Annotated in this window: 52 protein-coding genes and 2 tRNA genes (1 of these 54 only partly in view); 36 read left to right on the top strand and 18 right to left on the bottom strand. The window is 52.8% G+C overall.

Annotation, left to right across the window (positions count from 1 at the left end):
* The 11 genes from B5F76_RS14755 to B5F76_RS03185 form a co-directional block, all read left to right on the top strand.
* Positions 1–149: the 3' portion of a hypothetical protein gene (locus B5F76_RS14755; protein ID WP_087351016.1), read on the top strand. 43 nt of this gene lie to the left of the window's left edge; only the last 149 of its 192 coding nucleotides appear in the window; its start codon lies off the left edge, out of view; the stop codon is at positions 147–149.
* Between the two features lie 43 nt (positions 150–192).
* Positions 193–963, top strand: coding sequence for an AAA family ATPase (locus B5F76_RS03230; protein WP_087351014.1), 771 nt, complete (start codon positions 193–195; stop codon positions 961–963).
* Positions 964–1,425 carry an AAA family ATPase gene (locus B5F76_RS15535; protein ID WP_087351010.1) on the top strand — a complete coding sequence of 154 codons (462 nt, stop codon included), beginning with the start codon at positions 964–966 and terminating at the stop codon, positions 1,423–1,425.
* A 62-nt stretch (positions 1,426–1,487) separates the two neighbouring features.
* Positions 1,488–2,726 (top strand): AAA family ATPase, encoded by a 1,239-nt coding sequence (locus B5F76_RS03220; RefSeq protein WP_162608660.1) that lies wholly within the window; start codon positions 1,488–1,490, stop codon positions 2,724–2,726.
* A gap of 2 nt (positions 2,727–2,728) precedes the next feature.
* On the top strand, positions 2,729–3,424 hold the full coding sequence (mobA, locus tag B5F76_RS03215; protein WP_087351003.1) for a molybdenum cofactor guanylyltransferase: 696 nt from the start codon (positions 2,729–2,731) through the stop codon (positions 3,422–3,424).
* 216 nt (positions 3,425–3,640) lie between these two features.
* The gene (locus B5F76_RS03210; RefSeq protein WP_087351000.1) at positions 3,641–4,096 is read left to right on the top strand and encodes an NfeD family protein; all 456 of its coding nucleotides are present in this window, start codon (positions 3,641–3,643) and stop codon (positions 4,094–4,096) included.
* Between the two features lie 77 nt (positions 4,097–4,173).
* Positions 4,174–5,226: a selenide, water dikinase SelD gene (gene selD / locus B5F76_RS03205; RefSeq protein ID WP_087350997.1), complete on the top strand. Its 1,053-nt coding sequence runs from the start codon at positions 4,174–4,176 to the stop codon at positions 5,224–5,226.
* Between the two features lie 66 nt (positions 5,227–5,292).
* Positions 5,293–6,240 (top strand): SPFH domain-containing protein, encoded by a 948-nt coding sequence (locus B5F76_RS03200; protein ID WP_087350994.1) that lies wholly within the window; start codon positions 5,293–5,295, stop codon positions 6,238–6,240.
* A 61-nt stretch (positions 6,241–6,301) separates the two neighbouring features.
* Entirely contained in the window at positions 6,302–7,642 is a 1,341-nt protein-coding gene (locus tag B5F76_RS03195) for an ATP-binding protein (RefSeq protein ID WP_087350991.1), read from the top strand.
* 137 nt (positions 7,643–7,779) lie between these two features.
* Positions 7,780–9,462: an RNA-binding domain-containing protein gene (locus B5F76_RS03190; RefSeq protein WP_087350988.1), complete on the top strand. Its 1,683-nt coding sequence runs from the start codon at positions 7,780–7,782 to the stop codon at positions 9,460–9,462.
* Positions 9,463–10,163: 701 nt separating this feature from the next.
* The gene (locus B5F76_RS03185) at positions 10,164–10,913 is read left to right on the top strand and encodes a basic amino acid ABC transporter substrate-binding protein (protein ID WP_087350985.1); all 750 of its coding nucleotides are present in this window, start codon (positions 10,164–10,166) and stop codon (positions 10,911–10,913) included.
* A gap of 630 nt (positions 10,914–11,543) precedes the next feature.
* On the opposite strand, the gene B5F76_RS03180 is transcribed toward B5F76_RS03185, so the two are convergent.
* The 4 genes from B5F76_RS03180 to B5F76_RS03165 all read right to left on the bottom strand — a co-directional run bounded on the left by B5F76_RS03180 (position 11,544) and on the right by B5F76_RS03165 (position 16,104).
* Positions 11,544–12,782, bottom strand: coding sequence for a molybdopterin molybdotransferase MoeA (locus tag B5F76_RS03180; protein ID WP_087350982.1), 1,239 nt, complete (start codon positions 12,780–12,782; stop codon positions 11,544–11,546).
* Positions 12,783–13,019: 237 nt separating this feature from the next.
* The gene (locus tag B5F76_RS03175) at positions 13,020–13,715 is read right to left on the bottom strand and encodes a class I SAM-dependent methyltransferase (protein ID WP_087350979.1); all 696 of its coding nucleotides are present in this window, start codon (positions 13,713–13,715) and stop codon (positions 13,020–13,022) included.
* A gap of 69 nt (positions 13,716–13,784) precedes the next feature.
* Positions 13,785–14,309: a cyclic pyranopterin monophosphate synthase MoaC gene (gene moaC / locus B5F76_RS03170; protein ID WP_087350976.1), complete on the bottom strand. Its 525-nt coding sequence runs from the start codon at positions 14,307–14,309 to the stop codon at positions 13,785–13,787.
* A gap of 247 nt (positions 14,310–14,556) precedes the next feature.
* Positions 14,557–16,104, bottom strand: coding sequence for a Na+/H+ antiporter NhaC family protein (locus B5F76_RS03165; RefSeq protein WP_087350973.1), 1,548 nt, complete (start codon positions 16,102–16,104; stop codon positions 14,557–14,559).
* A gap of 130 nt (positions 16,105–16,234) precedes the next feature.
* Here B5F76_RS03165 and B5F76_RS03160 point away from each other — a divergent pair, with 130 nt between their 5' ends.
* The 12 genes from B5F76_RS03160 to B5F76_RS03105 all read left to right on the top strand — a co-directional run bounded on the left by B5F76_RS03160 (position 16,235) and on the right by B5F76_RS03105 (position 28,045).
* Complete coding sequence (locus tag B5F76_RS03160; RefSeq protein ID WP_087350969.1) at positions 16,235–16,522, top strand: hypothetical protein; 288 nt, start codon at positions 16,235–16,237, stop codon at positions 16,520–16,522.
* Positions 16,519–17,535 carry a GTP 3',8-cyclase MoaA gene (gene moaA / locus B5F76_RS03155; RefSeq protein WP_087350965.1) on the top strand — a complete coding sequence of 339 codons (1,017 nt, stop codon included), beginning with the start codon at positions 16,519–16,521 and terminating at the stop codon, positions 17,533–17,535. Before B5F76_RS03160 ends, moaA begins: the two co-directional genes overlap by 4 nt.
* 72 nt (positions 17,536–17,607) lie before the next feature.
* The gene (locus B5F76_RS03150) at positions 17,608–18,036 is read left to right on the top strand and encodes a TOBE domain-containing protein (RefSeq protein ID WP_087350962.1); all 429 of its coding nucleotides are present in this window, start codon (positions 17,608–17,610) and stop codon (positions 18,034–18,036) included.
* A gap of 114 nt (positions 18,037–18,150) precedes the next feature.
* On the top strand, positions 18,151–18,861 hold the full coding sequence (locus B5F76_RS03145; RefSeq protein WP_162608659.1) for an Rpn family recombination-promoting nuclease/putative transposase: 711 nt from the start codon (positions 18,151–18,153) through the stop codon (positions 18,859–18,861).
* Between the two features lie 109 nt (positions 18,862–18,970).
* Positions 18,971–19,927: a metal ABC transporter substrate-binding protein gene (locus B5F76_RS03140; protein WP_087350955.1), complete on the top strand. Its 957-nt coding sequence runs from the start codon at positions 18,971–18,973 to the stop codon at positions 19,925–19,927.
* Positions 19,928–20,305: 378 nt separating this feature from the next.
* Positions 20,306–21,754 carry an anthranilate synthase component I family protein gene (locus B5F76_RS03135; RefSeq protein ID WP_087350952.1) on the top strand — a complete coding sequence of 483 codons (1,449 nt, stop codon included), beginning with the start codon at positions 20,306–20,308 and terminating at the stop codon, positions 21,752–21,754.
* Positions 21,735–23,378, top strand: coding sequence for an anthranilate phosphoribosyltransferase (trpD, locus tag B5F76_RS03130; RefSeq protein WP_087350949.1), 1,644 nt, complete (start codon positions 21,735–21,737; stop codon positions 23,376–23,378). Before B5F76_RS03135 ends, trpD begins: the two co-directional genes overlap by 20 nt.
* A gap of 53 nt (positions 23,379–23,431) precedes the next feature.
* Positions 23,432–24,253 carry an indole-3-glycerol-phosphate synthase gene (locus B5F76_RS03125; RefSeq protein ID WP_087350946.1) on the top strand — a complete coding sequence of 274 codons (822 nt, stop codon included), beginning with the start codon at positions 23,432–23,434 and terminating at the stop codon, positions 24,251–24,253.
* A gap of 8 nt (positions 24,254–24,261) precedes the next feature.
* On the top strand, positions 24,262–24,942 hold the full coding sequence (locus tag B5F76_RS03120; RefSeq protein WP_087350943.1) for a phosphoribosylanthranilate isomerase: 681 nt from the start codon (positions 24,262–24,264) through the stop codon (positions 24,940–24,942).
* Between the two features lie 187 nt (positions 24,943–25,129).
* Entirely contained in the window at positions 25,130–26,332 is a 1,203-nt protein-coding gene (gene trpB / locus B5F76_RS03115) for a tryptophan synthase subunit beta (RefSeq protein WP_087350940.1), read from the top strand.
* Between the two features lie 3 nt (positions 26,333–26,335).
* Positions 26,336–27,130: a tryptophan synthase subunit alpha gene (gene trpA / locus B5F76_RS03110; RefSeq protein ID WP_087350936.1), complete on the top strand. Its 795-nt coding sequence runs from the start codon at positions 26,336–26,338 to the stop codon at positions 27,128–27,130.
* 288 nt (positions 27,131–27,418) lie between these two features.
* Entirely contained in the window at positions 27,419–28,045 is a 627-nt protein-coding gene (locus tag B5F76_RS03105; RefSeq protein WP_162608658.1) for a transglutaminase-like cysteine peptidase, read from the top strand.
* Between the two features lie 106 nt (positions 28,046–28,151).
* Here the strand turns inward: B5F76_RS03105 and ftsH are convergent, their stop codons facing one another.
* Positions 28,152–29,972 carry an ATP-dependent zinc metalloprotease FtsH gene (gene ftsH / locus B5F76_RS03100; protein WP_087350930.1) on the bottom strand — a complete coding sequence of 607 codons (1,821 nt, stop codon included), beginning with the start codon at positions 29,970–29,972 and terminating at the stop codon, positions 28,152–28,154.
* 422 nt (positions 29,973–30,394) lie between these two features.
* Between ftsH and B5F76_RS03095 the strand changes: the two genes are divergently transcribed.
* From B5F76_RS03095 to B5F76_RS03085, 3 genes are all read left to right on the top strand, one after another.
* Complete coding sequence (locus tag B5F76_RS03095) at positions 30,395–30,823, top strand: hypothetical protein (protein WP_087350927.1); 429 nt, start codon at positions 30,395–30,397, stop codon at positions 30,821–30,823.
* 28 nt (positions 30,824–30,851) lie between these two features.
* A complete protein-coding gene (locus B5F76_RS03090) occupies positions 30,852–31,400 on the top strand; it encodes a 3'-5' exonuclease (RefSeq protein WP_087350924.1) in 549 nt (182 codons plus the stop codon).
* A 95-nt stretch (positions 31,401–31,495) separates the two neighbouring features.
* Positions 31,496–32,554 (top strand): hypothetical protein, encoded by a 1,059-nt coding sequence (locus B5F76_RS03085; RefSeq protein WP_162608657.1) that lies wholly within the window; start codon positions 31,496–31,498, stop codon positions 32,552–32,554.
* A gap of 45 nt (positions 32,555–32,599) precedes the next feature.
* Here the strand turns inward: B5F76_RS03085 and B5F76_RS03080 are convergent, their stop codons facing one another.
* Together B5F76_RS03080 and B5F76_RS03075 are read right to left on the bottom strand one after the other, a co-directional pair.
* Positions 32,600–33,283, bottom strand: a complete 684-nt coding sequence (locus B5F76_RS03080) for a 4'-phosphopantetheinyl transferase family protein (RefSeq protein ID WP_239406939.1) — start codon at positions 33,281–33,283, stop codon at positions 32,600–32,602.
* Positions 33,261–34,130, bottom strand: a complete 870-nt coding sequence (locus tag B5F76_RS03075) for a tetratricopeptide repeat protein (protein WP_162608655.1) — start codon at positions 34,128–34,130, stop codon at positions 33,261–33,263. The genes B5F76_RS03080 and B5F76_RS03075 overlap by 23 nt, the downstream gene beginning before the upstream one ends.
* Positions 34,131–34,358: 228 nt before the next feature.
* On the opposite strand from B5F76_RS03075, the gene B5F76_RS03070 reads away from it, so the two are divergent.
* On the top strand, positions 34,359–35,207 hold the full coding sequence (locus B5F76_RS03070; RefSeq protein WP_144268376.1) for a hypothetical protein: 849 nt from the start codon (positions 34,359–34,361) through the stop codon (positions 35,205–35,207).
* Between the two features lie 52 nt (positions 35,208–35,259).
* Here B5F76_RS03070 and B5F76_RS03065 read toward each other — a convergent pair whose 3' ends face one another.
* The 3 genes from B5F76_RS03065 to B5F76_RS03055 all read right to left on the bottom strand — a co-directional run bounded on the left by B5F76_RS03065 (position 35,260) and on the right by B5F76_RS03055 (position 37,287).
* Positions 35,260–35,883 carry an MlaC/ttg2D family ABC transporter substrate-binding protein gene (locus tag B5F76_RS03065; RefSeq protein WP_087351106.1) on the bottom strand — a complete coding sequence of 208 codons (624 nt, stop codon included), beginning with the start codon at positions 35,881–35,883 and terminating at the stop codon, positions 35,260–35,262.
* 113 nt (positions 35,884–35,996) lie between these two features.
* Positions 35,997–36,467, bottom strand: a complete 471-nt coding sequence (locus B5F76_RS03060; RefSeq protein WP_087350907.1) for a Cd(II)/Pb(II)-responsive transcriptional regulator — start codon at positions 36,465–36,467, stop codon at positions 35,997–35,999.
* Between the two features lie 172 nt (positions 36,468–36,639).
* The gene (locus B5F76_RS03055) at positions 36,640–37,287 is read right to left on the bottom strand and encodes a Crp/Fnr family transcriptional regulator (RefSeq protein ID WP_087350904.1); all 648 of its coding nucleotides are present in this window, start codon (positions 37,285–37,287) and stop codon (positions 36,640–36,642) included.
* An 898-nt stretch (positions 37,288–38,185) separates the two neighbouring features.
* Here B5F76_RS03055 and B5F76_RS03050 point away from each other — a divergent pair.
* From B5F76_RS03050 to B5F76_RS03020, 7 genes are all read left to right on the top strand, one after another.
* Positions 38,186–39,211 (top strand): TRAP transporter substrate-binding protein, encoded by a 1,026-nt coding sequence (locus B5F76_RS03050; RefSeq protein ID WP_087350901.1) that lies wholly within the window; start codon positions 38,186–38,188, stop codon positions 39,209–39,211.
* Positions 39,212–39,369: 158 nt separating this feature from the next.
* A complete protein-coding gene (locus tag B5F76_RS03045) occupies positions 39,370–41,265 on the top strand; it encodes a TRAP transporter large permease (protein ID WP_239406934.1) in 1,896 nt (631 codons plus the stop codon).
* Between the two features lie 21 nt (positions 41,266–41,286).
* Positions 41,287–43,803, top strand: a complete 2,517-nt coding sequence (gene hpsG / locus B5F76_RS03040; protein WP_087350898.1) for a (2S)-3-sulfopropanediol dehydratase — start codon at positions 41,287–41,289, stop codon at positions 43,801–43,803.
* A gap of 69 nt (positions 43,804–43,872) precedes the next feature.
* Positions 43,873–44,817 carry a glycyl-radical enzyme activating protein gene (locus B5F76_RS03035; protein WP_087350895.1) on the top strand — a complete coding sequence of 315 codons (945 nt, stop codon included), beginning with the start codon at positions 43,873–43,875 and terminating at the stop codon, positions 44,815–44,817.
* An 85-nt stretch (positions 44,818–44,902) separates the two neighbouring features.
* Positions 44,903–45,748 (top strand): amidohydrolase family protein, encoded by an 846-nt coding sequence (locus B5F76_RS03030; protein WP_087350892.1) that lies wholly within the window; start codon positions 44,903–44,905, stop codon positions 45,746–45,748.
* Positions 45,749–45,765: 17 nt separating this feature from the next.
* Positions 45,766–46,548: an N-acyl homoserine lactonase family protein gene (locus B5F76_RS03025; protein WP_087350889.1), complete on the top strand. Its 783-nt coding sequence runs from the start codon at positions 45,766–45,768 to the stop codon at positions 46,546–46,548.
* A gap of 17 nt (positions 46,549–46,565) precedes the next feature.
* The gene (locus tag B5F76_RS03020; protein ID WP_087350885.1) at positions 46,566–47,321 is read left to right on the top strand and encodes an SDR family oxidoreductase; all 756 of its coding nucleotides are present in this window, start codon (positions 46,566–46,568) and stop codon (positions 47,319–47,321) included.
* A gap of 219 nt (positions 47,322–47,540) precedes the next feature.
* Here the strand turns inward: B5F76_RS03020 and B5F76_RS03015 are convergent, their stop codons facing one another.
* From B5F76_RS03015 to B5F76_RS03000, 4 genes are all read right to left on the bottom strand, one after another.
* Positions 47,541–48,371: a split-Soret cytochrome c gene (locus B5F76_RS03015; protein ID WP_087350881.1), complete on the bottom strand. Its 831-nt coding sequence runs from the start codon at positions 48,369–48,371 to the stop codon at positions 47,541–47,543.
* Between the two features lie 453 nt (positions 48,372–48,824).
* Positions 48,825–48,908 (bottom strand) — tRNA-Leu (locus B5F76_RS03010).
* Positions 48,909–49,006: 98 nt separating this feature from the next.
* A complete protein-coding gene (locus B5F76_RS03005; RefSeq protein ID WP_087350877.1) occupies positions 49,007–50,461 on the bottom strand; it encodes a sodium:solute symporter family protein in 1,455 nt (484 codons plus the stop codon).
* A gap of 291 nt (positions 50,462–50,752) precedes the next feature.
* Complete coding sequence (locus B5F76_RS03000; RefSeq protein WP_087350873.1) at positions 50,753–52,537, bottom strand: SulP family inorganic anion transporter; 1,785 nt, start codon at positions 52,535–52,537, stop codon at positions 50,753–50,755.
* Between the two features lie 93 nt (positions 52,538–52,630).
* On the opposite strand from B5F76_RS03000, the gene B5F76_RS14750 reads away from it, so the two are divergent.
* Positions 52,631–52,936 carry a hypothetical protein gene (locus B5F76_RS14750; protein WP_162608654.1) on the top strand — a complete coding sequence of 102 codons (306 nt, stop codon included), beginning with the start codon at positions 52,631–52,633 and terminating at the stop codon, positions 52,934–52,936.
* A 151-nt stretch (positions 52,937–53,087) separates the two neighbouring features.
* Here B5F76_RS14750 and B5F76_RS02990 read toward each other — a convergent pair whose 3' ends face one another.
* The 4 genes from B5F76_RS02990 to B5F76_RS02975 are packed head-to-tail and all read right to left on the bottom strand — an operon-like array spanning position 53,088 to position 56,407.
* Positions 53,088–53,831, bottom strand: coding sequence for a DUF4851 domain-containing protein (locus B5F76_RS02990; protein ID WP_087350867.1), 744 nt, complete (start codon positions 53,829–53,831; stop codon positions 53,088–53,090).
* Positions 53,828–54,745, bottom strand: a complete 918-nt coding sequence (locus B5F76_RS02985) for a Na+/H+ antiporter NhaC family protein (RefSeq protein ID WP_087350864.1) — start codon at positions 54,743–54,745, stop codon at positions 53,828–53,830. The genes B5F76_RS02990 and B5F76_RS02985 overlap by 4 nt, the downstream gene beginning before the upstream one ends.
* 48 nt (positions 54,746–54,793) lie before the next feature.
* A complete protein-coding gene (locus B5F76_RS02980; protein ID WP_087350861.1) occupies positions 54,794–55,132 on the bottom strand; it encodes a hypothetical protein in 339 nt (112 codons plus the stop codon).
* 60 nt (positions 55,133–55,192) lie between these two features.
* On the bottom strand, positions 55,193–56,407 hold the full coding sequence (locus tag B5F76_RS02975) for an MFS transporter (RefSeq protein ID WP_087350858.1): 1,215 nt from the start codon (positions 56,405–56,407) through the stop codon (positions 55,193–55,195).
* Between the two features lie 283 nt (positions 56,408–56,690).
* On the opposite strand from B5F76_RS02975, the gene B5F76_RS02970 reads away from it, so the two are divergent.
* Positions 56,691–56,767 (top strand) — tRNA-Pro (locus tag B5F76_RS02970).
* Positions 56,768–56,936: the final 169 nt, after the last annotated feature.

Below are 56,936 nucleotides of genomic sequence, written 5' to 3'. Positions count from 1 at the left end.
ATGCTTGGGACAGACTCTTTGTGGGCTTTGCCACAAAGGGCGAAGTCGGACAGCTTCCAACACGGGATGAAAGAGGCAGGAGTGTGGCAACTGGATTCTCTATTGCGAGAGGAAGCATATTGACTTCAGAACTGGAAGAAAAAGTCTGAAAAATTGTGAGTCTGAAAGATTATTAAACAGTGTCGATTGTACATGACAATGTACGACTACACGGGGGAAATTGAGGAAAAGAGCATGCTTGTGGAGTTTCGTGTCAAAAATTATGGCTGCTTTCGTGATGAGCAGGTTTTGAGTTTTGTTCCTGTAAGAGAGAAGCCCCTTCAAGAGGAGAATATCTACAAAACCGGATGTATTGATATACAAGAACTCTTGTTTGTTGCTGTTGTCTATGGAGCAAATGGTGGAGGAAAATCAACACTGCTATCAGCATTGCAAAGTATGCTTGCAATTTCTTTGTTCGCAGAAGAATCAGATACAATGTACAAAATTCCTGTAAAACAATTTTTGTTTGATGAGGAAAGCATAATAAATCCCACAGAATTTGAAATACGTTTTTTGCATGAAGGATATCAATATCAGTATGGATTCAGCTGTACAGAAGATAGAATACTTGATGAATATCTTTTTTGCTATGCAAAAACAAGAAGACAAACAATATTTGATAGACATTATGATAAAATAAATGATACATATGTGTATAAGTTTGGCAAATATCTTCATGGCAAGAAAAATACTTTATGCACATTGACAAATGAAAAAAATACATTTCTTTGTATTGCTGCAAAGAAAAACAATCAGCTGTTTTCTGTATGGTCAAAGCTTATTTCTCTTTCAACAGTAATAACAAAGAAAAATTTTCCAGATAATAAAACAGTAAATAAAAATATTTTAACTGATAAAATATTAAAAGACAGGATATGCTCATTTTTTTATTCCTCGGATATTCCGATAAAAGATATATAAATCAATACAAATAATGAAAATTATATTGCTTTATTTAAATATGAAAAAAATGATAATAAATTTTTTATCACTGAAAAAGATGAATCTTACGGTATTATACAACTATATAAGTATCTTCCTGAAATATTGAATGCGTTGGAGAAAGGAAGTGTGATTTGCATAGACAATCTGGATTCTGGTCTGCATCCAATACTGATGGAGCGTCTTGTGTATACTTTTCAAATGAGAAAAAGAAATCCTTATGGAGCACAGCTTCTGTTCTCAACTTATGATATATCTCTTTTACGAAACGATCCTCAGATATTAAGGCGTGATCAGATATGGTTTGTGGAGAGACATAGCGACCTTTCATCAAATCTGTACTCTCTTGCAGAATTCAGGCGATCAAGGGAAACAGATTTTGCCAAAATCTATATGAATGGCCTTGTGGGTGGCGTTCCGACCTTGAGTGAGTGGGAATAGGCAGCAAGAAGGACCTATTGTACGTATCGTTCTTTCTTCTCAGAAGATCAGGAGCAGAACCTGTGCTGGAATATCTCAAAAGCGAAAATACAGGCCCTTTTTCTACTGCAGAGCTGACTTTTGCCGAGAGGCTGAATGTCATTACCGGTGGCAACGGCCTTGGCAAAAGCTTTCTTCTGGACGTTATCTGGTGGGCCCTGACGGATACCTGGCCTTGCAGGCTGAACGGAAATCTGAACAGGGGCTTTGCGGCGCGCCCAGGCAAGGGGAAGTCGGCCACCATTTCCTTTTCCCTGAATGATTTTTTTGCAAAATCAGCCTGCAGTGCGAGCTTCGACGACAAGACCCGGGCCTGGACAGGCCTTGGGGAAAGAGTGCAGGAAGCGGGCATTGTCGTATACGCCATGGAAGACGGAAGTTTTGCGGTCTTTCACGGGATTGGCAGGCTGGCAGACAGCAATCCGCGGGAAAAGCCACAGGCATATGTGTTCACACAAAGGGATATCCTGGATGGTCCTGGTAACGCTCCCTGCGACGGGCTTGTGCGCGATTTGGTCCGCTGGCAGGAGAAAAACAGGGAAGCCTTTGCTGCCTTCAAAGAACTCATGAGGCGTTTGTCGCCAGAAGGAAGAGAGCCTCTGGTCCCATGTGACCTGGCAGCTGACAGATTTGGACATGCGCTGCTCACCATCAGTATGGGGTACGGAGAGCCTGTTCCTTTTTGCCTCGCGTCACAGGCCGTGCGTCGGGTCCTGTCTTTCGCCTACCTGCTTGTCTGGAGTATTGAGGAATACAAGAGGCAGTGTCGCGGGGATCAGTCCCCTGCTGTCACAATACTGTACGACTACGTTGAGGCTCACATGCATCCCGTATGGCAGCGCAGCCTTGTGCCGTCCCTGGTCTTTGCCTTGCAGGAGCTTGCGGGGCACACACAGTATTTTTTCACAACACTTTCGCCCATTGTGCTTGGCTCGCTGGAAGACATTTTTGCAGTTGGGAACAATGCCAGGGATGCCTGGTTTGATATCGATTTGATTGAGCGTTCAGTTCGCATTGATCGCTGTGATTTCATGAAACAAGGATGCTTTGGCAATTGGCTGACCAGTGAAGCCTTTGATTTGCCGACAGATTTCAGCTTGTCCAAGGAAAAGTTGTTTGAGGAGCTCGGAAGCAGAGTAAGAGACCCTGGACTTACCCGAAACGAAGCCCTGCAGTTGGAGCAAAGGATGCTCGCAACCCTTTCCGAGGTGGATCCCCTGTGGATACGGCGGCGAATGTTTCTGCGCAGCAAGGGGTGGTGACCATGGAATACGTTGGCACAACGATGGACCATGGCACGGGCAGCGAGAAGACCCTCCTCGGAGTAGTCCTTGCCGGAGGCAGATCGAGCCGCATGGGGCAGGACAAGGCCCTGCTTGAGCTTTTAGATGGCACAACACTGTTGGAGTGTCAGCTGCGCAGGCTTTCGTCACTTGTCCCGGAAGTGGTTCTTTCCGTACGCGACAGGAACTATGCGTTCCTGCAAAAGAGGCTGACTGCCTGCGGGAGAGTGCGCCTTTTGCCTGACGAGACGGACGAGGTCGGCCCCCTGGGTGGCATCGCAAGCGCCCTTGGAAAGGCGGAAAGAGAGCATTTTGCCGGTGTCCTTGTCCTTCCCTGCGACATGCCCCTCATCACTGAAGGACTGCTGGCAAGGCTGACAGGCTTTTGGCACGAAGCCCCGGAGACATTGGTAACTGCCCTTGAGGAATCTTCCGGGCGTGTGTATCCCCTCTCGGCCGTATGGAGCGTTGAGGCTCTTCCCTTTGTGCGCAAGGCTCTTGTCAGCGGAGACTATTCCCTGCGCAGGGCGGTGGATGGGAAGTACTGGCGGACACTTGTCCTTGCTCCAGAGGAAGATGTCCTGCTTGCCAACGCCAATACTCCCCAGGAGTGGCAGGAAATCCGGAAAAGGCTTGCCAGCGACGCGTGTGGCGGGTTGGCTGGAATGAGAGCCTGACTGACAAAATGTCCGGCAAGGAGGACAGTCTCGCTCCCATTGTCCGCATCCTGTCACAAGGCTGTGGGAAAAAAGCGCGGGCAAATATCCGTATTGCAGGGCAATGCAAACTCATTGTATACCCAAGGGCCAGAAAGTTCCGATGGTAGTCCCGATGAGGGCACAACGCGTCAGGAAAAACGGTATCGAAAATCTCACATCCAAGGATGTCACGCCATGTTCACAGCCCCAGTTCTCTGGTTTGCCGCGGCAGTCGTTTTCTTCGTTCTGGAAATGCTCGTTCCCGCGGGCGCCTTTCTCTTCTTTGCAGCCGGATGCCTTGCAGGCTGGCTGGCAGCTCTTGCCGGCACAGGACTCACTGCGCAGATACTGATTGCCGTATGCATCTGCATTCTCTCCCTTCTTGTGCTGCGTCGCAGGCTGACAAGGGTTTTTTCCGGAAAACAGGATAAGGACACTGCGGCTTCTCCCCTTGTTGGAGCCACAGGCAGGGTCACAGTTGCGATCCTGAACGGGATTGAAGGACAGGCATACGTTGCCGGCAGCTACTGGCGGGCCGTGAGCGACGGTGGAGACCTTGGCGAAGGGGAAGAGATACGCGTCGCAGGGATCGATCCCAGTGACACACAGCTTTTGCGTGTACTTCCTTGTGTGAAGACACAAAACCGGTAGGAGTCCGCAACCCGGAACAAATAGAACAGCTTTCAGGGAGGAGTGGCGCGTGCCCCAGGCGTGCGCCAGATTTTGCCATGGAAAATCTTCTTCAGCGCGCCACAGCTGCCGGCTGAGCAGCCAAGCTTCCTCCAGCGGGTCTGGAGCAACTTTTGAGTCCCCTGGCGCACATGATGCCGCAAAGCCTGGAAAACAGGGTATTGGCCGGGCGTGCCCACAACGAGGATGCGGTGGTGGTGTCCTGCCCTGCCGGCAAGGCACTTGTGCAGACAGTGGACATCTTGGCTCCCGTAGTCAACGACGGCTATTCCTTTGGCCGCATAGCTGCCTGCAATGCCCTCTCGGACGTGTACGCCATGGGCGGAAAGCCTTGGAGCGCCATGTCCATAGCCTGTTTTCCGGAAGACATGGCGGCAAACGAGCCCGAGGTCTTGCAATCTGTCCTCAAAGGGGCTCTGGAGGCCATGATCGAGGCCGAATGCGTCAGCGCTGGCGGGCACACAGTGCGCGACAACGAGATGAAGTTCGGCCTAGCTGTCACCGGCGTCATCGATCCCTCGCGCATTGCCACAAACGCAGGCCTTCGCCCGGGGCAGCGCCTGCTTCTCACAAAGCCCCTTGGCACGGGCATCCTTTCCACTGCGGTCAAGGCCAACTGGGAAGGAGCCCTGGAGGCCGAGGAACTCATCCGCAAATGGTCCGGCAGGCTCAACAGGGTGGGGGGCGAGGCCATAGCGAAATTTGCGCTTTCGGGCGCCACGGACATCACCGGCTTTGGCCTTGGCGGCCATGCCCTGGAAATGGCTAGGGCGTCGGGCGTTTCCATCGAGCTTGCCATACACGACCTGCCCCTCATGGGCGAGGTGATTGAATACGCCTCCGAAGGCCTGGTTCCCGGTGGAAGCATCAACAACAAGCTCTACTGCGCCTGCCGCACGCGTTGGCTGTGCGAAAAGGACGAGGATCTGGAAAACGTCCTTTTTGACGCGCAGACATCCGGGGGACTTCTCCTGGCAGTGGACAGGGACAAGCTGGACGAGGTGAAAGCCTTCCTGCTCGAAGGAGGCGATCTCGCCTGCGAGGTGGGAAGCGTCCTTGAGAAGAAAGAGGCGCCCCTCTATATCGTCTGACAAACGTATTGGACAAGTGTGTGCCGGGCCACTGGGCCTGGCACAGTGCTATAAGGAGAGTGATGTATGGATCCGCAGCAGATTCTCGATACCCTGACCGTTGTGCTTTTGGCCCTGTTTGTCGTAGCCTTCTTCGTAAAAGGCATCGTCATTGTCCCCAACCAGAAGGCCGTCATCATTGAGCGTCTTGGCAAGTACAGGACAACGCTTCTGGCCGGATTCCACGTCATCATTCCCATTATAGACAGGAAGGCCTATGTGCGCTCCCTGAAGGAAACAGTGCTGGACGTGCCTGCCCAGACCTGCATCACCTCGGACAACGTGTCCGTGAGCATAGACGGTGTCATCTACATGCAGGTTGTGGACGCGCAAAAGTCCGCCTATGGCATTTCGGACTATGTCCAGGGCGCTGTGCAGCTGGCCCAGACATCGCTCAGATCCAGCATAGGCCGCATGCCCCTGGACAAGACCTTCGAGAGCAGGGAGCACATCAACAGCGAGGTTTGCTCGGATTTGAATGCTGCCACTGGCTCCTGGGGCGTGAAAATCTTGCGCTACGAGATACGCGATCTCACTCCGCCCTCAAGCATCATGGAGGCCATGGAGCGTCAGGTGAAGGCAGAGAGGGAGAAAAGGGCAGTCATTTTGCAGTCCGAGGGCGAGAAGCAGAGCGCCATCAACATTGCAGAAGGTCAGAGAGCCTCGGCCATTGCCCTTTCCGAGGGAGACAAGATGGCCCAGATCAACCGCGCTGAAGGCGAGGCACAGCAGATTTTACGCATAGCCCAGGCAACGGCCGAGGGGCTGCAGAAGATCAAGGATCAGCTGGACGGGGACGCAGTGGCCGCAGCCCAGCTTCGTTTGGCTGAGGCCTACATAGCGGAGTTCGGAAAGCTTGCCGCGAAGAACAATACCATGATCATTCCCGCGGACGCAGCCAGTGTTGGCAGCATGATCGGCCTTGTGACCGGCATGCTCAAGCCTGGCCAGGGCCTGAATAAGACGCAGGGCTGAGAAACGTGGTTTGGGGCCTGCAAGAAGCCAGTTCCCGGGATGCAGAACAGGACGGTCACAAATGCCCGAAAGCCAGAACGTAGAGTGGAAAAGCCAGTGGAAGGACGTGTATCTGGAATGGATCTGTGGCTACGCCAACGCGCAGGGAGGCAAACTCTATCTCGGCTGTGACGACGAAGGAAACGTCACAGGCCTTCCAAATGCCCGCAAGCTGCTGGAGGACATTCCCAACAAGGTTCGCCAAACCATGGGCATTGTTGTCGCAGTCAATCTTCTGGAAGCGGATGGCAAGGAATACATTGAAATAGACGTTCCAGCCTACCCAATCGGCATTTCCTGCAAAGGCGTCTACTACTACCGCAGCGGCAGCACGAGGCAAGTTTTGACAGGGCCTGCGCTTGAGGGCTTTCTTTTGCGCAAGCGGGGTGTAACCTGGGATAATCTTCCTCTTCCTGCATTCTCACTGGCAAATGTGGACGATAGTGTTGTCGCGCATTTCAAGGAGTGGGCAGCCAAGAAGGGACGCATTGAGCAAAGCGTTCTCGATGAGCCCAAGGATGTGCTGCTGGACAAGCTGCATCTGACAAACGGGGAGTATCTGACAAACGCTGCCATGCTCCTGTTCAGCAAGGATCCGGAGAAATGGCAGCTGGGCGCCTATACAAAGATTGGCTATTTCGAGACGGACGCCGACTTGCTGTATCAGGACGAGATCCATGGCTCAATTCTGGAACAGATCGACAGGATCGTGGAGCTTGTGTACCTGAAATACATGAGGGCCAGGATCACCTATCAGGGGATGCAGCGCATTGAACGCTACTTTGTGCCGGAAGAAGCGCTTCGGGAAGCCCTGCTGAACGCCCTGTGTCACAAGAAGTACGAGTCCGGTGTGCCAATACAGGTCAGTGTGTACGAAGACAGGCTGTATATCGCCAACTGCGGCTGCCTGCCGGAAAACTGGACTCTGGAAAACCTGATGGGCAAGCACGCCTCAAGGCCCTACAATCCCAACATTGCCCATGTGTTCTATCTGGCGGGCTTTATCGAGAGTTGGGGACGGGGAATAGAGAAGATCTGCTCCGCCTGCCAAAAGGATGGAGTGCCACAGCCAAAATATACGGTCCACCCGGGCGACATTATGATACAGTTCACCGCCCCGGAAGACAGGGTTGTTCGGGTGAATAAAAAGGTGAATATAAAGGTGAATATAAAGGTGAATGATCGGGAACAGGAACTTATGAAGTTGTTGGCGGAAGATCCTGGCTATACGGTTACGCAACTGTCTGAGCTCTTGGCGGTCAGCAGGAAAACAGTTGCTGTAGGACTGAAAAAGTTGAAGGAAGCTGGGCTCATCAAACGCGTTGGCGCAAAGCGCAATGGACACTGGGATGTGTCAGGATGATTTTTTGCAGATGCTGTCGCCGCTGGCAGAGCTCTTGGGCTTGTGATGTCATGCCAATACATGGCTGTACTGTGCATCTCGAAAAACAGCATAAAGCAGTCTCGTCTTAGGGAATACATTGTTTGTAGGGAGAGGATATGGAATCGGTAGATATGCGTAAAATACTCCATAAACTTGTTGATTCTTGGGAGAGTGAGGTCGTCGAGTTCAAGGAAGCCTCAAAGGATTACAAGATTTCAGAAATCTATCGTTATTTTTCCGCCCTTTCCAATGAGGCAAACTTGCGGGGAGTAAAGAGCGCATGGCTTGTTTTTGGTGTAAGAAACAAGGACAGGCAAATCGTAGGGACAGACTTTCGTCTGCAGCATGATCAACTGCACTCTCTAAAACATCAGGTCAAACAGTCTACTGGTTCAATAAGCTTCAGAGAAATTTATGAAGTTCGCGAAGAAGGAAATCGTGTTCTTCTTTTTGAAATTCCTCCGGCACCACAAGGGATACCGGTATTGGCAAACGGCCATGCATATGCGCGGGCTGGAGAAAGCCTGAAAGCTCTGGATTTGTATCAGCTGGACGCAATACGGAATCAAACGATTGGCGAAGATTGGTCTGCTCAGATCGTTGAAGGAGCTTCCATTGAAGATCTGGATCCAGCCGCACTGCAAAAGGATCGTCAGGACTTCATCCAGAAACATGCCAACAGAATTGATGCCGATGAAGTAATGGGCTGGTCTGAAGAAAATTTCCTCGGAAGACTGCGCCTGATGCATAAAAAACAACTGACACGTGCAGCAATACTTCTTTTTGGCAAACAGGAAGTCTCTGGTTATCTTAGCCCACATCCAGCACAATTGACATGGAGGTTAATGGGAGAGAAAAGAGCCTATGAACACTTTGGTCTGCCATTTTATCTCACATCCTCAGAACTCTACAAGAGAATTCGCAATATACAGTTGCGCATACTTCCCAATGACACTCTTGTGCCAATAGAAATATCCAAATATGACAAGAATGTAATTATGGAAGGTCTTCACAATTGCATTATGCATCAAAATTATCGGCTGTTAAGTAGAATAATAGTAACTGAGTATGTTGATAAAATTGAAATGTATAGTGAAGGTGAGTTTTTTGAGGGAGAGCCTAAAGACTATATAGAAGGAAATTGCACACCGAGAAAATATCGTAACACTTGCCTTTCTCAAGCAATGACAGAATTGAATATGGTAGACAGTATGGGTATAGGCATATCACAGATATACAAGACACAGGCAAAACGATATTTTCCTCTTCCAGATTATGAACTGACAGATTCTTCTGTAAAATTGACAATTTATGGAAAAATAATCGATTCTGCATATACAAATTTATTAATCCAAAAAACTGATCTTAATATATCTGATATTCTTGCTCTTAACCGTATTCAAAAAGGTCTATCTTTTGATGATGAAAAAATTATACGATATCTACGACAGGAAAAATTAATCGAAGGGAGAAAACCTCATTTTCATATTTCAGAAACGATAGCTCGAGTTTCGCCTTCTGAAAATAGAGCACAGTATGTGCATGTAAAAGGGCAGAAAATATCATTCTATGAACAGCAAATAATTGACTTTCTACGCCTTAAACCATCACCTCGTCATGAAATAGAGGATTTACTATTGAAACAACTAAGCACAGTTTTGTCGGCAGAACAAAAGAGGCGGAAAATTGGAAACATGTTGATATCTCTTAAGACAAAAAATAAAATTAGATGCCGAGGTATGGGAAAAGCTGCCATATGGGAGCTTGTTCAAGGCAAGGTATCCTCTTCGCAGAAGTGACGACGCAGAATAGGGCGGCGTTGCTACAAATTAGTCGAATAATTTGCAAATTTAGTCGTTTAAAAAGGTGAAAATTACATAAAATCAGTATATTGAGTCTAAAAAATTTAGTCGAATAATTTGCAAAATTTAGTCAAATAGTTAGTCGAATCAGACTGCGTACGGCAGAGTACTGTTTCGGTTTCGATAGAGCTCCTTGTTTTTTGCGGCTGCTGTTTTTCTGGATAAGAAGCTTAACTATTTGAAAGTACTGTTATTGGGAAGAAAGATGGAGAAGGGTCGCCATGCGGGAGAACTTTAGGCCAATGCACCTCTAACACGAGGAGTAGCGCACATGGTCGAAATTAGTCGAATAATTTGCAGATTTAGTCGTTTAAAAAGATAAAAATAACATAAAATCAATATGTTAATGTCGAAAAATTTAGTCGAATAATCTGCAAAATTTAGTCGAATCGGGGGCAAACGGCTGTGGTAGCAATATGGGTCATCAGAACAGATCCTTGTTTTTGCGGCTGCAGTTCTGTACAAGTGAGGACGTCTGAAGCTCCGGGAATCTGTGCCTTTTGGGGGCATACAGCCAGCGTCGCGTGTTTTTGGGAAGGCCAACGGCTCTTTTCGGGTTTTGCGGCAAAAGCCCCGGAGGGCATGTCCGGCAAGGACGTGCTTTTCCCTGTGACAATTTTACAACAGGAGCTTGCGAAATGCTTCGTAAAATCCTTCTTCTCACCTGTCTTGTGCTGGTTCTTGGCCTTGGTCAGGCCCAGGCTCAGCAGACTAGGGTCATTTCCGTTGCCAGCGACTGCATGTGGCCGCCCATGGAATTTCTGGACGACAACAAACAGCCCACGGGCTTCTCCGTTGACCTGCTTCGCGAAATGGAAAAGGTTCTTCCCGGTATCAAGTTCAACATCCAGAACATTGCCTGGGACGGCATCTTTGCCGGCGTTGCAGCTGGAAAGTACGAGGTTGTGTCCTCTTCCGTGACCATCACCGAGGACAGGAAAAAGGTCTACATCTTCTCCGAGCCCATGTATGAGGTGACCCAGTCCGTAGTTATGCCCAGGGGCAAGAAAATCTCCTCCCTCGCTGATCTGAAGGGCAAGAAGGTTGGCGGCCAGATTGGCACCACCGGTATCTTTGTTATCGACAAGGCCAAGGTTGGCGCAAAGATCAAGGAGTACGAGGATGTGGGTCTCGCCATGGAAGATCTGCGCAATGACCGCATCGACGCCGTCATTTGCGACAGCAACGTGGCTGCCTACTACGCCAACAAGAAGAAGGGGTTTGAAAACCTCTTCCACGTGGCCTACAGCACCAAGGAAGTGGAACAGCTTGCCTTCTGCCTCAACAAGAAGGATCCCGACATCGTGAAGATTCTGAACGAGGGTCTTGCCAAGGTGAAGGCCAATGGCAAGTACGATGAGCTCGTCAAGAAGTGGATGGGCGACTAATAAACAGCAGACAGTAGCTTTTCAGGCTGCCTGAATACACAAATCCTCCCCTTGGGATATGCCCGAGGGGAGGATTTGCCGTATTTGGCGTCCAAGAGAAAGATGGCGTGAGACGATCTGAATTGGTCAGCAGCTGTCTGTCCAATTCGCCATATGAGAGGGCGTAGCAAAAGTCATGCCTTGGGAGCCTTGCGCTCAAGAGGCTTTCGGCATTTTGCCTTGTGGCCACAGTCAATGGCGCAGGCGTTTTCACGCGTACAGTGAGGGAGCAGTCTCTCCAACCGCAAGGTTGAAAATCTTGAGCAAGACTACTCCCAAGGCGAGCACGCGGGATGAGCAGAAAGTTGCCGATGTCCCCATGCTGTAGAGCAGAGCTTTCAGTCTTGGGAGTGCATTCCGTTTGCGCGCAGACCATATGCTCTCGACAACAGTCCAAGCTCTTGATCTTGAGCAATCCTGCAGGAGCACAGCGGATGCATTGCAGGAATTCACGTCCGGCATGAGGGACGTGTTACTCGTTCCATTGGCGCAGGGTTATGTGAGGAGCCTTGCCTCTTGCGAGAGAGACCGCACCCAAATCTGATCTCTGCAGACGAGGATTTCCGGAAATCCGGGTATTGGGGAAGCGTCTTAGGCCTGCACATTGGACACGGGGCAGTAGAAGGCCGGCATGGGACGCTGTTCTGCCCATATGGTCTCGAGATCCTCGTATCCGGAAAGGGGGATGACCAGATCCATGGGTCTGCGCTCCAGCTCGCCCATGGCCATGGGACGGAAGAGGGCCTTGCCTCCCTCAAGGGAAAGGTGACCAGTAAGCAGACCCTGTGGTTTTTTCTTTGGAAGGGTAGCCAGGATGACCTCCACTTCCCTGACCTGCCAGTTGCTGTCGAAGGTCAGGCGTCTGACCAGGGGCAGGCCCAGAAGATGCATGATGATGAGCGCGGATCCCGGGGAACCGGACAGGGAAAGGATGTATTTGCCATTGAGGCTTGCCAGCGCAAAGGTTCCGCCGGGCTTGAATTCGCCTCCGCCAAGGAGAACCTGCGCTCCCGCCTTTTCCATGGCGGGGCGTATGCAGTCGTAGTCCCCATGGCCAACACCGCCTGTGGTGACAAGCATGGTGTTGTCGCGCAGGGCCAGAACCATGGTCTCGGCAATGGCGTTCACATCGTCCCTGGCTATGCCGCAGGGCAGGGGAATGGCTCCAGCCGAGTAGAGCAGGGAGCAGAGAATGCTCTGTCCGGAATTGTAGATTTTTCCGGGGCTCGGTGGCATGCCGCTTATGAGAAGCTCGCTGCCAGTGCTTAAGACAGCCACTCGAGGACGAGAAAAGACGGGAACATTGATGGTGCCTATGCTTGCCAGGCGTCCACAAAGAACCGCGTCCACCCTGGCTCCGCGTCCTGCCAGAAGTTCCCCTTCCTCGGCTGTGATGTTGGCCTGCCCTACGCCATACCCTTCCTGCACAGGGGAGGAGAAGAGCGTCATGTCCGCGTCGACCTTCGCGTCCTCAAAGCCCACAACCGCAGAGGCGCCTTCCGGCATGGGGGCTCCTGTCATGATGCGTACACACTCGCCCGAGTGCACGGGAGGAACCGGCCAAGTGCCGGCAGGGGCAGTGGCTATGACCCTGAGGCCAACCGGGGCGTCCGGAGTGGCTGCCTGCAGATCCTCTACACGGACAGCAAAACCGTCAAGGCGGGAGCGGACAAAGCCCGGAACAGCAAAAGGCGCGTAGAAGTTCTGGGCCAGCACCCTGCCCATGACGCGCGTGAGGGGAAAGGTGTGCACTGCCGGCATGGAGATGGGCAGAGTGTCTATGACACTCATGGCCTCAATGAGAGAGTGGGCAACGTAGGGCGTAGTCATAGATGAGCCTCGGTTGTGGGCATTGCGTATCGGGTGTCTGGAAACGACAGGGATATCTTTCCGAGGGGCTCGAGCGTTTGTCGCGAGACCGACAGGTCACGAAAAGCGCACGCATCGGGAAAGAACAGAAGGTACGTTGTCCTTTTTTGCGCCAAGCATCAGACCTTGTCAATTGCCGGAAAAAGCCGGGAAAGAGGCCAGATCCAAGGAAAGGCACGGTCTTGCTCATAACCGGAATCAGGGTTTGATGGCAAAGAGGGCGAGCCTTTTTTTGTGGGGCAGATAGAAGCCTGAGGGTGTCTGGACAAGGCGCGGCGCAAGAAAGGCTTCTGCTTCGGAGTCGGACAAGGCGTTCTTCGTATAGTGTCGCACAAAGTTCCTTGCTTCGCCCGAGCTTGCGAAGGGCTGGCCGAACTCGAAGTCGCAGTCCGTGCGAACAAAACCTGCCCCGCGTTGTCGAAGACTCTCTGTCACTGAGGATGCGTCCTGCTTGCTGCGCTTTTCCCGTCCGGGAACAAGGGGCTCTTCTTCCGGGCGACGCACAAAGGCAAGCAGGATGTTCCTTGTATGGGAGAGGAGCGTCTCCAGATCCGTAGCGAGATCCCCGAAGTGGCAGCAGACAACACAGTCCCAGGAAGCGTCTGCGTCAAGAGCCAGGGCGTCGCGCTCCTCAAAGACGATGTTTGCGAGATGCCTTTGGGCGGATTCCCTGCGCGCAAAGTCCATGCAGCCGGCGTCCGTGTCAAGGCCTGTCGTGGCAAAGCCAAGCTTTGCCAGCTCCATGGAAAGAAAACCTGGCCCGCAGCCAAATTCGGCAACAGTGGTGGGACCGTGCAGAAAGGATGCGCAAAGCGCTGCCTGTTCCCTGTGGTAGGAAGAAGATCTCGCAGCGTCTATATACCAGGCGCGCGACTGTTCACTCCAGACAAACATGGAATATCTCCTTTTGCCCAATCCAGTATGGGGTACGGCCCAGGGTAAGAAGAAAGGGAAAGGGCCTGGCTAGTCGAGAGGAAGATCAGGTGCCGTGAAGATACCGGATCTTCCGCCTTCCTTGCGCAAAAGGCGCACCCTGCGAATCACGATGTCGCGCTGGACAGCCTTGCACATGTCGTAGATGGTGGCAGCCGCAGCCTGCACTCCCACAATGGCCTCCATTTCCACGCCTGTCGGGCCTGTGGTTCTGGTCTCGCACTCGATCTGTATGTTCAGACCCTCAATGTGAAAGCGAATGTCCGCATAAGAGAGGGAGAGCGGATGGCACATGGGGATGACGTCGGAAGTCTTCTTGGCAGCCATGATGCCGGCAATCTTGGCACAGGTGAGTACATCGCCCTTGGGAAGGGCACTTTTGCGCAAAAGTGCCATGGTGTGCTCGTTGAGGCAGACTATGGCCTCGGCAATGGCCTTGCGCTCGGTGCTGGCCTTGGCGCCTACGTCCACCATCTGCACATTGCCGCTCTCGTCCATGTGGGAAAAGTGCGTGTCGCGAACACTCTCCTGTGTGCTGTTCAGGGTGTTGTCCATTGATAGAACTCCGTATGCTGTATGTAGCTGAATTGTTCGGCAGTCCGGGAACGTCCGGATGCGGGAACACTGCTTTGCGTTCGCTTCCGGAAAATAAACTTCCGTGTTCCGCACAGAAAGGAATACCCCTGACATTGTCCCCAAGTCCAGACAAAAAGGCCCTTCCCCAGATGAACTGAGGAAGGTCCCGGATGGATTGCAGATATTGCCCCAGCGCGAAGGCCCAAGGGCACTTGCGGGATGCGGATTAGCCGTTGGCTGCTGTGCGCATGCGGTTCACGCTAATCTTGTGCAGGACAAAGACTGCCACGGCCAGGGTGACAAGGGCTGCCAGGAAACTGGGCAAGAGGCTTCCCTGGGTGAGACCGGCTACGCCGTAGCCCACAAAGCAGCTGATTGCCACGACCAGGGCGTAGGGCAGCTGCGTCGAGACGTGCTCGATGTGATCGCAGCCAGCACCGGCGCTGGAAAGAATGGTGGTGTCGGAAATGGGGGAGCTGTGGTCGCCAAAGACGGAGCCTGCCAGGGTGGCGGACAGGGTCACGACCAAAAGCTGGGGATCCAGGGCCTGGGCGACAGGCACCACAATGGGAATGAGGATACCGAAGGTGCCCCAGGCAGTGCCTGTGGAGAAGCTCAGGAAGGCAGCCACCAGGAAGACAATGGCAGGGAGGAATCCTGCGGAAAGGCCACCGCCAGTGACTGCCTGCTCCACAAACACAGGGGTGGAGAGAAGGTCACGGCAGACACCACTGATGGTCCAGGCAAGAACCAGGATGACGTTTGCGGGCAGCATGGCCTTCATGCCCTCGATGCAGCCGTCCAGGAAGGCCTTCATGGAGACAAGGCCTCTCGGCACAAACTGGATGAAGGCGACAGTCAGGGCGCCAAAGCTTGCCCACACAAGGCCCTTGGAGGCTGTGCAGTTGCCAAGGGCTGCGGCTATGGTGTGGTACTTGGGATCATCGCCCCAGTAGCCGCCGTTGTAGAGGAAGCCAAGACAGGCGAAGATGACCAGGGAGACAATGGGTACAACCATTTCGGCTATGGTGCCCTTCTGGGAGACTTCAGCCTCGGCTTGGGCAGAATTTCCCACATTGCCGAGATTACCCTGTTCGGCCCTGGCCTCGGACCTCGCCATGGGGCCAAAGTCTATGTTGAGACAGCAGACTGCAAACACCATGATGATGGAGAGCAGGGCGTAGAAGTTGTAGGGAATGGTCGAGACAAAGGCAGCGAAATCGCTCTCGAAGGCGCCTGTGGAAGCAAGGGAGCTGCCCACTGCAGCTGCCCAGCTTGAGACAGGGGCAATGATGCACACGGGCGCAGCGGTCGCATCAATAATATAGGCGAGCTTTGCGCGGGACACCTTCAGGGTATCCGTCACGGGGGTCATGACCGTGCCGATGGTCAGGCAGTTGAAGTAGTCATCAATAAAGATGGTGATGCCAAGACCGGAGGTGGAGAGGAGTGCTGCCCGCTTGGTCTTGATGCGTTTGCTGGCCCATCGCCCATAGGCTCGCGATCCTCCTGCCAGGAAAACCACGTAGACAAGGGCGCCCAACAGCGAGCAGAAGATGATGATATTGAAGTCGACCTTTTTCGTCATGGTCTCGAAGGCGACCTCGACCGTGCTCATGACAACGTTTTCGGCACCTGTGCCAACAGCGTAGATGAAGGTGCCGCTCAGGACACCAAGCATGAGCGAAAAAAAGACTTCCTTGGTGACCAGTGCCAGGACAATGGCTATGACCGGGGGAAGAATGGAGAGCCATCCGGCATTGTACGCTTCCATAAAGTAAACCCTTCCTTTGTGATGCCCTTGTGACAACCATGCGCGAGAAAATTTCCCTTGCCCGGGGGAGCGTCACAGATGGTTGTCACAAGGGCGTGATATTGGGGTACTATGGCAGACATGGGGGAGGATGGCAAGGAAAGATAACAGCGGAGCAAAGGGGCAAGGCAAATGGGCAGAATCGAACATGCGCAAGACTATGCCTCGTGACACAGGTACGGCACACCATCCTGATTGGGGAATAATCTCAATGACCATCATTTTTGAAGATTGGGACACGATTTTTATCAAAAAAGTGACAAATAAATTAACTATATATTTTAATGGTTTATTTTATAATCTTCACTGTATTCTCAAAAAAAATTGGTCACGATTCTTGACAAGAATGGGAAAAGAGCTATCCTTGCCGTTGCTATGAACGTTCAGGAAAAAACACGGCCACTTGCCGATTCATTAAGCCGCGCGGTGAGCTACCTGCGCTTCTCGGTCACGGATCGCTGTAATCTGCACTGCGTCTACTGCCGGGGCCTGGGAGACACACCCGTTCTGCATCACAATGAGCTTTTGCGTTATGAGGAAATCATCCGCCTTGTGCGCATTGCTGTGGGGCTTGGCATCAACAAGGTGCGCCTCACTGGCGGCGAGCCCTTCGCAAGGCGTGACTGTGACGCCCTCATCATGGGACTCAGGGAAGAGTTTCCGGATCTCAATCTGCGGATTACGACAAACGGGACGCTTCTAGGGGCCCACATGGACACGCTCTTTCGTGCAAGAGTGGATGCGGTCAACATTTCCCTGGACAGCTTCAGTCCCGAGACCTTTCGGCGCATTACCGGAAGCGACAAGCTTGCCACTGTCCTTGCCGTGATAGACGAGCTTGTCGCAAGGGGCATGCGCGTGAAAATCAACGCCGTAGCCATGAAGGGAGTTACGGATCTTGAGCTTCCAGCCTTTCTTGAAGCTACTGCACGCTGGCCCATCGACGTGCGCTTCATAGAGTTCATGCCCATGGGAGCACAGACCATCTGGGAAACGGACCGCTTTTTGTCTGCAGGAGATATCCTCCAGACACTGGGAACCATGGGCCATCTCACTCCTGTCGAGAACGCACGCAAGGATCACGGCCCTGCCCGCATGTTCAGCGTGGAGGGACATCCCGGCCGCATAGGCGTTATCTCTGCCCTGTCCAATCATTTTTGCGACAGTTGCAACAGACTGCGCATCACAAGCGACGGCAATTTGCGCACCTGTCTTTTTGCCGACGCCATGACGCCCCTGCGGGATCTTTTGCGCAATCCGAAAATTTCCGATGAGGACGTGGCAGAGGTCATACGCGGGGCCCTTGCAAACAAGCCTGTTGGCGCGGAACTTTTGCGTCAGAGGCGCAAGGCTGCAGTGGCAGCCATGACCATGGACAGCATCGGGGGCTGATCCCGATCCGAACCAGACACGCAAACACAAATTCAAACTCACAAAATATACAACAATTTTGAGGTTTTTATCATGCTTACCAGCGCTCGCAACCGTTTTGAAGGCAAGGTTTCCAAGGTTATTCCCGGTGCCATCAACGACGAGGTCGTCATCGCTCTCGCATCCGGCGAGGAGATTGTTGCCACCATCACCAAGGAAAGCACTGCCAAGCTGGGCATTGCCGAAGGCAGAGATGTGATGGCCCTCATCAAGGCAAGCTTTGTCATTCTTCTGGCCGATGCCGACGACTATGTCTTCTCCACCCGCAACATCTTCACCGGCACTGTGACCGACGTGCGCAACGGCCAGGTGGCCACCGAGGTGGACATCGAGACCGCTTCCGGCCTTGCCCTCACCTCCACCATCACCGTGGTGAGCGCAGAGCGCATGAACCTTGCCAAGGGCTCCAAGGTGAGCGCCGCAGTCAAGGCATCCCAGGTTATCCTGGCTGTGAAGAAGTAGTTCTTGCAAAATATCTGGCGCTTTCCCTGTTGAGCCTTGGAAAAGCGCCTTTGATTGGGGAAGAGACGTTTTGTTTCTTCCCCTTTTTCGCATGCTCGCGATGCTGTTGATCTTGTGTCTAACCTTGTGCTATCCGGCTTTTGCAACGACGTTTGGAGGCATTTTTCGTGTCTCCGTGAAGAGACAGAGGCGAGTGGCCCAAATCTGGCCTATACTGTGCGGACATCACATGATGTCAAGGTGTTGAAAGCTCCAGTCGGATCGTGCCACTCTTGGTCAGACAAACCTGCAACATCAAGGAAGACAACGATGAATCCAGCAACATCCACTGAACCCGCGACCCCGGCATTCTCCATAAAAGACCTGCACGACAGGGCGAGAGAGTTTTTTGCAGTTCCAGAGCATATGGCGGACTTGCTTCACCAACGCCTGCCGGCCGAAGTCTGCGAGGCGCTTGCTCTCGACAGTCTCAGGCTGCTCAAGGAAAGCTTTGTCGACGAAGAATCAAAGGAGGCTTTTTCCGACCTCGTGTTCAGCTGCACCACAAGGGAGGGCGTGACTGCATATGTGTATGCTCTTTTCGAGCGCGAAGAACAGCCAGCACCTCTTTGTGCATTGAAAGCCATGTTGAACATGACCGAATTGTGGCGCAAGATGCCGAAAATCTCTGGTCCCCAGGGGGAAGAGGAGAATCTGCGGGATTTCTTCGAGCAGGAAGCTCCTCTGCCGGATTCCCTCATGGACTGCGTTCCGAGCCTGCTCCTGACAACTTTCAGCCTTGAGAACCTCATTAAAGAGCTTCCCGAAGGAGAGTTGCAGGGATAATCTTGCCTGCAGTTATCTTCACACATTCAGGCGCTCCCGGCATGCAGGGAGCGCCCCCCTTTCTCCCAACGCGTATCCCCCAAAAAAGGCCTCCAGCCAGCAAAACATCATGTCCCAGACAAAACTCCTTTCGCGCAGAACTGCGCTCAAGTCTCTTGCAGCCCTGGCAATTGCCGCAATTCCTGCACCCTTTCTTGCGCCATCGATAGCCCATGCCGCAGACACAATCCGGGTTCTTGCAGCGTCCTATCCTGCTCTTTTGGCAGCGCGTACGGCTCTCGAAGGCGTAGACAACTTCGAGTGCAGCCTTTTGACGGACGCGCAAATGGGCTGCCCCCACGATTACGCCATGACCCCACAGGAGCGCATGAAGCTCGAGAGCGCTGACGTTTTGATTTTAAGCGGAAAGGGCTATGAGGCCTTTCTTGATGCCCGGCTTCTCGCTGGCCTGAAGGGGCTTGTCATAGACGCAGGAAAAAATGTCCCACCTTTGGAAAAAGGGAAGGCTCTCTCCTCGCACAACCACGCGCACGCCCATGGCGACACCAATCCCCACCACTTCGCTAATCCCGCCTGCTTTGCCCTCATGGTTGAGACAATAGCGAAGGAGCTTTCCGAACGCTTCCCCGAGGCTTCCCAAAAGCTTGCAGCAAACGCCAAAGCATTTGGCGAGAAGGCATCCCTGCTTGAAAACGAGCTTGTCTCGCTTTCCAGAGACAGGGGAGGGGACACGCATCTTATCCTGCAGCACGACACTCTCTCCTGGTTCTTTGCAGGAACCGCTTTCCCGGTGGATGCGATCCTGCAGGAAGGGGATGCCCAAAGTCCCTCGGCAGCCCTTCTGCTCTCGCTTGCTCAAACGATGAAAAAAAGCGGAAATTCCCATCTCCTTGTGGGCGACAAGCAGTTTCCCACGGATGTGCTTGATCTGCTCGCAAAAGAGAGCGGGGGAACAATAGTCCTCCTGGACACCCTGGTCTCGGGCCCCGTGGACGCTTGCGCATCCCATTATCTTGCGACCATGGAGGCCAACGTGGCAGCCTTGCACAAGGCCCTTGGCAAATAGCTCACCCGACAGGATGCGAGAAAAAAATATGACGCACTATCCGGATCTTGTTTCCTTGTGCGTCCCCCTTGTCACATTTTTCCCAAAATTGGGCTTGACAGTTTTGCCATTCCTTGTCTAGTTTGACTCCTGCGTTTGGTGCAAAAGGTCGCACCGCAACCCTATTTCAAATCAGGAAAACAACCATGTACTCCACTTCCTTCACATACAACATGCTCGCAGAAACCGGCTTCGCCGGCTTCTGGTGGTGGCATTGTGCAAGGAAGGGAGTTGGGCAGGCTCTCTAGCCTGCACGCATGGCAAGCCATATTTCAAGGCGCCGTCCCTTCCAGCGATGGATAAGGACGGCGCCCTTTTTTTATGCATTCGAGGACAACCATGAGTCAGACACATCAAGCCTACGCTGGCATACACTTGAGGCAAAAGGCAAGACTCTTGCCAGCGGACATGGATACACCCATAAGCCTTTTCATGGGCATGGCAGGGGCAGGCGACGGCATCCTTCTGGAAAGTGCTGCAGTTGACGGGCGCTGGGGCCGCTACAGCATCCTGGCCTGCGATATGCTGCTCTATATCTCCTGCAGGGACGGGGCACTTTCTCTCGACATTCGCGACGATCGCCTAAGCCCCCTGAACGAGCTTTCCGGCATGCCCTTTGCGGAAGGCCTGCGCGCGCTCATGAAGATGCTCCACGTGGAGGCGCCGAAGGAAAAGGGCCTGGATCTTCCGCCCATCACCCGCGCGCTCTACGGCTATCTTGGCTACGAGATGGCAAGCATCTTCAATCCCCACCTTGCAAGTGTTTTGCCAGCCTCCGAGGCAGAGTGCCAGCTTGCTCTGCCAGGCACAATCCTTGTGCTGGATCATGTCTACAACAGGCTCTGCCAGATAACCCTGGACGAATTCTCGGACGTGCGCTCTGCCCACGAGGCAAGCCTTTTCAAGGGGACAAGGGAAAAGGCAGCACAGGAGCCCCTGGCAGAGCCGGGACAGGAGGGGTACGAGGAAGTTGTTCGCAAGGTACGGGTCATGCTGCAGCAGGGCGAGGCCATACAGGTAGTTCCCTCGGTGCGCTTTTCCCTTCCCATGCGGGCAGACGGCTTTGCACTGTATCGCCGCATGCGGCGCATGAATGCCTCTCCCTACATGTTCTATATGCACTTTCCCTCCATCTGCCTCTTTGGCTCCTCGCCCGAGGTCATGGTCCGCTGCACAAAAAACGATTTGCACCTCGCCCCCATTGCCGGTACGCGCAGGCGCGGCAGGGACGATTTCGAGGACCATCAGCTGGAGCTGGATCTGCTCTCGGATCCCAAGGAACGGGCCGAACACGTCATGCTGGTGGACCTTGGCAGAAACGACCTTGGCCGCATTGCGGAAAAGGGTACTGTGCGTGTGGAAAGGCTCATGCAGATAGAGCGCTTCTCCCACGTCATGCACCTTACAAGCCAGGTTTCCGCAAGGCTTAAAGGAGGCCTGGACGCAGTGGATGTTCTGGCAGCCACCTTCCCGGCAGGAACTGTTTCCGGTGCACCCAAGGTGCGCGCCATGGAGATCATACGCGAGATGGAGGATGGGCCAAGGGGCCCCTACGCGGGCTCCATTGGCTGGATTGGCCTTGACAGGGACAGCGTCAATCTCGACATGGGCATCACCATACGCAGCATGTGGATACGAAATGGCAGGCTCTTCTGGCAGGCAGGGGCAGGCATTGTCCACGATTCTGTGCCTGAAAACGAATGGAAGGAAGTCTGCAACAAGTCCGCGATCATGCGTCTGGTTCTCGAAAGCGGGGAGGGTGAAGAAAATGTTTCTGCTCATCGATAACTACGATTCCTTCACCTACAATCTGGTCCAGTATTTCCAAAGCCTTGGCGAGGATCCGTACGTAGTCTGCAACGATGACCCGAGGCTTATTGAGCTTGCCGCATCGGAAAGTATCGAAAAGGTGGTCATCTCGCCCGGGCCCAGCCGTCCGGAAAAGGCGGGCTTTTGCCTTGAATTTCTGAAACGCCTCTCCCCGAAGATACCTGTGCTTGGCGTGTGCCTGGGCCACGAGATCCTGGGGCTCTTTGCCGGGGCGAAGATTGGCATTGCCCCTGTCATCATGCACGGCATGCAAAGCGACATCACCCACGAGGGCACAGGCCTTTTTGACAAGATACCGGCCCCCATGCGCGTTGGGCGCTACCACTCGCTCATTGTCGAGGCAAGTGACGATGAGAATCTCCCCTTCAGGGTGACCGCAAGGGCGCCACTGGGCGAGGTCATGGCCCTGGAGTTTAAGGACAGGCCCTGGGCAGGCGTGCAGTTCCACCCGGAATCCGTGCTCACTCCGGATGGCATGCGCCTTCTGGCAAACTTCCCTGGCCGCCTGACAGGCACTGCCCAAAGGCTTGACGAGGCGGATCTTCCCGAGAGCGAGTCTGCAGCAATCCTTTTGAAGACCATGATGGAGCGCCTTGCCTGCCATCAGGATCTGGACGCCAACATGGCGCGGGCCGGATTCGAGATGCTCTTTGACGGAAAGCTTGCACCCTCCCAGGCAGGGGCCTTTCTCATGGGCCTGAGAGCCAAGGGGGAGACTGCCCAGGAGCTTGCCTGCGCCGTGCGCGCTGCCATTGCCCGTGCCATCCCGGTTCCTCCTCTGCCGGAAAACTGCATAGATGTGGTGGGAACAGGCGGAGACGGCCGCTCCTCCTTCAATTGCTCGACAGCTGCCTGCCTCACCCTGGCCGGCATGGGCTACCGTATTGCAAAGCACGGCAACCGTGCAGCCTCCTCCACAAGCGGTGCAGCGGACGTTTTGCAGCTTCTTGGCGTTCCCAGGGAAAAGGATCCGGAAAAAATCATAGACAACATCAAAAGGACCAATTTCGGCTTTTTCTTTGCGCCCAATTTCCACCCTGCCTTCAAATACGTGGGCGAGGCCAGGCGCGAGCTTGGCATACGCACCCTCTTCAATATCCTTGGGCCCATGATCAACCCTGCAAAGCCTCCCTATCTGCTCATGGGTGTTGCCAGGCCGGAGATTGTGCGCCTTGTGGCGGACACACTCTGTCAGTCGCCCACACTGAAAAGGGCCGCAATTGTCTTCGGTGCCGGCGGCTACGACGAGGTGAGCCCCATGGGCCCTGCCACAATAGTGCTTATCGAAAACGGCCGCCAGTCTCCCCTGGCCCTTGATCCGGCAGACTTTGGCATCAAGCCCTGCACAGAAGAGGATCTGGCTGTGCACTCCAGGGAAGAGGCGCTGAATGTCCTGCAGGAAATCGTGCAGGGCAGGGGATCGCAGCACATGAAGGACATGGTGGCCCTGAACGTGGCCCTTGCCATACGCCTGGTCGAGCCCGAAAGAAGCCTTGCACAGTGCATGGCACTTGCCAGGGAGGGCGTTGAGGGCGGAGCCGGCGCAAACGTCCTCAAGGCTCTGCAAATGGAGCAGGAATAGACAGGAAAGTTGCGGATACTGCGGGCAGTTTTTTGCCCTAGAAGGAGAGAGACATGAACCAGGAACAGGGGCGCCTGATACGTTTTCGCAAGGCCAAGGAAGCGGAGCTTGCACGGTTGCGCGCAACGCCCATGCCAAAGCCCTTTATTGGAGGAAGGCCCTCCATGTCCCGGGCCCTGATGACTGGGCAGGGCGATATCCCTGCTGTCATGGCCGAATACAAGCGGGCCTCCCCCTCAAGGGGTGTTATCTGCGAGAGTGTGAGCGTTGAGGATGCTGTTCTGGCGTATGCGAGAGCAGGGGCAGGCGCTCTTTCCATCCTGACAGAGGAGCAGTACTTTCTTGGGAACATCGACTACCTTTTCAGGGCGAGAAAGGCCCTTGATGACAGCTCGAAAAATGCCCTCCCCCTGCTGCGCAAGGACTTTCTCTTTGATCCTCTGCAGATAGAGGCAACGGCAGCAACGCCTGCCTCGGCCTTTTTGCTCATCGTGCGCCAGACCCCGGACTCCGGGGAGCTGCGATCCTTGCGCGAACTGGGGGAAAAATATGGCCTTGAGGCTGTGGTGGAAGTCTTTGATCTGGAGGATCTTGAGCTTGCCAGAAAAAGCGGCGCGCGCATCATCCAGGTGAACGCCAGGGATCTCGAGACCTTTGCAGTGGACAGAAAGGCCTGCCTTGAGCTTGTGCGAGAGGCAGGGCAAAGGTCTGGAGAAATCTGGATAGCCGCTTCCGGAATGGAATGCCACGAGCATCTTGTTGCTGCCAGGGACGCAGGCTTTCATGCTGCCCTTGTGGGCACAGCGCTCATGCAGGACGGGGCCCTTGAGCAAAACTTAAGGTCCCTGCTGCAGTCAGAGGCAGCGACAAGATAGGGGGGAACATGCTTTTCAAGGTATGCGGCATGCGCTGCCAGGAGGATCTCGACCTTGCGGCACAGCTTGGCTTTTCCATGGCAGGTTTCATCTTCTGCGAAAAATCTCCGCGCCACATGGACCCGGAGATTGTGCGAACTCTTCGCACGAGATCCATGCTGCGTGTAGGTGTTCTCGCAAGCAAGGATGCGGACTACATCGCGGACTGCGCCCAAAAGGCAGGGGTGGATCTTGTACAGCTGCACGGAAATCAGGATGTGGCAACCATGCAGGAGCTTGGAAGGCGCCTGGGAGGTGAGCGCCTCATCCGTGTGCTCTGGCCCGCAAGCTACAAGGACGTAACGGACCTTCAAAGGGACATGGAACTTTTGGCCCCCCATTGCGCAGCCTTCTTGCTGGACGCAGGACAAAGTGGCGGCGGACACGGGATCTCCCTTTCCCTGGACTTTGTGGGCAGGGTCGTTTTTCCCAGACCCTGGCTTTTGGCAGGCGGGCTCAATGCCCAAAGTCTCGACAGGGTGGCAAGGCTTCCTGCGCATCTGCGCCCAAAGGGTCTTGACTTCAACTCGCGCCTTGAGAGAGCCCCGGGCAAAAAGGACGCAAGGCTCATGAAAGAGGTGATTGCAAGGGCACAAGAACTTCACCTTGGCCCGGATGGGGCAGAAGGTCTTTTTCGAAAATCCGGATAGAATCGGACTGTTTGAGGCTTTTGGGCATGGGGCGTTCAATCGATTGGCCCATTGCCTGCACAGACAAAAAAATGCACAATCCAAACACAACCACTATTGACTTCCAAGGAGGGCGTGCGCTGCGCAAGACCGGGGGCGGGATTTTCCCGGACCATGGGGTCTGCGCCAAAGGGCACGAAGACAACATATGAACATAAAATACTATGGCGAATACGGCGGCTGTTTTGTACCGGAAATCCTCATGCCGCCGCTCATAGAGGTGGAAAGGGCCATGGAGGAAATCATGCCCACGGTCGATTTCCAGAACGAGTTCAATGACCTGCTCACCAACTACGCAGGCCGCGAAACCCCCATTACCTTCTGCCCCACGCTCTCGAAGGAACTGGGCTTCAACCTCTGGCTCAAGCGCGAAGACCTTGTGCACACAGGCGCCCACAAGATGAACAATACCCTGGGTCAGGCCCTGCTTGCAAAGCGCATGGGCAAGACAACACTGCTTGCCGAGACAGGTGCAGGCCAGCACGGCGTTGCCACTGCCGCGGCAGCTGCCCGCCTGGGACTCAAGTGCGTTGTCTTCATGGGCGCAGAGGACGTCGAGCGCCAGATCATGAACGTCATGCGCATGCGCGTCTTCGGAGCCGAGGTGCACGCAGTGGACAACGGCACCCGCACCCTGAAGGACGCCATCAACGAGGCCTTGCGCTACTGGATTGTCAACATGGAGACAACCCACTACTGCTTTGGCACTGCGGCAGGCCCCCATCCCTTCCCGGAACTGGTGGCCACCTTCCAGAGCGTCATTGGCCGCGAGGCCAGAAAGCAGTGCCTTGCCACCTTCGGCGCTCTGCCGGACTACGTGGTGGCCTGCGTGGGCGGCGGATCCAACGCCATAGGCATCTTCAGGGGCTTTCTCGATGACAAGGATGTGAAGCTCATGGGTGTCGAGGCAGCAGGCACTGGCGAGCCGGGCTCCTTCAACTCTGCTCCCTTGAATCTCGGAAGCCCCGGTGTCCTGCACGGCAACCGCACAGTGCTTTTGCAGACCGAGGACGGGCAGATCGAGCCCTCGCACTCCATTGCCGCAGGCCTGGACTACCCAGGCGTTGGCCCGGAGCACGCCTATTTGCGCGACACTGGCAGGGAGCTTGTGGGCATGGTGCGTGATGCAAACGCCCTTTCCGCCTTCCAGCGCCTCTCGCGTGCCGAGGGCATTTTGCCTGCCATGGAATCCTCCCATGCACTCGCCTGGGTCTTCGACCATGCAGACGAGCTGCCCAAGGGCGGCAACATCCTTGTGAACCTCTCCGGCAGGGGCGACAAGGACATGACCATCATCAAGAAGTACCTTGGCAGGGAACTGGGCTTTGACGCCCTCACAGAGGAGGCCTAAGTCATGCATATTCTCGAACAGAAAGTACGTCAGGCCATGGCGGAGGACAGGTATGCTGTCATTCCCTTCCTCACTGCAGGCTACCCGGACGAGGAAACCTTCTGGAAGGCCATAGCAGACATGGACCAGCACGGGGCGGACATCATCGAGGTTGGCGTGCCTTTCTCGGATCCGGTTGCGGACGGCCCTGTCATCGAGGCTGCCAGCAGGCAGGTTCTGGCGGATGGCACAAGCCTTGCCGGCATTCTGGAAAACTTCAAGCTGCGCCGCGATTTTCTGAAGGCCTCCATAGTGCTCATGGGCTACTTCAATCCCTTTATGCAGTACGGCTGGGAAAAGCTTGCAAAAGACATGAAGGACGCAGGGATAAGCGGCATCATCATTCCCGACTTGCCCTTCGAGGAGGCAGGCCCCTACAGGGAAATCATGAAGGCCCAGGGCATTGCCCTCATAGCCCTGGTCGGCCCCAACACCTCCGAAGAGCGCATGCAGCTCTACGCAGACGTGAGCGAGGGCTACGCCTATGTCATTTCTGTGCTCGGCACCACGGGCGAGCGCGAAAGCGTGGCGCCCATGGTGGCGACAACCCTGAGGCGCGCGAAGAGCGTGTTCAAACTGCCCATTGCCATGGGCTTTGGCCTCTCCCATCCCGAACAGCTCGACGTTTTGCCCGAGGATGCGCAGCCTGACGCCGTGGTCTTCGGCTCGGCACTTGTGAAACATCTGGCCGAAGGAAACGACGCCATCTCATTCATGCAGCGCTGGGAAGGCGACAAGGCAAGACGCAGGCACGGCTAGGGTGCACAAAAAAACAAGGTGATTTATACAGGAAAAACAGGGCCTTGACATATGCGGGTCCTGTTTTTTTCATGCCCGCCGTACGCTAGAGTTTCCTTCCCGTTTTTCGTACAATGCGTCCTGTTCTCCTCCCTTTCGTGCCCCTGCCATCGGATACCCCACATGCCGGATAGCATATCACCCCTGATTGCCGTGAAGGCACAAGAAGCTTGTGCATCCCGCGCGTCTGCCGCGCCCGGGAGCACAGGTGCCTTTGCACGGATCGGAGTATTCCGGGCAGGAAGACTTTTGGCAGCCCTTCTTCTGACCATTCTGTGTCTTGCTCCCGAGGCTGTTTTGGCCGATGTGGCGGATTCCAGGGCCTTTGCCCATGTGTTCAACACGGTTTCCCTGCGCAGGCCCATGAAGGTCTTTCCCTTCTGGGTCAGCGTGCTGGACAAAAATGCCAAACATCCGGTTTTTTCCGAGCAGAAGGATTTTCGCGGGGTCTCCTGGGCGAAGATGCGTGAAAAGGCCTCAACCCTCAGGGGGCTGGATCTTCTGACCTACGTCAACACCTTCTGGAACCGCTATCCCTATATAGAGGATATAGTGAACTGGAAAAAGGAGGACTACTGGGCAGCGCCGTACGAATTTCTGGACAAGTCCGGTGACTGCGAGGACTACGCCATCGTAAAGTACATGACGCTGCGCAAGCTGGGAGTAAGCGCAGACAGGATGCGCATCCTTGTTGTCCGCGACACTTTCCGCAATCTGGCCCACGCGGTCCTTGGCGTGGAGGAAGGAGGCAGGGTCTACATCCTGGACAATGTGTCCAACGCTATCCTTGCCCACACAAGGCTTTCCCAGTACATCCCCCAGTATTCCGTAAACGAGGACAATGCCTGGATGCACATCAGGGCAAAGAAGAAGTAGCCGTCATTTTCCTCCTATCCGAAAGGGACCTGCCAGAAAAAAGTCACGAAAAAATGGGCGCCATCTCCACAGGAGGTGGCGCCCTTGATGTCCAGTGTCCCTTGGGCTAGTCCGCTACGGGTACGGGCTTGGGGCCCTCGGCTATGATTTGGTCCAGCTCCTCGCCGGTGATGGTTTCCTTTTCGATGAGGGCTGCGGCTATGTTGTGCAAAATGGCAAGATTGTCCGTGAGTAGCTTCAGGCAGCGGCTGTGGGCCTCTTCCACAATGGCCTTCACCTCTGCGTCCACCCTGCGGGCAGTGGCCTCGCTGTAGTTCTTGTTCTGCACCCACTCGCGGCCAATGAAGACTTCCTGGCCGGTCTCGCCAATGCACACAGTGCCTATGGCGTCGTTCATGCCCCACTGGCAGACCATCTTGCGGGCAATGCTCGTGACCCTCTCGATGTCGTTGGAAGCACCAGTGGTCACGTTCTTGAAGATGATTTCCTCTGCCACGCGGCCGCCGAGGAGCATGACCAGCATGTTGCGCAAAAAGGTTTTGGAGTAGCCGTGGCGGTCCTCTTCGGGCAGCTGCATGGTGATGCCAAGGGCTCTGCCTCTGGGGATAATGCTCACCTTGTGCACGGGGTCAGCCTTGGGCAAAAGTCTTGCCGCCAGGGCGTGGCCGCCCTCGTGATAGGCAGTGATGCGCTTTTGCTCGTCCGAGAGGACCATGGATCTGCGCTCGCGGCCCATGAGGATCTTGTCCTTGGCGAACTCGAATTCGGCCATGGTGACCATATCCTTGTTCTGGCGGGCCGCCTGCAGGGCTGCCTCGTTGACAAGGTTTTCCAGATCCGCTCCGGAAAAGCCCGGAGTTCCGGCTGCCAGGCTTTCGACGTTGACGTCCCTGTCAAGCGGGATCTTCTTTGTGTGCACAAGGAGAATCTGGACTCTGCCAGCCTTGTCCGGGGTGGAGACCACAACCTGCCTGTCAAAGCGCCCCGGGCGCAAAAGGGCGGGATCGAGAACATCCGGACGGTTGGTTGCGGCAATGAGGATGACGCCCTCGTTGGCCTCGAAGCCGTCCATTTCCACCAGAAGCTGGTTCAGTGTCTGCTCGCGCTCGTCGTGGCCGCCGCCAAGGCCAGCGCCACGCTTGCGGCCCACAGCATCGATTTCGTCTATGAAGATGATGCAGGGTGCGTTCTTCTTGCCCTGTTCAAAGAGGTCGCGCACGCGGGACGCGCCAACGCCCACGAACATCTCCACAAAGTCCGAGCCGGAAATGGAGAAGAAGGGAGCGCCAGCCTCGCCAGCCACTGCGCGGGCAAGCAGGGTCTTGCCTGTTCCTGGAGGGCCGACAAGGAGCACCCCCTTGGGAATGCGGGCGCCAAGGCGTGTAAACTTCTTGGGATTGGAGAGGAACTCGACCACTTCCTTGAGCTCGTCCTTGGCCTCGTCAACACCCGCCACGTCGGCAAAGGTCACCCTGTGCTGGGCGTCCTCCTGCTTGAGCAGCCTTGCCTTGGAGCGCCCGAAACTGAATATGCGGCCACCGCCTCCCATGCCACCCTGGGCCTGACGCATGAGGTAGAACCACAGGATGACAAGCACTATGAAGGGCAGGGTAGAGATCATGAGACGCATGAACAGGGAATCGCCCTCCACGGGCTGTGCCTTGATGGCCACCTTCTTTTCCAGAAGGTGGGAAATCATGGAATTGTCCCTGGGCGCGTAGGCGGTGATGGTATGGCCGTCGTTTGTGAGGGCGTGAAGCTCCTGCCCCTGTATGGTCACCTGGGAAATCTGCCCGTTGTCCACTCTGGAGAGCAGATCGGAATAGGAGATGGCTGTAGAAGAGGTCTGCTGCTGCGAGTCGAAGACCATGAAGAGGCCGACAAAGATGAGGGCCCACAACACGATGTTGCGCATGGAAGTATTCATAGTGGCGTGTCCGCAGGGAGATATCCCGGGACTGTCCTCCTGTATATGCTTGTGAAACCGTGCCCTTTGCCCCAAGATAAACCCGATGCAGGGAAAAGGCAGGCAGAATGCCGGGCATGAATGTCTGTCGGAAGGTACCTTTTTTGCAGGGCAGGGGCAACGTGTTTTTGCCAAGCGACCCTGAAAGCGCGAAGGCCCCAAAGAGATAAGACCTGAATGGCATCTTGTCCAATAGTGTGTAGTGTCGAGGAATGTTGTGCAGGCATTTGGTGCGCAAGAAGCGATCGCAATCTTGCCATTTGGCATGGGATAGGCCTAAGATGAAGCGCCAAACCCTTCGGGGAAGGCTAAACCCGGCGCCCAAGGTGCGCCAAGATCCAAAGCCCGCAGAACAAGTCTGCGCTATTCAAGGAGATACGGCCATGGATAAGGAACAGCAGGATTTTGAAAACTTTCTTTCGTCCTGGACAGAAGACCCCTGCAACGCAAAGCCCGTGCTTGAGCGTTTCCGCCAGCTTTTGCTGTCCCTCGAAGGCATAAGCCTCGTGTACCACTGCCGTCCGGGCGTGAGCTACTCCATCCGCGCCCGCGGAACAGCCCAGAAGAAGCGCGACCTCTTTGTCCTGGTGGATGTTGTGGACGACGATCCGCAAAACCGCTGGCTGTCCGTCTGCTTCTACGCGGACATGATCAAGGACGTGGACGAGAAGGGCGACTGGGTTCCCGAAGGCCTGTTTGGCGAGGACGCCAACTGCTTCAACTACGACGAGGAAAGCGCCGAGATGGAGGCCTATATAGCGGAACGCCTGAAGGAAGGTGCCGAAAGCGCCTGCATGGCTGACGCAAAGTAGGGTGCAGGCGGACGAATGAGGGAATGCTGTGAGTGTCTTTTGCGCCATAGATTACGAAACATGCGGACCGGAGCGCTACGCTGCCTGCTCCATAGGGCTTGTGCGCATCGAAAACGGCCGCCTTGGCAAAAGTTTCGTGCACCTCATCCGTCCGCCGTCGCGCAGGGTGCTTTTCACCGACGTGCACGGCCTCACCTGGCGGGATCTGTGCAACCAGCCAACCTATCCCGAACTGTGGCCTGTCATAGCGGACTTTGTGCAGGGCTGTGACGGGTTTGTAGCGCACAATGCCTCCTTTGACCGCTCGGTCTGGCGCAGCTGCTGCGAAACCTTCGGGCTTCCGGACCCGAATCTCCCCTTCTACTGCACTCTGAAGGGCTCCAGGGCAACCCTGAATCTGTCGTCCTACCGTCTGAACATTGTCTGCTCGTCCCTGGGGATCCCCCTGAACCACCACGAGGCCCTGAGCGACGCCCTGGGCTGCGCTGCCATCTTCCTGGAACTTGGCCGCAGGGGTCTTGACGTAGAAAGGATGCGCCTGAATCCCCCGGCAAGGAAAAAGTGCCGCTGTTCCTGAAAAGCGGAAAAACAGACGATTGTGGCATGCCTTTTGCAAAATTTCCTGCAGGAGTTCCTGTCGGCTCGTATCGGCAGGGGAGGAGGCATGCATTGATGGGTGAAGTGCGTCACATTTCTGTCGGGGAAAAGACAGGGACGCGCGTGAGGCGCGCGACACAGTGTCCCGCCTGCCTTGGAGCAGCAGCGGGGACTTTGCGCGTATTCATCCTGACGGTATTGCTCTTCCTTGCGAGCGGCATATTGCCTTCTGCACACAACCCGGCAGTATCCATGTGGTATGGCGGGGCTGTGGGGCCGGGCCTTGTTTTTGCCGAGGAGCTTGAGCCCAAAAGGTACAACGACGTCTGGCTTCACAGCCTTGAAAAAAGGGTGTCCGCCCTTCTCGCCCCTGTCTACGGGGCAGAACACGTTGTGGTACAGGCGAGCATTGGCGAGGGAAAGGAGGGCGCAAGGCCGCCTGTCTCCCTGGCAGTCATCATAGACACCTCTGTCGTGCCGGGCTTTCCCACCAGTCCCGAGGGAGTCAGGGCAGAACAGGAGCGCCTGGCCTCGCTCATAAGCCATGCCGCAGGATTGAAGTCAGCCCGCGGGGACGCGATAGCCATCAGCTTCCTTCTCTTTTCCGGGGAAAAGGGCAGCGAGCAGTATCTGATGTGCGGCCTTGCGGGCGTAGTCGTTCTCCTTGGGGGAATCGTCTGTCTTTTGCTTGGCAGAAAAAATCGTCAAAAAATTGACACAACGAGCGAAAAAAGAGTCAGGAATCTGACAGATTCAAAGCGTGCAGCATCGGACGATGCACTGGCGCGGTTGGCGGACAGACTGCGGGGCGAGAGACCCCAGGCGCGTGCTGTGGTGCTCATGCAGCTTGCAGCACAGGATGCAGCGCAGGTCCTTGGCCTTTTGCCAAGAAGTCTCCAGGCGGAAACACTTGTGTGCATGACCCTGCAGGGGCCAGTGGAGGACGAGGTGCTTTCCATGGTGCGCAGGGAATTTCTGCAAGGGATAGCGCTTTCCAAAGAGCGCAATCCAGATTCGGTTGTGCGCACAAGGGATGTGCTTGAACGCATGGGCCGGAGACAGAGGGAGAGGCTTCTTTCCGAAATTGTCCGGATTTCCAAACGCGCGCACGACGAGCTTGTGGGTGAGGGCTAGGGAAAACAGGGCAGCATACACCTGGACCATGATTCGCAGGCACTTTCAGGATGCCGTGCGCACCTCCGCTTTGCGCAAGGCTGCTTCATGCTCTTTTTCCACGGCAAGGCACACATAGGTGTGCTCCAGGGCAAGAAGACGCCAGGCATAATCCTTGCCCCATGCCCTGGCGAATCCTTGGCGCTTCCAGGTTTTTCCAGCGTCAAGGTCTGCCGGAATACGCGCAAGGCCCGAACCATGGGCCTTGAGTATGGCCTCGTAGATGCAAAAGCGTCGCAAAAGTTCCCTTCCAAGAGCCATGGGGGAGAGGATGGCAAGGCGATCCAGGATGTCCTGCTCCGCAGCCGAAAAAAAGCGCGCAGGTGGCAGAAAGTCCGCGCGCAGGGAAAGACAGTCCAGGCCGATGGCCGGGGCCGTACCACTGTCTGTCTGGCAGAGCAGGCAAAAGGGTTTGTGCGTGTAGGAAAGGGAGAGGGAGAGTCCTGGCAGGGAAAGGAAGGGCTTGCCAGTGTCGGAAGAGAGAAGTTCTGGCAGGAAGGGGACGCGAAGAAGGGTCAGGCCATGCTGTACAAGGAAGCGGGCCTGGCGGTGGAGAAGGCGTTCAGCCGTGTAACGGCAAAGACGCTCCTCGTCCCGCACCCCGAGTCCTGTGGCGGCCGGGGTGCGGGCGTTTGCGGTGAGCAGCAAAAGCCTTGCTGCCATATCCCTAGTTTCTGCAGCAGCAGCCACCAGCGGCAAGGCAGCTTGAGGCTTCCTTGGGTTCCAGGGCGCTGGAGCACAGCTCAAGGTTCTTGCGGGCAGCTGCAGCAAAGGGAGAATCGGACATGTCCAGGGCCTCGTAGACAGCTGCGCAGTGGGCGAGGGTCTGGGCAGCCTTCAGGTACTGGCCAAGGGCAGCCAGGCAGGTGCCGTAGTTGAGAAGGGTGAAAGCGGAGTCTGGATGGACACCCAAAAGCTCCTCGCGGATGCTGGCTGCTTCCTCAAGGTAGACAGCGCCCTTTTCCATATCGTTCTGGTTTTCGCTGGAGCGGCCGAGGTTGTTCAGGCAGGTGGACACGCCAAGGCTGCGGCGTCCATCGTTCTTTTCGTACAGGGCCAGGGCCTCGAAAAGGAGTTTGCCCGCATCGGCAAAGAGGCTCTGTTCGTAGTAGTGTTCGGCCATGCTGACAAGGGCGTCCGCCTCGCGGCTCGTTCCCGGGGCAAGCTTGCGCACAATGGCAAGCTCCCTTTCGGAATAGGGGATGGCCTCTGCGTGCTTGTCGCTGGCGCCAAGGAACATATTGAGATTGTGCAGAAGATTGGCAATGTGCATGTGCTCGCTACCAAGGATCTTCTCAAGCAGGGGCAGTTCCTCAAGAGTTGCCTCTGTTGCTTCCTCAAGGCGATTCAGACCAGTCAGGGCCTTGACCTTCTGGTCCAGGAGCAGGACGCGGTGGTTTTCTTCCAGGGCAGGATTTTCCAGAAGGTCGGAACAGCGCTGCAGGAGACTTTCAAAGTCTCCCTGCTGAAGGAGTTTGTTCAGTTGATCGAGGGTTGCGCGAATATCCATAACAGGGTTCTCCTTGATATTGATCATGGCTTTGGGAAAGGGCGGCATAGGGCCGCATGCAAAAAAAGATAACGACAAGGCTTTTCACGTCAAGTACATGCATGCCTTCCCGACGAAGGGGGGCGCGCCCAAAAAATGTCCGGAAATCCGGAACAGGAACAGCGGCCTGATTCTGTGCCTTTTCCTTTGGCAGGGTTTTTGGCAAGATGCGGACAGGGCCAAAGGGCCTGTTTCCATATTCGGGAGGAAAAGACCATGCACAGGACAAAAGTCCTCAATTGCGGCCTTGCGGCCATGGCAGCGCTTTTTTGCGGCTGCACCTTCATACACTACATGGGCTTTCCCAATGTGGATTTCGATGAGGCTGTCCCTTCCAGGACCTCGGACAGCATACAGCTTGTCAGGGGCAGGAGCGGGGATGGTACTGAGGCTTTGCGCATGAGCGTGCGGGCTGCCTCGCAGGATATACAGGGTGAGCCGGCACGGTTCTGGGTGCAGTGTCTGGACGGGACGCTGGAGGTCATGCTGGTCACGGAAAAGCCCCTGGAGTCCAGGGAGCGCTGCATGCGCCTTGAGGCAAGCGTCACAAGCCCCATGGCAAGGACCACGGTCACAAGGGCCTGTGTCACCAGCTACAGTCCCAAGGTGCTGACTGTGGAAAATCCCCTGTCCTTCCTGGACTTTGTGGGGGACGCCACAAACCTTGAGCTTCGCATAGGCGCAGACGAGGAAAAGCCTGCCACCATCACCATGGAACCGGTGCTGGACAGGGAATTCCTTGGGGAAATCATGCAGCTGTGTCCTGCGGACTGGCAGCCGGAAAGGCGGGAAGGGCAGGATGCTGGCGCACAAGGCACAAGTGCAACTCCACAGTCCGCAATTCCGGACACAAGCGCGGGTGCACCGGCAGGCAGGGTCATTGATCCGTCAAAGCCCCCGACACCCTTCCCGGGGCAGGGACAGACAGCCTCGGCAAAGGGGAAGGGCAGTGCTGCCAGGGCAAAGCCATCGTCTGCGCAAGGGCAGAAGCAGGACACAAGCCGCGACATAGAGGAGAGGCTGCGTCGCATTGAGGAAACAGCAAAGGCGGCTGCAGAGCTGTAGCCGCCTTTGGAAAAGAGTCGCCCCGGCCTCGGGGCAGATATTGATCCTGAAACTACTTGGCCTTGGGTTCCCTTGCCTTTTGTTCGATGCGGGCAATGAGATCGTCCGGAGAATCGGTAGCCAGGATGTCCTGGAACTGGGTACGGTAGTTCTTCACAAGGCTGACGCCCTCAACCAGAACGTCGTAGACAACCCAGGAGCCGTTCTTGGCCATCATGCGGTAGGCCACGGGAATAGTGCGCCCGTCGGAGAGCTTGAGATTGGTCAGCTGCTCCACGCGTGTGCCCTTGGCGTTGGCGCGCTCGCTCACATAGGCCACCTTTTCGCCATTGTAGTCCTTGAGCTGGCCAAGGTAGGTGGAAATGAGCAGCTGGGCAAAAGCCTCGGCAAAACGCTTTTGCTGATCCCTTGTGAAGGAGCGCCAGCGCTGGCCTGCCGTACGCGCGGAAAATTCCTCGAAGTCGAACACCTTGCGCACTTCCACTTCGATGCGGGCACGCTGCGCCTTGGTGGTTGCGGGATTGGCAAAGGCCGGGTCTGCAAGAAGCTGCAGCACATGATCGATGGTTCCTTCAAGGACCTGCCTTGACGTGGGCGCTGCCTGGGCAGTGGTCACGAGGCAGAAGATAAAGAGGCTTGCAACAAGGGAAGACAAGAGTTTGACGTATGGGTGCATGTGGTTCTCCGCAATGTGGGAAATACTGTCGGTTTTGAGGGAATCAAAAGAGAAGGGAAGAGCGGATGTTTCCGTATACATCCCTGTCCCTGGACTGTGTTTGCAAAGGCTGGCTATGCCTGCTTTCTTTTGCGTGGTGAAGATTCCTGGGCAGCCTTGAGCTGGCACTGGAAATCGTGGCAGTAGGGGCACTCGTGCGCCTCTTCAAGGGAGCGGAGGATGCCGCAGTGGCCGCCCTTGCCTCCCTCGCACTTGTGGGCAAGCTCCTGAAGATGGGAGCGCAAGTGCTGCAGGGAGGCTATCTGCTCGTCCAGATTTTTTATGTGCTTGTCAATGAGAGTGTTGATCCACTCGCAGTTTTGCGTGGGCTTTTTGCGGAAGGCCAAAAGTTCCCGGATTTCGGACAGATTGATGCCGTGCAGTCTGCAGTGGCGGATAAAGCGCAGCTTGTCCAGATCCTCGCTTGTGTAGATGCGGTAGTTGCCTTCGCTGCGCTCAGGCGTTTCGAGCAGGCCCTCCTTTTCGTAGTACCTGATCGTGACTACCTGGCAGCCGGCCTTCTTTGCGAGTTCACCTATCTTCATGGAAATGCTGGCGCGAATATTCCTGTATTCTTAGAAACAGGAAAACGCTTCCTCCTATTTAGGAAATTTCAGAGTGGTAGATGTCGGCGGATACTCCAATGAGGGCCCCCAAAGAAATCAATCAGTTGGACAAGCCATATACGACGGCCTCTACCACTCTGGGAAAATTATGCTATTTAGAAATAATTATTTTGTTTCTAGAAATTTCAATGTCCATTTCCTTTTTTAGCTCAGAAAAAGCCCGACTTATTGAAACAGGGTGAGCACTAATAATATTTGCAATGTCTTTTTGATTCAATTTTAATTCTATTTTGTTGCTATCACCAAAAAGAGAAAATTGATTTGTTATAAAAATTTTTAATCGATCTTTGACAGATTTGTTTTTGAAATTTTCAAATTTTGTTTCAACACTTGTTGTTTTTACGCCTAAAGTAAACAAGAAATTTTTTACTACTTCAGGATACGTAATCAAGTGATCTACTACATCCTTGGGGAACATGGTAATTATACTGTCATCGCCTATAATAACTTCGTCTCTGCTATTACGCTGAGAAAAGAACCATCCTTCTCCAAAGAATCCATTTTTAATTATATAGGCAAGACTCATTTTTTCTTCATTGTCTTGACGGAATCCCAATATGGAACCACTATGAATATAATATATGCAATTTAATTTTTCTCCATATTTTATTATTACTGTATCTTTATGATAAAGAGATTTTTTTCCCAGTGCAAAAAATTTTTCGGGAATACTTGGCGCATTGGAAACATCAAAAAAATGGGGAACAATTAATTGATTAAAATCATATATTTTATCCATAGAGCTTTCCTATAAATTGTTATCAAATAGAATAACAAGTTGAAATTGCTAGGAAGCCAAAAAGATAATAGATGAATTATTTTGTGGTATAAAAGACTGGATTGAGCAGCTTATGAAGACAGAAGTATAATAGTAAGCTTGGGTGTACACCCAGTAAGGCAACCAGCCAAGAGATTGTCAGGGCGGAGATACTGCTTGTCTTTACAGGCATTCCTGCGCAACTCCGGAGGAAGGGCAATCCGCAACAATTCACAAGCTGATTGGGCTCGGCCTGTTTCCGCAGCAAATAGTTAGCATACAAGAGCCAGAAAGGCAAAAATTCCGTTGAGCTGCGACTGTTTAATCCTTGTGAAGAGTGTTGCTTGGCATACCAGATAAAAAGGGGCAAGTCCGTGAGCTATGGGCAGTTCGCGGACTCCCGGGAAACATTGAGCGCAGGACTAAGGGGGGAAATTTTTTTTGATGTTCATAAGTTTATGAAATTATTTTATAAAGCGCTTGGATTGGATGGCTTTCCTCGCTTTTTTTCAAAAAAAGGTCCTATCGATAGCACCTGTTATTGAACTTATTTTTCTGGTGGGTATTGAATAAAACCAAGTGAAGAAAGGCACAAGAATTTTACAGGATGAAGAATTCCCAGGAAATTCTTAGCAAGTTTCTAATAAATAGAGTTTATTTCATCGTGAAATAATGTATATGAAGAAAATAAAAAATTAGTTTTTATTCCTGACAAAAAATTTTAATTTATAAAAGTCAATATATTTTTAAAGGAATAAAAATAAAAAAATTATTTTCTTATAAAATTATTTATAAAAATAAGGGAATATGAATTTCATGTATTTGATACATGAAATTCAGTGGTAGTTATCTATTAAAAATATCTTAGCAGGAGATTATCATGAGATCGCTCGTTCGATTTGGCTTGATGGCTCTTTGTCTTGTATTGGTAGGTTTTCTTGCAATAGGGCAATCCTATGCTGCAGATAAAAAGCTCAACCTCAGGCTTGGACATCCTATGAACAAGGGTGATCAGGTTTCCATGGGGTGTCTGAAGTTCAGTGAGCTTTTGAAAGAAAAGTCTGGTGGCAAGATCAGGCTTAAGGTCTTTGGTGACTGCATATTGGGAAGCGACCGTGTGACAACTGAAGGTGCCCAGAAAGGCAGCCTTTCCATGAGTTCCATTTCAACAGGCAATTTGTCCCTGTTTGCTCCTGATTTTCTGCTGTTTGACTTGCCGTATATCGTTGATCCAATGAATCCAAAGGCCCTGGACAAGCTGTTTGCTGCCATGGATAACGGGCCTCTTGGACAGTACTATGAAAAGGTTCTGAACAAGATTAATCTGAAGATGGTGTATTTTGGTGATGTGGGCTATCGCGATTTTCAGTTTAGCAAGAAGAACGTTACAACTGTTGATGGACTTAGAAACGTCAAGGTACGTGTAACTGACTCGGTTGTCGAAATTGCCGTAGCCAAGGCTCTTGGAATGTACCCTGTTCCCATGCCCTGGGGTGAAACCATCACTGCCATGCGTCAGGGAACCGTGGATGCCATGGCTCTGAATAATGCCTCTATTGGAGCCCTGGGCGATATTGGTGATGTCGCAGCTTATGCCCTTGATACAAAGCACAACTACTATGGGCATGTCGTTGTCATGAACCTTGAGCTCTGGAATTCTCTGACAGATGAACAACGCGCCATAATCAAGGAAGCCGCAGCTGAGGCAGTGGAATATGAGCGCGCTCTCAGCAAGAAGCTCAACGAGGAATCCTACGCTTTGATGAAGTCCAAGGGTGTCACAATCAACATGTGTTCGGATGCCGATTACGCAAAGCTGAAGGAACTGACCAAGCCTGTGTGGGACGAATTCCGCACCAAGATTTCTCCTGAAGCATACAATTTGTTTATGGAAGCTATGAAGTAGCTCTCTGCTAGCGTGCCATGCCTCCTCCACACGCACAAATTCCAGCCGGCATTTGTGCGTGTGGCCTAGAGAGCAATCTCAGAAAAACAGCGAAATCTTGTTTTTGGCCTCTTATCAGAATTTAGTGGAAGGAATACTGATAGGAAATGGAGGAAAAAATGGATGCAACTGTCAATGAATCTGGGTACACAATGACCAATACTATTTCACCAAGAAATATTGTTTCATGGCTTGATAATAATGCAGAAAAAATATTTTTGTTTATTGGTCTTCTTATTATAATACATGCAATATTTTTTCAGACTGTTTATAGATATATAGTAATAAATGTATTTTCTGGAGATGCAAACTCAGTAGTATGGACAGAAGAATTATCTAGATTTATTTTTGTATGGATTACATATTTGGCCATTCCGATAGTCATTAAAACAACAAAGGATATTCGTGTTACTATAGTTTATGACTTTTTTAATGATTTTGGAAAAGCAGTAATAGATAATGCAAATACATTATTGTTTATATTAATTTCAGGAGTAATTGTCTTTGAGGGATTGGATCATATTTCGATGATACAACGTTTCCCCCAAACATCGGCAGCTCTTCACATTTCCTATGCTCTTCCATATTCCATTCTTCCTGTAGGATTTGGATTAGTAATTGTCAGATTGATTCAGAGACTATACAGATCATGTCGTGAATTTGGTATACTTCCAGCAATAATAGGTATTGCACTTGCAGCTGCAATTGTAGCTCCACTCTTTCTGTACGATGGCTGGGAAAACGCTCCGGCAGTTCTGCTCGGATATTTTGCCTTCTTCCTGGCATTTAGCGCACCCATTGCTGTCAGCATAGCCGGCGCTTGTCTGGCAGTCATCTGGACCTGTGATACGATTCCTTCCGACTATGTTGCACAGATTGCGTATACCGGCTTGGACAATTCTGCAATCATGGCCATTCCTTTCTTCGTTGCTACTGGCGTATTCATGGGCGAAGGAGGGCTCAGCAGAAGACTGCTTAAGCTTGCCGATGCTTTTCTAGGAGACAAGACCGGTGGACTGGCCCTGGCAACAATAGCCACCTGCATGTTTTTTGCTGCTATCAGCGGCTCTGGCCCGGCTACTGTGGCTGCCATCGGATGCGTCACTATCCCGGCGATGATCGAGCGAGGTTATGACAAAACCTTCAGTGTCGCAATTGTAACGTGTGCTGGCATCATTGGTGTGATGATCCCACCAAGCAATCCTCTGCTTATCTACGGTATTTCTTCTCAGGAGAGCATTGCAAAGCTGTTTGCCGGTGGTGTCATGCCCGGACTGCTGTGTGGTTTTGCTCTTATGATAGTTGCCTGGTGGATATCCAAGAAGAACAACTGGAGAGGCAACACCATTGCCGGGTCGAAGGAAAAGGTCAAGGCTTTTGTGGAAGCCAGATGGGCGTTGATGGTCCCGGTTATCATTCTTGGCGGCATCTACGGTGGCATCATGACACCTACAGAGGCCGCAGCAGTCGGAGCCTTCTACGGCATGTACGTGGGCATGTTTGTCTACAAGGAGATCAGTTTCAAGAAGCTGTTCGACTGCAGTATCGAAAGCTGTGTCACCAGTGGCAACATCCTGTTTATCTTCGCCATGGCTGGCATCTTCGGTAATATCATCACCATTGAATCCATTCCGGAAATGCTGGCAGAGTTCATCACAGGCTTCACGCACAGCAAGTTTACTCTGCTGATTCTCCTGAACATCATCCTCCTTATAATCGGCACGTTCATGGAAGCTCTGGCAGCCATTCTCATTCTGACTCCCCTCCTGCTTCCCATCGTTGTTGATTTCGGTATCGATCCCATTCACTTCGGTGTCATGATGACGGTCAATCTGGCCATTGGCTTCATCACTCCTCCCATCGGTGTCAATCTCTTTGTGGGCTCGTCCATAGGTGATGTCTCTGTTGAAAGTCTTGCAAAGGCATGCTTCCCCTTCCTGATTGCACTTCTTATCTGTCAGGTTCTTGTCACCTTTATACCCGCAATTTCTTTGTTCCTCCCGAATCTTATCTAGGACAACAAAGGAGCATGATATATGTTGAACGCACCTGTTTGCGATACCTGCTGCTGTGAAGAACAGGAAGAGGTCACATATTCCGGTCAGGAAAAACGTATTCTGGGAATCAGCAATGATGATTTTGCTGCAAATCGCCCAAGGATTTACAAAATTATCCAGACATTTGATGGAATGGAGCCTGCTCTTGATATAGAAAGAGCTCTGTATTTCACCAGGAGCATGAGGGAGACAGAGGGACAACCTCTGAATCTCCGCTGGGCAAAGGCTCTTTACAATATCGCGAGCAATATCACGATTTACATTGACGATTTTCAACTGCTTGCTGGTCGTCTTGGCTGCAAGGGGCGTTACGGGATCCTGTATCCTGAAATCGAGGGAGACTTCTACGAAACCTTTCTTGAAAAGCTCGGGGAGCGCGAAGGAGGCACAGCCTACATTTCTCCCGAGAACATGAAAATTATCAAGGAAGAGATAGGTCCCTACTGGAAGGGAAAAACCTACCACGAAAACTTCAACGCAGCCGTACCCAAGGAACTGCACGATATCCTCTTTCTTGACGATGCCGGAACAACACCAAGGTATCTTGTCAACGAGACGGCTTCATGGCGCTCATCTCTCCAGTGGGTGCATGATTATGGCAAGGTGATCCAGAGGGGCTTCATGGATATCCGCAGGGAAGCTCAGGAAAGGCTTGATGCCTTGGATCCCAACAGTCCTACAGATTACCATGAAAAGCGCCCCTTCCTGGAAGCTGTCATCATAGTCAGCGATGCAATCATGCTGTGGGCAAGACGCCATGCAGAGAAAGCGGAAGAGATGGCCGCAGTTGAGCAGGATCCCAAAAGAAAGGCTGAGCTTTTGCTTATTGCGCAAAACTGCCGCCAGGTGCCTGCCTATCCGGCCAAGACCTTCCATCAGGCAGTGCAGAGCCAGTATTTTGTACAGATGTTTTCGAGGCTTGAACAGCGTACGGGAACAACCATTTCCAATGGACGCATGGATCAGTATCTGTACCCGCTCTACAAGCAGGATAAGGAAAATGGGACGCTTACCGATACACAGGCCCTGGAACTTCTGGAATGTGTATGGTGCGGCATGGCTCAGTTCATCGAAATGTATATTTCAGCTCAGGGAACATCCTTCAACCAGGGCTATGCCCACTGGGAAGCTGTGACAATCGGAGGGCTCACTCCGGAAGGAGAAGATGCCACCAATGAACTTTCTTATCTGTTCCTGAAATCGAAGAGAGAATTTCCTCTTCATTATCCTGATCTGGCTGCACGTGTGCACACCCGTTCACCAGAACGTTTCTTGGCAGACATTGCAGAAACAATAAAGTTTGGCACAGGGTACCCCAAGCTGTTCAATGATGAGGAAATAATACCCATCATGACCGCCAAGGGTGCACCTCTCAATCAGGCATATGACTATGCTGCCAGCGGTTGCACTGAGACCCGCATGCCCAATTTGGATACGTATACTTCCGGCGGCCTGTACATCAACATGCCTGCAGAACTGGAACTGGTTCTGCACAACGGACGCATGAAGAAGTATGGCGACATGTGCCTCGGCGTGGAGACTGGTGATCCCAGAAATCTGAAGACATGGGATGAATTCTGGAATGCCTTCCTTGTGCAGCAGACCAATTATTTGCGAGTGACTCTGGATATCCAGTACATCACCAACAAGATGAGGGAGAAGTTCTTTGCAGTGCCCATGAGTTCCAGCCTTCATGACCTGTGTATGAAGTACTGTCTGGATCTCCACAAGGAACATATTCCCGGAGGCTACGAAAGTGGTCTTGCAGATTTTATTGGTTACGGTACCCTGATAGACAGTCTCGCTGCAATCAAAAAGACTGTGTACGAGGACAAGTCGTTGACCATGGATCAGCTCATTCAGGCCCTTGATGCAGACTTTGAAGGGTTTGAAGACGTGCAGGAACTGCTGAAGAGCTGCCCTTGCTACGGGAACAACGATCCCTACGCTGACTCCATAGGACACGCTGTTGAGCGCCACACAATGGAGTTCTTTGAGAAATATGGCAAGGAACTTGGTATCTACGTCGATACCCGCTATGTGCCGGTGACAGCGCATGTGCCCTTTGGCCGCGTAGTGAGCGCCTCTGCAAATGGCAGAAAGGCATGGACACCTCTTTCAGACGGAACGTCTGCCTCCCATGGTGCAGATATGCACGGACCTACCTGCGTATTGCTCAGCAATGACGCATCCAAAAACCGTGACAAGATCAACAGGGCATCCCGTATGCTGAATCTGAAGTTCAGCCCCAAGGTTGTTGAAGGCAAGCAGGGAACTCGTCGCCTGGTAGACTTCATACGCTCTTTTATTGATCTCAAGCTCTGGCATGTTCAGTTCAACATCATCAATCGCAAAACTCTGGTTGCAGCACAAAAGGATCCCAAAAAATACAGGAGTCTGATTGTTCGTGTAGCCGGCTACAGCGCTTATTTTGTTGATCTAACTCAGGACCTTCAGGATGACTTGATCGCCAGAACAGAACATTCTGGAATGTAGCAGTGTAACATGTAATAATGTAAAGGGAGGGAGCTCTTTTTATAAAGAGTCTCCCTCCAGGAGATACTTATGCATGATAAACTTGTTACAGGGCATATTTTTAATATTCAAAAGTATAGCGTGCATGACGGACCTGGAATACGTACAATACTTTTTTTTAAAGGATGTCCTCTGCGTTGTCGATGGTGTAGCAATCCGGAATCACAATCACAATTTGATGAGTTAGCTTTTAATGAAACAAGATGTTTGACAAAAGACAAGTGCACATATTGTGAGAGTGACTGTCCAAATAAGGCAATTTCATTTTCAAGTGAAAAAAATATTCCAATAATCGATAGAAAAAAGTGTACGATTTTAAGCTGTAATAGAGAATGCACACTTCGTTGCCATGCTGGTGCATTGAAAGTTTTTGGAAGAAAAATTTCAGTAGAAGATGCTCTGAGAGAAGTCGAAAAGGACGCTGTCTTTTACCAGAGAAGCTCAGGCGGGCTTACAGTTTCAGGTGGTGAACCGTGTTTTCAGCCAGAATTTCTCTTGGCACTCCTTCGCGAGGCAGAACGAAGGTATCTGAATGTTGCCATGGAAACATGTGGCCTGGCTTCATACGATGTTTTGTCTGAGGCAGCTCAGTATCTGGACACGCTCATTTATGACATCAAGCATCTTGAGCCAGAACAGCATAAGAAATTTACCGGCGTAGATAACAGTCAAATTTTGAGCAATATTAAAAGATTGTCTTCCAACTTCAGAGAGTTGCCGATTTTATTGCGCACACCTGTCATTCCGGGATTCAATAATTCAGAAGAGGCAATAATAAATATTTGTGACTTTATAGAGAGCTTGCCTGCGCACAATATTTCCTATGAGCTTCTTGCATACCATCGCCTGGGAACACAGAAATATCAGCAATTGGACAGAACGTATCCCATGGGGTCAGTCGCGCTGGACAAGCATCTCATGGAACATCTTCAGAAAGTTGCAGCCTCTCGTCTTGGTGAGAAATTTGTCTCATAAGTGGATAGATAGACGGGTTTTCTTGTAACATAGGGCATAAAAGTCTTTTCTGGTACTATTGCCAAAAGATTGAAGGAAGCAAGACATGATTTTCGATTTTCGTCTCCGTCCTCCGTTCAAGGGATTTCAAAATCTTTCCATTTTTGATCCTGTATGCAATAGCGTTGGGCCAATGGGACTGAGAGGCACACATACTGCATCGGCCCATGAAAAATCCATGGATCTTTTTTTTCAGGAAATGAAGGAGGCTGGTGTTGAAAAAGGGGTTGTTATGGCCCGCAACATTGGCAACAAGGCAGCTTCTGTTTCCAATGCAGATGTCAAGGAACTGGCGGATCTGTATCCGGATCAGGTCATTCCCTTTGGAGGCATAGATCTTTCTTCCGGGATTTATGCTGCTCTCAAGGAGTTGGATGTCTGTATGGAATATGGTTTCAAGGGTATCGCCCTGGAGCCTGGCTGGAATGACCCTGCAAAATTCCCTGACGACGCTGTTTTTTATCCAATTTATGCCATGTGTGAACAGGCAGGTATTCCCATAGTCATCACATCCAGTCTGTATCAGGGACCCAATCTGGAATACAGCAATCCAGTACACATTCAGAATGTTGCCAACGATTTTCCCAGGCTGCAAATAGTAGTGGCCCATGCATGTTATCCGTGGATTCCTCAGATTTTTAATGTCGCCATGCTTCTGCCAAATGTGTGGCTCATTCCCGATTTATATATGCACAATCCCATGACACCTGGTAGAGAGATGTATCAAAATGGATGCAGATGGATGCAGTGTGAACGTATTCTTTTTGGATCTGCATATCCATGCTACGACATACGAGATGCTGTGATAGATTTAAAGAGTTATAATTTTACAAATGAAGAAGAGGAAAAAATATTATATAAAAATGCATACAAACTGTTAAATATTAAATAAAATCAAGGTATTGTTTTATGAATTCATTGTTATTGGATGTACTTCCTTTGGGCCATCTCAAGTGCCAGTATTTTCGTATAGTAGATGGATATGATGAACAAGTAATGTATCAGTCACCAGTTAGTGCATTATTGATTCGTCACTCATCGCTGGGGAACATTTTGTATGATACTGGAAATAGCCCGTATCATCGCATAGAGTATGGTGAAGAGATAAATAATATCTATCCAGTTAGTGATTATATTTCTGTTGATGAAGCTCTTAAATCAAAAGGATTGTCTTGTTCTGATATTGATATGATTATTTTATCTCACTTGCATTTTGATCATGTTGGTGGGTTAAAATTTTTTAAAAATTCGAAAGCAATTAAAAATATTGTAGTGTCCGAAAATGAGCTACTAGATGCATGCAAAAATGTATTTACAAGTAATGATACTGGAGCATATATTAAATCTTTATTTGATATTGATGGTGCAATTTATCATCCAATTACTGATAAATGTGAACTTGCACCAGATTTAACAATTTTTGTTCAAAAATCACATACTAATGGAGTAATCGGGCTTATAATTAAAACTAAATCTGAAGGAAATATAATTGTCACTAGTGATGCAGTGTATACTAGAGAAAATTGGGAAAAAATGTTGCCTCCTGGTGGACCAATTAATAAAGATACAAGTGATTTTATTAAAAATATAGAATTTTTAAAAATTCTAAAACAAAGACACAACGCAACAATGTTATTTGGTCACGATAATATTCAAATTAAAGAATGGATAAATAAAGGAACAATAATATAAAAAATAGAGAGTAATTTATGGAACTTAATCTTACAAATAAGAATATCATCATTACAGGTGGAGCAAATGGATTATGTTATGATATTGCAAAAGCATATTATGATGCTGGCGGCAATATATGCATAATGGATATTGCTCAAAATATTTCTGATTCAGCAAAGAGTATTGAAAAAGATCGTAGTGTAAAATTTCATCAATGCGATTTAAGCGATATAGACAATCTTGATAAAGAATATTCGGTAGTACGCGATCTGTGTGGAGGAAGAATTGATGTCCTCTTCAATGGAGCTGGTATTCAGTACAGGGAGAAAGCAGAGGATTTTCCCTTGTCTCGCTGGAAAAAGATCATGGACATCAATATCAATGCCATCTTTGCTCTCTCCCAACTGGCTGGCCGAGACATGCTTATCAATGGATTCGGACGTATTATCAATATGGCGTCGATGACTTCATTTTTTGGCAGCGAAATGATTCCTGCGTACACTGCGAGCAAGGGTGCAGTTGCTCAGCTCACAAAAGCGCTTTCCAATGAGTGGGCAAGTCGGGGTGTGCACGTCAATGCTATAGCCCCGGGGTATATGACGACAAAACTGACTGCTGACATGAAAGACAAGAATCCTGAGCAATACAGGGAGATAACGTCAAGAATTCCCATGAAGCGCTGGGGAACCGGGCAGGATTTGTGCGGCCTTGCAGTTTTTCTCGCAAGCGATGCAGCAGACTATATTTCGGGCGCAGTTATTCCTGTGGATGGAGGATATTTGGGAAAATAGCGTACCCTGCTTGTATTTTCAGTTTTGTAACAAAAAAGGCAGGACCCGAAAAGGGGTCCTGCCTTTTACTAATTTCAAAATTACGCCATGCCATCTAGACAATGAAATTCAGTAATTTCAACTAGATATAAGTAGGCCAACTTATCGATTTAGACATAGAACAAGAAAACTCTTTGTCCTAGACAGCAAAACTGCCAAAAACAATGGAAATAAAGAGATCTACGGATGATCCTTGAACTTGTTCATGAGGGCTTCGCTGCCGTTATGGCAGGGTGTGCAGTCCATCACGCCCTTGGCCCAGTTGGCTTCCTCGCCCTTGGTCTGATGACAGGTGCCGCAGGCCTTCACGGATTCCTGCTTGCCCAAAACGCCCTTGAAGTTCTTGCCAGCATCGATTTTTGCATTGAGGATCTCGCAGGCCTTGGCGGCCACGTCCGCGGTAAGGCGGCCACAGCGTTCATTGCGCTTCTTGCTGGTGGCTTCGATCTGGTTGGCGTAGCACCACTTTGAGACGGAGATGTGGCAGAGGACGGAACCAGCCACATTGCTCGGGATATCTCCCTCGACACCCATTGCCTTGGCAGGCTTGTAGACGGGCAGTTTGGTAATTTCGTACCACCTGTACAGCTCGTTCACCATGGGGGTACGCTCGTCCCTGCCCCAGAAGAGGGCATAGGCAGCAGCAGCGCCGTAGAGTGCACCGCAGATTGTTCCCCAATCGGAGATGCCGCCCTTGTTGGCTTCGAGCATAGTGAAGGGGAAGGTATTGTAGGGAGCGCCGTACTTCTCGGCCATGAGGCCGATCAGGCTATAGAAGCAGCCGTAGCCACAGGCGTAGCCCTTGTACCAGTAGCCTTCATAGGCAACTGCTGCGACTTCCTTGGGATCAAGCTTGTGCGGCTTCCAGCCGAACTCGCCGTTCATCTGCGCGAAACGTTTCGGGGCAGCCTGGGGATTCTGGGCCGCTGCCTTGTCTACCATGCTCAGAAGAGCCGAACCGGCTGCGACACCGCCAAGACCGAGCAAACACTGTCTGCGCGAGAAATCCATAGCAAACTCCTTGTCTTTCGATTATGACGCACTCTGCGTCTGGTTGTACCAATGGGAATACTACTCGAAAGGGATAGGAATGACAAACAATGGATCAGGATTGTATTGTATTGGAATATAGAGCGAGCAACTGTTCTTTCTTGTGAAATTTGCAGGTTGTAATTATATTTTTCACAAATAAATATTGTGAAAAATTGCAAAATAAATTTTTATAAAAAATTCTGCGCAATGTTTTTGAGTCACACGAAAACTGTGACAGGGCAAACTGGAGGAAAAAGCAAATTTTCACAGAAAAAAAGTGATTTTTTCTTGTGACAAAAGGCACATTTGTTCCTGTCCCGAGACAGTGCAGGGACGTTTTTTTCGCACAAAATTTTCGCTTTTGCCCTTTGGGCTGTTTTTGAGCCGCAAAAAAAAGGCCTTCGTTTTCGAAGACCCTTGATGTTTTCTCGATGGTGTCGAGGGCGGGACTTGAACCCGCACGGCATAGCCACTGCCCCCTCAAGACAGCGTGTCTACCAGTTCCACCACCTCGACGCGAGGGATGTATCTACGCTAAAGCGACGTGCATGGCAAGTGTTTTTTTCGTGAAAATTGCATTCGGACGAAAAAATTTTGCTTGAGCTTGTTTTGCGTCAGGCTCTTGGGCTTGTGTCCGGCCAGAAATTGGAGTGTTTGCGTCCCTCGAAGTCGCACAGCCAGCCAAGGAACCATCCGGCCAGAGAAGCCGCAAAGCCGGCAAAGAAGGGCGGGATCTGGTTCAGTACGGGCGATGGAGAGGGGAAGATGGCAAACTGCGGATGCGTGAAAAGATACCAGGCAAGGCAGACCACAAAGCCCGGGACTGCGCTGCACCAGGCGGCAAGGCAGCTGCGCTTGCCAAAGCGGACCAGGGCGACGTAGGCGACAAGGACTGTGGATCCCACGATACTCCAGCTTGTGGTGCAGAGCATCGCTATGATTTCGCCCTTCACCTGGGCGCAGCCACCGGAGAGGAGTACGCAGAAGGCTATGGCAAAAAGCCACATGGGACGCGTTGCCTTGCGGGCAGGGAGGTCTTCGGCAATGGCAGAGACAGCAATATGGAAGATGGCCGTGGCAGTGGAAAGCGAGGCAGAGACAATGGCCAAAACGAAGATCTGCAGGCCAATGTCCGGCAAAAGGGCCTTCACGAGCGTTGGCATCACCTCGTCGGGGTTCGCAATGCCGGGCATGATTACCTGTGCCAGGCAGGCGACGTAATAGGCACCGCCCACAAGGACAGTCAAAACCAGCATGGCGAGAGGTGTTATGCGATTGACCTGGCCCGACGAGGACAGCGCAAAGTGGCGCTGTATCATCTGCGGCTGGGACCAGACCGCCACGGAGGTGACAATGACAAGGGAGACTATGAACCAGCCCTCGGACCCCGAGGAAAGAGCCAGGAAGCCGTTGTTTGCAAGATCCGTGGGGGCAAGATCGGCAAGTTTTTCCATGCCCGTAAGCGGCCCGCCCACTGCGGAAAAGACTGCGACAGTGAGCATCACAATGCCCACTGTCATGACAAGGCCCTGCATGGCTTCCGTGTAGAGAACACCCCTCAAGCCCCCCATGAAGATGGCCGCTGCCACAAGAAGTGCGACAAGCCAGATGAGCACCCACAGGGGAATGGGCAGGATCTGGGCCAGGAGCAGGGCAGCGCCCTTGATCACGGCAGAGGCGTAGACGCCGAGAAAGACTGCGAAGATCAGGGCAAGACAGCGCCCGAGCAGCGGAGACCTGTGCCCCTTTGCTAAGAGCTGGGTTGGTGTGCGGGCACCGAGATTGCGCTGGCAGACGCGGGTGGGCCAGGCGAGGAAGCGGTAGACGATCCACGTCCCGAGCCAGACGTTGCCGGCTGCCACAAGGAGCATCTGCATGCCGTACTTGTAGGCAAGACCGCCAAAGCCCACCAGGGCCACAGCGGAAATGTAGGTTGCCACATAGGCCAGGGCCTGCACGGCAAAGCCCACTTTACCTGTGACCATGACGTCGTGTCCCTGCCCCTTGCGCGAGAGCCAGAAAAAGACGCCTATGTAGAGGACCCAGACAAGGATATCCGCGACAATCATCTCTTGCCTCCTCTGCGGCACAGTGTGGCAAGGGAGAGGAGCAGGGAAAAAAGAAGGGAAAAGACGGCCAAAAGAACGGCAAGGTCTGCCCTGGCAAGGACTGCAAGGCTGCTCATGAAGACTCCTTCGTGCCCGGTCCTTCCAGGGGGGAGTGGGGGGAAATGCAGGAAGGAAAAGGGACTGTATGGAACAAAAATGGGAGGGTGCATTTTTGTCCAATATGTCCCCTGTTGGCAAGATCGTTGTGAGCCCTTTTCCCCCGGATTTGGAAAGTGCGGAAAAAATCCGTACTCAGGCCTTGTTTCCTGTACGTTCTTTCGCTTCTTCATTGCTCTGAAGATTGGCTTCGACATTGCCCTGGGCAGTGTCGGGCACAGGGCAACTGTCCCCACAGCAGGAAATGCGGTTCAAAAGATCCATGCCAGTGCGCACGCCGTCTTCAAGCCTGTGGGTGAGAAAGCCCTCGCTCAAATAGGTGAGCATGCCTGCCTTGCGCAGGGTCTCGCGTATTTCGCGATTGCTCACCACAAGGATGACAGGCACGGAGCGTGCGTAGCAGCGTTCGATGAAGAGGGTCAGGGCATGGGCGCCGGAGGCGTCGATGAAAAAGACGCGGTTGATATGCAGGACAATGAGGCGGACGTGCATTTTTTCCAGCTTGAGGAGTTTTCTCTCAAGCTCGCTTATGGCGCCAAAGTAGAGGGCTCCCTCGATGGTGTAGACAACAAGTCCCTTGGGCCTGTTCGGAACGGAACGCAAGAGCGGGCTGTTGTGGGGAAGCTTGCGCACATGTGGGTGCGAGGTCACGCGGATGAAGAGGACCAGGGAGATGACCACACCTATGAAGATGGCCTTTTCGAGATCCAGGAGCAGGGTCGAGGCCAGGGTGACCACAAGGACTATGCGATCTATGCGTGTTGTCCTGAAGCTCAGGCGCAGGGAGTCGAAATCTATCATCTGAGCGCAGGCAAGGAGCAAAACACCGCTTAAGGCAGGCATGGGCAGCCAGCTGACCAGAGGAGCCAGCGCAAAGAGCAGGGGCAGGGCTGCAAGGCCTGTGAAGACAGCACCAAGGCGTGTCTTGCCGCCGGAGGCAAACATGAGGGCAGAGCGGGTGAAGGATCCGCAGCCAGGCAGGGAAGAGGTCAGGCCAGCCACGACGTTGCCAAGGCCCTGGGCTATCATCTCCTGGGAGCCGTTGAAATCGTCCCTCTTGATGGTGGCCATCTGCTTCGCAATGGTCAGGGATTCCACAGTGCCGAGCAGGGCGACTGCCAGGGCAGGCAGGAAGAGCTCGCGCAAAACCGCAGGATCGAAGGTTGTGGGCAGGGAGAGTGGCGGAAGAACGCTCGGTATGGGACCAACCATGCGCACCCCATGCTCTGCTGCTCCGGTGAGGGCTGCGAGGAGCCCTGCTGCCGCAAGACCTGCCAGAGTGGCAGGGAAGCGGCGCGAGATGCGCTTGAAGAGCAGGATGAGGAGCATGGTGGCAAGGCAGATGCAAAGGCTCCAGTCATTTGTCTCACCAATGTGCGCAAAGATGGTGGCTATCTGCTGGAAGAATCCCGAGGTCTTGGGAATGCTGATCCCCAGGATGGTGGGAAGCTGGCCTGCAGCGATGAGCAGGGCTGCACCGGTCACGAAGGCTGTCATGACCGAATGGGAAATGAAGTTTGTGAGCTCGCCAAGGCGCGCAAGGCCCATGCCTATCTGTATGAGGCCGCAGAGAATGGCTATCATGAAGATGTAGGGCATGCGTACCTCAGCGGGCATGTCGGCCACTATGACGCCGCCTATGCTCACTGTGGCAAGCGAGGAGAGCAGCACCATGGAGATGGCGTTGGTAGGTCCTGCGATAAGATAGCGCGAGGAGCCCATGAGGGCAGCCACGATGACCGGAAAGATGCAGGCGTAGATGCCGTACTGTGGGTGCACGCCGGCAATGAGTGCGTAGGCCATGGCCTGGGGTATGGCCATGGGGGCGACAGTGAGAGCGCCCATGAGATCCGCTCGAAAGTCCTTTACCGTGTAGTTGCGCAAAACGCCAAGGAAGGGAAGGAACCTGTCTGCCTGCATGACAAAAAACCTCCTGCTCGTAGCCCAGGCCTTGTGCGGCCCTGATACCACACCTGGGACAGTCTGCTCCTCCTATAGCGCTATTTGGGCCACATGCAAGCCTTTGAGAAAAACGCACTGCCCCTTGTTCCGCAAGGGACAGACTGGGCGCAAAATACGCCTTGCAGGGAAAAAGTCCCGCAAAATGGCCCATATGCGGCAGATGCCCTTTTTCTCAAGGGGCGGGCAATGATGACAGACCGTCTTGTGAGCGGAGGGGCAAGAACCGTTTTTTGTCACAGAAGGGAGAATATAGACCTTGTTTCTTCTGTATGCGGAAATATTTCCATGCAAGTTAAAGGAATAGAGCAAGATGTTGTCCATATTTTTTGGGGAAGATGCTTTTTATATTTGAGGTAAACAAGAGTGCGATTTTTCTTTAATTTTTGAAAAGTACATGAAAAAACCAGCCTTATTGTTTGAAAAGACGGGTTTTGCGTATTTGTCTGAAAGAGGCAAAAGATATTTGTTTCCCAAGCATGTTTGCTTGGGCAGAGCTTCCGGATTTCTGCTAGAGCTGGCCCTTCCTGTGCATTTCGCCTGTCCAGCGGGCAAGAAGCTGACGGGAGATACCCTTGTCCAGGGTGTCCATCTTTTCCATATTCTCGGCCATGCGCTCGGCCTCGTCCTTGTCGAGAAGACGGATTTGCACGGCTTTCCTGGCCCTTGTCTGGAAGGCGTTCAGATAGTCCGTGGCAAAGGCAATGTCCTGGACAAGGCCTGGGTCAAGCTCCTCGTGGTATTCGACAATGATCTCGCAGTGCTCGAATTCCTGCAAGAGTCTTGCCCTGTAGACAAGACACACGCCAGCGCTTTTGCCGGTACAGAAGGGGTCGTGCTTTTTGTCCAGAACCATGAGGTTTTCAAAGAGCGTGCGCTTGCCCATGTCCTGGCGCATGGAGCGGATGGCAGGGAAGGCCGTGTGCTCGCCTGCGAGCCATTCCCAGTTGTTTTCGCCGTCGCACACTGCCGTTGCCACAAGGCCTTTGTTGTGGCCGTAGAGGGCAAGCCAGACCCTGGCGGAACCGGGTTCGCTCTGATTGGTCCTGGGACGCACGGTGCACCAGCCCCTGGCAAGCAGGGGCATGCCGGGAGCAAGGTCAAAGGTGAGGGCAGGCCTTGCGCGTGAAAGCAGGACAGCATCGGGGCCTGCAGGCGTATGGGCCATGCCTCGCAGGGGAGCCTTTCCGGAAAGGTTGAATACGGCAAAGCCGGCAAAAAGGACAACAAAGAGGATGATGGCGATTTTGGTCATTTGGAACACCTTGCGCGCGGCGTGATGAAGAGTCGCGAGAGGGGAAGCAGCCAGAGATAGAAGGCCAGGGCTACGGAAGCGTCCGGAGCTTCGAGCATCTGCAGGGGGATGGCGCAGGCTATGGACCAGGGGATGAGGGCAGGGACAAGGACAGCGCTGTCCTCGAGATCAATGGCCTGGCGGGAAGGGGGAAGCGTAAGGGAAGCCGTTATCTGCTGCGTGAGCATGATGGGCAGGGTCTGGTTGCAGGAAATGCATGCTGTGAGAAAGCCCACAACAAGGGAGGGCGCATAGTCGTTCCACCTTTTTGCAATAAGATGCACAAGCGGTGTCAGGACCCGCAAGAGTCCGCCTTCCCGGAAGATTCCGGCGTAGGTTGAGGAGATGCAGACAATGCCCGCAACCTCTGCCATGGAGAGAACGCCACCCCCGTTCAGGATGCGGGCCACATTGGGATCCTGCGCTGCAAAGCCATGAATGAGCAGGGATGGAAGGGCCGAAGGTTGCGTGTCCTGCAGAAAAAGGCAGAAGGCAAGGGCAAGCACAGTGCTTGCCAGCATGGCAAGATGCACCTTGACCCGCATGAAGGCCAGGGCAAGGAGCAGGAGGGCTGGCAGGGCGAGCAGGGGAGGCAGGGAAAACTCTGCGGCAAAGAGGCCCTGCACATTGGGAATGCTACCCTCTGGCCGAAGAAGAAGGGAGAGAGCCGCATAGAGAACAATGCTTGCCGCAAAAGCGGGCCATGAGGTGCGCATCATGAGACGCACGTTGTCGTAGACGCGGGTCTTTGTGACTGTCGCGACCAAAAGGGCAGAGGTGGACATGGGCGATCCCCTGTCGCCAAAGTAGATGCCTGCAAGGATGCTTCCTGCGCAAAGCACAGCTGGCACGTGCAGGGCATTACCCAGGGACATGGTGATGACGCCAAGGGTCGCTGCAGTGGCAAAGCTTGAGCCGAGCAGCTAGGAAAGCGCACAGTTGAGGAGAAATGAGCAGGGCAGGAAGAATTCCGGCTCCATGACACCAAGGCTCATGCTCACAAGGCAGGCAATGGTGCCGCTCGCGCGCCAGCTTGCCGTGAGCATGCCTATAATGACAAAGACTGCGAGTATGGGCGAGACAGTCCGCATTCCTGAAAGGGAGACGGAGACAAGGCGCCTTGCTGGCACACCTTCTTTCAGGGCGTGGACAAAGAAAAGCCCGTAGCCTGCCGCCAGAGCCCAGAGAAGGGAAATGTCCAGGGCAAGGGCAGCGAGAAGAAAGGAGCAAAAGAGAGCGAGAACAAGGATTGAGGCTTTCATGGCGTTTGGACTCGTGCGAAAGCGGGAATGTCGGCACTCTCGCACGTTGAGCCTTGTTTGTCACTGCTTCATCTTGCCTGCAAGGCCTGCGAGCACAAAGATGGCAGCCCCAACAAGGATGATGGGGGAAAGTGCCCAGCGCAGGTTCAAAAGGTGAGAGAGGAAGCCCACCATGGGCGGGCAGGCCAGAAAGCCGAAGAAGCTTATGGAGGATACGAAGGAGATGCCCACCTGTGCCGGGATGTCCTTTGCCTTGCCTGCCAGAGAGTAGCAAAGGGGAACCACCGAGGCCATGCCAAAGCCCACCAGGGCAAGACCAACGGTAGAGGGGAGAAGTTCGGCAAAGCCAAGGGCAAGGCTCATGCCCGAGGCTATGCAAAGGCCGCTCATCTGCAGCACCGGGGTGACGCCCAGGCGATTCACAAGGCCGTCTGCAAGCAGGCGCCCCATGACCATGAAGCACATGCAGGCAAGATAGCCTACGCGCACAAGGTGTTCGCCTGGCTGGATGACCTGTGCAAAGAAGACAGAGCTCCAGTCGTACATGGCACCCTCGGTAGCCATGCTGCCAAAGGCTATGAAGCCGAGGATGAGGAGGAAGGGCGTAGGACGGAATTTGGGCCTTGCATGACCAGAATCCCGGCTTTTTCCTATGCGCACCTCGCGGGGCATGATGAGGGACTTGAGAGAGAAGACGCCACAGAGGACAAGGACACAGATGGTGGCAAAGTGCAGGACGGGGGAGAGGCCCAGGGGAGCCACCAGGGCGCCGATAACACCGCCTGCCACGCCGCCCAGGCTCCACATGCCGTGGAAGGTGGCTATAATGCTGCGCCTGTAGAGGATTTCCACGCCCACGGCCTGGGAGTTCACCGAAATGTTGGCCATGTTGTACATAAAGCCGAAACAGAAGAGGGCACAAAACAGGGTCACTTTGCTGAAGGCAAGCCCCAGGCCAACAAGACAAAGTGGCAGAAGGATCATGGAAATGAGGAGTGCCTTTTTGCTGTGGATTTTGCCTATGATCCAGGCGGAAGGCACGATGGCGCACAATTCGCCCAAGGGCGATGCAAAGAGAATGCTGCCGAGGGCCGCATCCGAAAGGTCCAGGGCGCGCTTGATGTCCGGGATGCGGGTGGCCCAGGAGGCAAAGACTATGCCCATGAAAAAGAAGAAGACCATGAGCACAAGGCGATAGTTTTCCCTTGGAGTGTGCGGGAAAAAGCGCTTCAGGAAGAAGGGGAGAGAAGTTTCAGAAAGAGTGCGTGCTGCCATGGGTTTTCTGGTGAAAAGGCTGATATACTAAGAAGTTAGTGTGAAGGGGGATGCCTCTTGTCCGATTGGGAAGAGGCACTTTTTTCCTTTTGCTTCCTCTTGTCAAGAAGAATGCTGCACGCGGCTGCTTTGAGGGAAGACGAATGTGTCCAGGGGGAGCAAGCTGAAAGCGTCCAGTTCGGCCACTGAGGCGGGTTTCGGGAGCAAGGCAAAAAAACTTTGACGGGAATGCAAAAATTTGTTGACAGAAAGGGGGCTGCAAGCGTAGAAGCTTTTCTCGCGTCGGGATGTAGCGCAGTCTGGGAGCGCACTTGAATGGGGTTCAAGGGGTCGAAGGTTCAAATCCTTTCATCCCGACCAGGTATCCAGAAAGAAACAGGGACTTGATCCATAAGGTCAGGTCCCTTTTTTCGTATCCTGCCACCACCTTTGCATTGCGAAATAAAAGAACAGTATTGGCGGTGGATTGGAATTTTGCTTGCCGGATTTTTCGCAAAATGCAAATCCTTTCTTGACAGAAATGCTGGGC

Origin of the sequence: Desulfovibrio sp. An276, assembly GCF_002159665.1 — a bacterium.
Taxonomy (GTDB): Bacteria; Desulfobacterota; Desulfovibrionia; order Desulfovibrionales; family Desulfovibrionaceae; genus Desulfovibrio; species Desulfovibrio faecigallinarum.
This window is presented reverse-complemented; position numbering and strand designations above follow the sequence as displayed.

Coding starts and splice junctions, on each gene's coding strand:
- B5F76_RS03230 (WP_087351014.1), top strand. CDS start 193: ATGACAATGTACGACTACACGGGGGAAATTGAGGAAAAGAGCATGCTT.
- mobA (WP_087351003.1), top strand. CDS start 2,729: ATGGAATACGTTGGCACAACGATGGACCATGGCACGGGCAGCGAGAAG.
- B5F76_RS03210 (WP_087351000.1), top strand. CDS start 3,641: ATGTTCACAGCCCCAGTTCTCTGGTTTGCCGCGGCAGTCGTTTTCTTC.
- B5F76_RS03200 (WP_087350994.1), top strand. CDS start 5,293: ATGGATCCGCAGCAGATTCTCGATACCCTGACCGTTGTGCTTTTGGCC.
- B5F76_RS03195 (WP_087350991.1), top strand. CDS start 6,302: ATGCCCGAAAGCCAGAACGTAGAGTGGAAAAGCCAGTGGAAGGACGTG.
- B5F76_RS03190 (WP_087350988.1), top strand. CDS start 7,780: ATGGAATCGGTAGATATGCGTAAAATACTCCATAAACTTGTTGATTCT.
- B5F76_RS03185 (WP_087350985.1), top strand. CDS start 10,164: ATGCTTCGTAAAATCCTTCTTCTCACCTGTCTTGTGCTGGTTCTTGGC.
- B5F76_RS03180 (WP_087350982.1), bottom strand. CDS start 12,782: ATGACTACGCCCTACGTTGCCCACTCTCTCATTGAGGCCATGAGTGTC.
- B5F76_RS03175 (WP_087350979.1), bottom strand. CDS start 13,715: ATGTTTGTCTGGAGTGAACAGTCGCGCGCCTGGTATATAGACGCTGCG.
- moaC (WP_087350976.1), bottom strand. CDS start 14,309: ATGGACAACACCCTGAACAGCACACAGGAGAGTGTTCGCGACACGCAC.
- B5F76_RS03165 (WP_087350973.1), bottom strand. CDS start 16,104: ATGGAAGCGTACAATGCCGGATGGCTCTCCATTCTTCCCCCGGTCATA.
- B5F76_RS03160 (WP_087350969.1), top strand. CDS start 16,235: ATGGCAAGGAAAGATAACAGCGGAGCAAAGGGGCAAGGCAAATGGGCA.
- moaA (WP_087350965.1), top strand. CDS start 16,519: ATGAACGTTCAGGAAAAAACACGGCCACTTGCCGATTCATTAAGCCGC.
- B5F76_RS03150 (WP_087350962.1), top strand. CDS start 17,608: ATGCTTACCAGCGCTCGCAACCGTTTTGAAGGCAAGGTTTCCAAGGTT.
- B5F76_RS03140 (WP_087350955.1), top strand. CDS start 18,971: ATGTCCCAGACAAAACTCCTTTCGCGCAGAACTGCGCTCAAGTCTCTT.
- B5F76_RS03135 (WP_087350952.1), top strand. CDS start 20,306: ATGAGTCAGACACATCAAGCCTACGCTGGCATACACTTGAGGCAAAAG.
- trpD (WP_087350949.1), top strand. CDS start 21,735: ATGTTTCTGCTCATCGATAACTACGATTCCTTCACCTACAATCTGGTC.
- B5F76_RS03125 (WP_087350946.1), top strand. CDS start 23,432: ATGAACCAGGAACAGGGGCGCCTGATACGTTTTCGCAAGGCCAAGGAA.
- B5F76_RS03120 (WP_087350943.1), top strand. CDS start 24,262: ATGCTTTTCAAGGTATGCGGCATGCGCTGCCAGGAGGATCTCGACCTT.
- trpB (WP_087350940.1), top strand. CDS start 25,130: ATGAACATAAAATACTATGGCGAATACGGCGGCTGTTTTGTACCGGAA.
- trpA (WP_087350936.1), top strand. CDS start 26,336: ATGCATATTCTCGAACAGAAAGTACGTCAGGCCATGGCGGAGGACAGG.
- ftsH (WP_087350930.1), bottom strand. CDS start 29,972: ATGAATACTTCCATGCGCAACATCGTGTTGTGGGCCCTCATCTTTGTC.
- B5F76_RS03095 (WP_087350927.1), top strand. CDS start 30,395: ATGGATAAGGAACAGCAGGATTTTGAAAACTTTCTTTCGTCCTGGACA.
- B5F76_RS03085 (WP_162608657.1), top strand. CDS start 31,496: ATGGGTGAAGTGCGTCACATTTCTGTCGGGGAAAAGACAGGGACGCGC.
- B5F76_RS03075 (WP_162608655.1), bottom strand. CDS start 34,130: ATGATCAATATCAAGGAGAACCCTGTTATGGATATTCGCGCAACCCTC.
- B5F76_RS03070 (WP_144268376.1), top strand. CDS start 34,359: ATGCACAGGACAAAAGTCCTCAATTGCGGCCTTGCGGCCATGGCAGCG.
- B5F76_RS03065 (WP_087351106.1), bottom strand. CDS start 35,883: ATGCACCCATACGTCAAACTCTTGTCTTCCCTTGTTGCAAGCCTCTTT.
- B5F76_RS03060 (WP_087350907.1), bottom strand. CDS start 36,467: ATGAAGATAGGTGAACTCGCAAAGAAGGCCGGCTGCCAGGTAGTCACG.
- B5F76_RS03055 (WP_087350904.1), bottom strand. CDS start 37,287: ATGGATAAAATATATGATTTTAATCAATTAATTGTTCCCCATTTTTTT.
- B5F76_RS03050 (WP_087350901.1), top strand. CDS start 38,186: ATGAGATCGCTCGTTCGATTTGGCTTGATGGCTCTTTGTCTTGTATTG.
- B5F76_RS03045 (WP_239406934.1), top strand. CDS start 39,370: ATGGATGCAACTGTCAATGAATCTGGGTACACAATGACCAATACTATT.
- hpsG (WP_087350898.1), top strand. CDS start 41,287: ATGTTGAACGCACCTGTTTGCGATACCTGCTGCTGTGAAGAACAGGAA.
- B5F76_RS03035 (WP_087350895.1), top strand. CDS start 43,873: ATGCATGATAAACTTGTTACAGGGCATATTTTTAATATTCAAAAGTAT.
- B5F76_RS03030 (WP_087350892.1), top strand. CDS start 44,903: ATGATTTTCGATTTTCGTCTCCGTCCTCCGTTCAAGGGATTTCAAAAT.
- B5F76_RS03025 (WP_087350889.1), top strand. CDS start 45,766: ATGAATTCATTGTTATTGGATGTACTTCCTTTGGGCCATCTCAAGTGC.
- B5F76_RS03020 (WP_087350885.1), top strand. CDS start 46,566: ATGGAACTTAATCTTACAAATAAGAATATCATCATTACAGGTGGAGCA.
- B5F76_RS03015 (WP_087350881.1), bottom strand. CDS start 48,371: ATGGATTTCTCGCGCAGACAGTGTTTGCTCGGTCTTGGCGGTGTCGCA.
- B5F76_RS03005 (WP_087350877.1), bottom strand. CDS start 50,461: ATGATTGTCGCGGATATCCTTGTCTGGGTCCTCTACATAGGCGTCTTT.
- B5F76_RS03000 (WP_087350873.1), bottom strand. CDS start 52,537: ATGCAGGCAGACAGGTTCCTTCCCTTCCTTGGCGTTTTGCGCAACTAC.
- B5F76_RS14750 (WP_162608654.1), top strand. CDS start 52,631: ATGCAAGCCTTTGAGAAAAACGCACTGCCCCTTGTTCCGCAAGGGACA.
- B5F76_RS02990 (WP_087350867.1), bottom strand. CDS start 53,831: ATGACCAAAATCGCCATCATCCTCTTTGTTGTCCTTTTTGCCGGCTTT.
- B5F76_RS02985 (WP_087350864.1), bottom strand. CDS start 54,745: ATGTCCCTGGGTAATGCCCTGCACGTGCCAGCTGTGCTTTGCGCAGGA.
- B5F76_RS02980 (WP_087350861.1), bottom strand. CDS start 55,132: ATGAAAGCCTCAATCCTTGTTCTCGCTCTCTTTTGCTCCTTTCTTCTC.
- B5F76_RS02975 (WP_087350858.1), bottom strand. CDS start 56,407: ATGGCAGCACGCACTCTTTCTGAAACTTCTCTCCCCTTCTTCCTGAAG.